This window comes from Aquibacillus kalidii (assembly GCF_014280935.1).
GTDB lineage: Bacteria > Bacillota > Bacilli > Bacillales > Amphibacillaceae > Aquibacillus_D > Aquibacillus_D kalidii.
Genome location: NZ_JACLZI010000032.1, coordinates 1 through 57,671, shown reverse-complemented (window position 1 = coordinate 57,671; position 57,671 = coordinate 1). Strand labels below are relative to the sequence as shown.

At 35.2% G+C, this 57,671-nt stretch carries 53 protein-coding genes, 2 tRNA genes, 1 other RNA gene and 1 other annotated feature (1 of these 57 running past the window's edge); of the genes, 27 read left to right on the top strand and 29 right to left on the bottom strand.

Annotated elements, in window-relative coordinates; all coding sequences use genetic code 11:
• From ssb to H7K77_RS06260, 6 genes are all read right to left on the bottom strand, one after another.
• Positions 1-426, bottom strand: partial view of a single-stranded DNA-binding protein gene (ssb, locus tag H7K77_RS06285; RefSeq protein WP_186576877.1) — the 5' portion only. The gene continues 63 nt to the left of window position 1, outside the view; the window shows 426 of its 489 coding nt (coding positions 1-426); its start codon is at positions 424-426; its stop codon lies off the left edge, out of view.
• Between the two features lie 12 nt (positions 427-438).
• The gene (rpsF, locus tag H7K77_RS06280) at positions 439-729 is read right to left on the bottom strand and encodes a 30S ribosomal protein S6 (protein WP_186576876.1); all 291 of its coding nucleotides are present in this window, start codon (positions 727-729) and stop codon (positions 439-441) included.
• Positions 730-885: 156 nt separating this feature from the next.
• Positions 886-1,986, bottom strand: a complete 1,101-nt coding sequence (gene ychF, locus H7K77_RS06275) for a redox-regulated ATPase YchF (protein ID WP_186576875.1) — start codon at positions 1,984-1,986, stop codon at positions 886-888.
• 330 nt (positions 1,987-2,316) lie between these two features.
• Entirely contained in the window at positions 2,317-2,517 is a 201-nt protein-coding gene (locus tag H7K77_RS06270) for a DUF951 domain-containing protein (RefSeq protein WP_186576874.1), read from the bottom strand.
• Positions 2,518-2,530: 13 nt separating this feature from the next.
• Positions 2,531-3,403, bottom strand: a complete 873-nt coding sequence (locus H7K77_RS06265; RefSeq protein WP_328701051.1) for a mechanosensitive ion channel family protein — start codon at positions 3,401-3,403, stop codon at positions 2,531-2,533.
• 38 nt (positions 3,404-3,441) lie between these two features.
• Positions 3,442-4,467, bottom strand: coding sequence for a YkvI family membrane protein (locus H7K77_RS06260; RefSeq protein ID WP_186576872.1), 1,026 nt, complete (start codon positions 4,465-4,467; stop codon positions 3,442-3,444).
• Between the two features lie 93 nt (positions 4,468-4,560).
• Between H7K77_RS06260 and yyaC the strand changes: the two genes are divergently transcribed.
• Positions 4,561-5,169, top strand: a complete 609-nt coding sequence (yyaC, locus tag H7K77_RS06255) for a spore protease YyaC (protein WP_186576871.1) — start codon at positions 4,561-4,563, stop codon at positions 5,167-5,169.
• 596 nt (positions 5,170-5,765) lie between these two features.
• Here yyaC and H7K77_RS06250 read toward each other — a convergent pair.
• The 11 genes from H7K77_RS06250 to rpmH all read right to left on the bottom strand — a co-directional run bounded on the left by H7K77_RS06250 (position 5,766) and on the right by rpmH (position 16,222).
• Positions 5,766-6,476 (bottom strand): DUF554 domain-containing protein, encoded by a 711-nt coding sequence (locus H7K77_RS06250; protein ID WP_186576870.1) that lies wholly within the window; start codon positions 6,474-6,476, stop codon positions 5,766-5,768.
• A gap of 112 nt (positions 6,477-6,588) precedes the next feature.
• Positions 6,589-7,425 carry a ParB/RepB/Spo0J family partition protein gene (locus H7K77_RS06245; protein WP_186576869.1) on the bottom strand — a complete coding sequence of 279 codons (837 nt, stop codon included), beginning with the start codon at positions 7,423-7,425 and terminating at the stop codon, positions 6,589-6,591.
• Positions 7,397-8,179 (bottom strand): ParA family protein, encoded by a 783-nt coding sequence (locus H7K77_RS06240; protein ID WP_186576868.1) that lies wholly within the window; start codon positions 8,177-8,179, stop codon positions 7,397-7,399. The genes H7K77_RS06245 and H7K77_RS06240 overlap by 29 nt, the downstream gene beginning before the upstream one ends.
• Before the next feature lie 186 nt (positions 8,180-8,365).
• A complete protein-coding gene (gene noc, locus H7K77_RS06235; protein WP_186576867.1) occupies positions 8,366-9,229 on the bottom strand; it encodes a nucleoid occlusion protein in 864 nt (287 codons plus the stop codon).
• A gap of 436 nt (positions 9,230-9,665) precedes the next feature.
• Positions 9,666-10,382, bottom strand: coding sequence for a 16S rRNA (guanine(527)-N(7))-methyltransferase RsmG (gene rsmG, locus H7K77_RS06230; RefSeq protein WP_186576866.1), 717 nt, complete (start codon positions 10,380-10,382; stop codon positions 9,666-9,668).
• 24 nt (positions 10,383-10,406) lie between these two features.
• The gene (gene mnmG, locus H7K77_RS06225; protein ID WP_186576865.1) at positions 10,407-12,296 is read right to left on the bottom strand and encodes a tRNA uridine-5-carboxymethylaminomethyl(34) synthesis enzyme MnmG; all 1,890 of its coding nucleotides are present in this window, start codon (positions 12,294-12,296) and stop codon (positions 10,407-10,409) included.
• Positions 12,297-12,351: 55 nt separating this feature from the next.
• On the bottom strand, positions 12,352-13,728 hold the full coding sequence (gene mnmE, locus H7K77_RS06220) for a tRNA uridine-5-carboxymethylaminomethyl(34) synthesis GTPase MnmE (RefSeq protein WP_186576864.1): 1,377 nt from the start codon (positions 13,726-13,728) through the stop codon (positions 12,352-12,354).
• 298 nt (positions 13,729-14,026) lie between these two features.
• Positions 14,027-14,647, bottom strand: coding sequence for an RNA-binding cell elongation regulator Jag/EloR (jag, locus tag H7K77_RS06215; protein WP_186576863.1), 621 nt, complete (start codon positions 14,645-14,647; stop codon positions 14,027-14,029).
• Positions 14,647-15,429: a YidC family membrane integrase SpoIIIJ gene (spoIIIJ, locus tag H7K77_RS06210; RefSeq protein ID WP_186576862.1), complete on the bottom strand. Its 783-nt coding sequence runs from the start codon at positions 15,427-15,429 to the stop codon at positions 14,647-14,649. Before spoIIIJ ends, jag begins: the two co-directional genes overlap by 1 nt.
• A gap of 120 nt (positions 15,430-15,549) precedes the next feature.
• Positions 15,550-15,891, bottom strand: a complete 342-nt coding sequence (gene rnpA / locus H7K77_RS06205) for a ribonuclease P protein component (protein WP_186576861.1) — start codon at positions 15,889-15,891, stop codon at positions 15,550-15,552.
• A 196-nt stretch (positions 15,892-16,087) separates the two neighbouring features.
• Positions 16,088-16,222 carry a 50S ribosomal protein L34 gene (gene rpmH / locus H7K77_RS06200; RefSeq protein WP_186576860.1) on the bottom strand — a complete coding sequence of 45 codons (135 nt, stop codon included), beginning with the start codon at positions 16,220-16,222 and terminating at the stop codon, positions 16,088-16,090.
• 634 nt (positions 16,223-16,856) lie between these two features.
• Between rpmH and dnaA the strand changes: the two genes are divergently transcribed.
• The 8 genes from dnaA (at position 16,857) to H7K77_RS06160 (ending at position 27,345) form a co-directional block, all read left to right on the top strand.
• The gene (gene dnaA / locus H7K77_RS06195; protein WP_186576859.1) at positions 16,857-18,209 is read left to right on the top strand and encodes a chromosomal replication initiator protein DnaA; all 1,353 of its coding nucleotides are present in this window, start codon (positions 16,857-16,859) and stop codon (positions 18,207-18,209) included.
• 210 nt (positions 18,210-18,419) lie between these two features.
• Positions 18,420-19,562, top strand: a complete 1,143-nt coding sequence (gene dnaN, locus H7K77_RS06190) for a DNA polymerase III subunit beta (protein WP_186576858.1) — start codon at positions 18,420-18,422, stop codon at positions 19,560-19,562.
• 193 nt (positions 19,563-19,755) lie between these two features.
• Positions 19,756-19,977, top strand: a complete 222-nt coding sequence (yaaA, locus tag H7K77_RS06185) for a S4 domain-containing protein YaaA (protein ID WP_186576857.1) — start codon at positions 19,756-19,758, stop codon at positions 19,975-19,977.
• Positions 19,978-20,025: 48 nt separating this feature from the next.
• Positions 20,026-21,138, top strand: a complete 1,113-nt coding sequence (recF, locus tag H7K77_RS06180) for a DNA replication/repair protein RecF (protein ID WP_186576856.1) — start codon at positions 20,026-20,028, stop codon at positions 21,136-21,138.
• A gap of 14 nt (positions 21,139-21,152) precedes the next feature.
• The gene (gene remB, locus H7K77_RS06175; RefSeq protein WP_186576855.1) at positions 21,153-21,437 is read left to right on the top strand and encodes an extracellular matrix regulator RemB; all 285 of its coding nucleotides are present in this window, start codon (positions 21,153-21,155) and stop codon (positions 21,435-21,437) included.
• A gap of 103 nt (positions 21,438-21,540) precedes the next feature.
• On the top strand, positions 21,541-23,460 hold the full coding sequence (gyrB, locus tag H7K77_RS06170; RefSeq protein WP_222599247.1) for a DNA topoisomerase (ATP-hydrolyzing) subunit B: 1,920 nt from the start codon (positions 21,541-21,543) through the stop codon (positions 23,458-23,460).
• A 158-nt stretch (positions 23,461-23,618) separates the two neighbouring features.
• The gene (gene gyrA / locus H7K77_RS06165; protein ID WP_186576853.1) at positions 23,619-26,174 is read left to right on the top strand and encodes a DNA gyrase subunit A; all 2,556 of its coding nucleotides are present in this window, start codon (positions 23,619-23,621) and stop codon (positions 26,172-26,174) included.
• Positions 26,175-26,262: 88 nt separating this feature from the next.
• Positions 26,263-27,345 (top strand): HD-GYP domain-containing protein, encoded by a 1,083-nt coding sequence (locus tag H7K77_RS06160; protein WP_186576852.1) that lies wholly within the window; start codon positions 26,263-26,265, stop codon positions 27,343-27,345.
• 20 nt (positions 27,346-27,365) lie between these two features.
• Here the strand turns inward: H7K77_RS06160 and H7K77_RS06155 are convergent, their stop codons facing one another.
• Positions 27,366-28,325, bottom strand: a complete 960-nt coding sequence (locus tag H7K77_RS06155) for a YaaC family protein (RefSeq protein ID WP_186576851.1) — start codon at positions 28,323-28,325, stop codon at positions 27,366-27,368.
• A gap of 234 nt (positions 28,326-28,559) precedes the next feature.
• Between H7K77_RS06155 and guaB the strand changes: the two genes are divergently transcribed.
• The 8 genes from guaB (at position 28,560) to proC (ending at position 38,154) form a co-directional block, all read left to right on the top strand.
• Positions 28,560-30,029, top strand: a complete 1,470-nt coding sequence (guaB, locus tag H7K77_RS06150; RefSeq protein ID WP_186576850.1) for an IMP dehydrogenase — start codon at positions 28,560-28,562, stop codon at positions 30,027-30,029.
• A gap of 625 nt (positions 30,030-30,654) precedes the next feature.
• Positions 30,655-31,368, top strand: a complete 714-nt coding sequence (locus tag H7K77_RS06145) for a uracil-DNA glycosylase (RefSeq protein ID WP_186576849.1) — start codon at positions 30,655-30,657, stop codon at positions 31,366-31,368.
• A gap of 118 nt (positions 31,369-31,486) precedes the next feature.
• Positions 31,487-32,833, top strand: coding sequence for a D-alanyl-D-alanine carboxypeptidase family protein (locus H7K77_RS06140; RefSeq protein ID WP_407926419.1), 1,347 nt, complete (start codon positions 31,487-31,489; stop codon positions 32,831-32,833).
• Between the two features lie 257 nt (positions 32,834-33,090).
• Complete coding sequence (gene pdxS, locus H7K77_RS06135; RefSeq protein ID WP_186576848.1) at positions 33,091-33,975, top strand: pyridoxal 5'-phosphate synthase lyase subunit PdxS; 885 nt, start codon at positions 33,091-33,093, stop codon at positions 33,973-33,975.
• Between the two features lie 21 nt (positions 33,976-33,996).
• On the top strand, positions 33,997-34,587 hold the full coding sequence (gene pdxT / locus H7K77_RS06130; RefSeq protein ID WP_186576847.1) for a pyridoxal 5'-phosphate synthase glutaminase subunit PdxT: 591 nt from the start codon (positions 33,997-33,999) through the stop codon (positions 34,585-34,587).
• A gap of 32 nt (positions 34,588-34,619) precedes the next feature.
• Positions 34,620-34,834, top strand: a binding site (T-box leader).
• A 56-nt stretch (positions 34,835-34,890) separates the two neighbouring features.
• The gene (serS, locus tag H7K77_RS06125) at positions 34,891-36,165 is read left to right on the top strand and encodes a serine--tRNA ligase (RefSeq protein ID WP_186576846.1); all 1,275 of its coding nucleotides are present in this window, start codon (positions 34,891-34,893) and stop codon (positions 36,163-36,165) included.
• 838 nt (positions 36,166-37,003) lie between these two features.
• A tRNA-Ser gene (locus tag H7K77_RS06120) sits at positions 37,004-37,096 on the top strand.
• A gap of 224 nt (positions 37,097-37,320) precedes the next feature.
• On the top strand, positions 37,321-38,154 hold the full coding sequence (gene proC / locus H7K77_RS06115) for a pyrroline-5-carboxylate reductase (protein ID WP_328701050.1): 834 nt from the start codon (positions 37,321-37,323) through the stop codon (positions 38,152-38,154).
• A 56-nt stretch (positions 38,155-38,210) separates the two neighbouring features.
• Here the strand turns inward: proC and H7K77_RS06110 are convergent, their stop codons facing one another.
• Together H7K77_RS06110 and H7K77_RS06105 are read right to left on the bottom strand one after the other, a co-directional pair.
• Positions 38,211-38,897 carry a deoxynucleoside kinase gene (locus H7K77_RS06110; RefSeq protein WP_186576844.1) on the bottom strand — a complete coding sequence of 229 codons (687 nt, stop codon included), beginning with the start codon at positions 38,895-38,897 and terminating at the stop codon, positions 38,211-38,213.
• Positions 38,894-39,535, bottom strand: coding sequence for a deoxynucleoside kinase (locus tag H7K77_RS06105; RefSeq protein ID WP_186576843.1), 642 nt, complete (start codon positions 39,533-39,535; stop codon positions 38,894-38,896). Before H7K77_RS06105 ends, H7K77_RS06110 begins: the two co-directional genes overlap by 4 nt.
• A 224-nt stretch (positions 39,536-39,759) precedes the next feature.
• Between H7K77_RS06105 and H7K77_RS06100 the strand changes: the two genes are divergently transcribed.
• Positions 39,760-39,832: transfer RNA gene (locus tag H7K77_RS06100), tRNA-Arg, on the top strand.
• Positions 39,833-40,051: 219 nt separating this feature from the next.
• Here the strand turns inward: H7K77_RS06100 and H7K77_RS06095 are convergent.
• The 4 genes from H7K77_RS06095 to H7K77_RS06080 form a co-directional block, all read right to left on the bottom strand.
• Complete coding sequence (locus tag H7K77_RS06095; RefSeq protein WP_186576842.1) at positions 40,052-41,299, bottom strand: Ger(x)C family spore germination protein; 1,248 nt, start codon at positions 41,297-41,299, stop codon at positions 40,052-40,054.
• Entirely contained in the window at positions 41,296-42,387 is a 1,092-nt protein-coding gene (locus H7K77_RS06090) for a GerAB/ArcD/ProY family transporter (RefSeq protein ID WP_186576841.1), read from the bottom strand. The genes H7K77_RS06095 and H7K77_RS06090 overlap by 4 nt, the downstream gene beginning before the upstream one ends.
• A 14-nt stretch (positions 42,388-42,401) precedes the next feature.
• Positions 42,402-43,883 carry a spore germination protein gene (locus H7K77_RS06085; RefSeq protein ID WP_186576943.1) on the bottom strand — a complete coding sequence of 494 codons (1,482 nt, stop codon included), beginning with the start codon at positions 43,881-43,883 and terminating at the stop codon, positions 42,402-42,404.
• 217 nt (positions 43,884-44,100) lie between these two features.
• Positions 44,101-44,634, bottom strand: a complete 534-nt coding sequence (locus tag H7K77_RS06080) for a YceI family protein (protein ID WP_186576840.1) — start codon at positions 44,632-44,634, stop codon at positions 44,101-44,103.
• A gap of 286 nt (positions 44,635-44,920) precedes the next feature.
• On the opposite strand from H7K77_RS06080, the gene acsA reads away from it, so the two are divergent.
• Positions 44,921-46,636 (top strand): acetate--CoA ligase, encoded by a 1,716-nt coding sequence (acsA, locus tag H7K77_RS06075; protein WP_186576839.1) that lies wholly within the window; start codon positions 44,921-44,923, stop codon positions 46,634-46,636.
• 434 nt (positions 46,637-47,070) lie between these two features.
• Here the strand turns inward: acsA and hmpA are convergent, their stop codons facing one another.
• Positions 47,071-48,285, bottom strand: a complete 1,215-nt coding sequence (gene hmpA / locus H7K77_RS06070; RefSeq protein ID WP_186576942.1) for an NO-inducible flavohemoprotein — start codon at positions 48,283-48,285, stop codon at positions 47,071-47,073.
• A 194-nt stretch (positions 48,286-48,479) separates the two neighbouring features.
• Here hmpA and H7K77_RS06065 point away from each other — a divergent pair, with 194 nt between their 5' ends.
• Positions 48,480-48,917: an Rrf2 family transcriptional regulator gene (locus H7K77_RS06065; RefSeq protein WP_186576838.1), complete on the top strand. Its 438-nt coding sequence runs from the start codon at positions 48,480-48,482 to the stop codon at positions 48,915-48,917.
• Between the two features lie 171 nt (positions 48,918-49,088).
• Here the strand turns inward: H7K77_RS06065 and H7K77_RS06060 are convergent, their stop codons facing one another.
• The 4 genes from H7K77_RS06060 to H7K77_RS06045 all read right to left on the bottom strand — a co-directional run bounded on the left by H7K77_RS06060 (position 49,089) and on the right by H7K77_RS06045 (position 53,012).
• Complete coding sequence (locus tag H7K77_RS06060; RefSeq protein WP_235988846.1) at positions 49,089-49,691, bottom strand: DUF421 domain-containing protein; 603 nt, start codon at positions 49,689-49,691, stop codon at positions 49,089-49,091.
• A gap of 108 nt (positions 49,692-49,799) precedes the next feature.
• Positions 49,800-50,840 carry an LCP family protein gene (locus H7K77_RS06055; protein WP_186576837.1) on the bottom strand — a complete coding sequence of 347 codons (1,041 nt, stop codon included), beginning with the start codon at positions 50,838-50,840 and terminating at the stop codon, positions 49,800-49,802.
• 271 nt (positions 50,841-51,111) lie between these two features.
• Positions 51,112-52,401: a glycoside hydrolase family 18 protein gene (locus H7K77_RS06050; protein ID WP_186576836.1), complete on the bottom strand. Its 1,290-nt coding sequence runs from the start codon at positions 52,399-52,401 to the stop codon at positions 51,112-51,114.
• Positions 52,402-52,478: 77 nt separating this feature from the next.
• Positions 52,479-53,012 (bottom strand): isochorismatase family cysteine hydrolase, encoded by a 534-nt coding sequence (locus tag H7K77_RS06045; protein ID WP_186576835.1) that lies wholly within the window; start codon positions 53,010-53,012, stop codon positions 52,479-52,481.
• An 83-nt stretch (positions 53,013-53,095) separates the two neighbouring features.
• Here H7K77_RS06045 and tadA point away from each other — a divergent pair, with 83 nt between their 5' ends.
• The 7 genes from tadA (at position 53,096) to H7K77_RS06010 (ending at position 57,334) form a co-directional block, all read left to right on the top strand.
• Complete coding sequence (gene tadA / locus H7K77_RS06040) at positions 53,096-53,584, top strand: tRNA adenosine(34) deaminase TadA (RefSeq protein WP_186576834.1); 489 nt, start codon at positions 53,096-53,098, stop codon at positions 53,582-53,584.
• Between the two features lie 88 nt (positions 53,585-53,672).
• Positions 53,673-53,938, top strand: an RNA gene (gene ffs / locus H7K77_RS06035) — signal recognition particle sRNA large type.
• A 168-nt stretch (positions 53,939-54,106) separates the two neighbouring features.
• Positions 54,107-55,801: a DNA polymerase III subunit gamma/tau gene (gene dnaX, locus H7K77_RS06030; protein ID WP_186576833.1), complete on the top strand. Its 1,695-nt coding sequence runs from the start codon at positions 54,107-54,109 to the stop codon at positions 55,799-55,801.
• A gap of 23 nt (positions 55,802-55,824) precedes the next feature.
• Positions 55,825-56,148: a YbaB/EbfC family nucleoid-associated protein gene (locus H7K77_RS06025; RefSeq protein WP_186576832.1), complete on the top strand. Its 324-nt coding sequence runs from the start codon at positions 55,825-55,827 to the stop codon at positions 56,146-56,148.
• A gap of 13 nt (positions 56,149-56,161) precedes the next feature.
• Positions 56,162-56,758 (top strand): recombination mediator RecR, encoded by a 597-nt coding sequence (gene recR, locus H7K77_RS06020; RefSeq protein WP_186576831.1) that lies wholly within the window; start codon positions 56,162-56,164, stop codon positions 56,756-56,758.
• 16 nt (positions 56,759-56,774) lie between these two features.
• Positions 56,775-56,993, top strand: a complete 219-nt coding sequence (locus H7K77_RS06015; RefSeq protein WP_186576830.1) for a YaaL family protein — start codon at positions 56,775-56,777, stop codon at positions 56,991-56,993.
• A 74-nt stretch (positions 56,994-57,067) separates the two neighbouring features.
• Positions 57,068-57,334: a pro-sigmaK processing inhibitor BofA family protein gene (locus tag H7K77_RS06010; RefSeq protein ID WP_186576829.1), complete on the top strand. Its 267-nt coding sequence runs from the start codon at positions 57,068-57,070 to the stop codon at positions 57,332-57,334.
• Positions 57,335-57,671: the final 337 nt, after the last annotated feature.

Below are 57,671 nucleotides of genomic sequence, written 5' to 3'. Positions count from 1 at the left end.
TTCATTAGGTCTATAATCATTATTATTGTTGTTATTATTGTTTGATTGGTTCTGATTTGGACGGAATCCTTGTGATCCTTGTCCTCCACCTTGAGATGAGGAATTACCCTTCGTTTCAAGGAATTGTACAGAATCAGCAACAACTTCCGTTATAAATACTCTTTTTCCATCCTGGCCTTCAAAGCTACGTGTTTGAATACGGCCATCCACTCCTACCATGCTCCCTTTACTCATAAAGTTTGCAAGGTTTTCTGCCGGACGTCTCCATATAACACAGTTAATAAAATCTGCTTCTCTATCACCCTGTTGATTGGAAAAAGGTCTGTTTACAGCTAAGGTAAAATTAGCTACTGCTACGCCATTTGGTGTATAGCGTAAGTCGGGATCCCTCGTTAATCTGCCTACGAGAACGACACGATTCAACATCAGAACCACTCCTTATTGTTCGTCTTCACGAATCGCAATGTGACGAATAATGTCATCAGAGAACTTCGCTTGACGATCGAATTCATTTATAGCGTTTTGATCACCTTTAAAGTTAATTAGAACATAGTATCCATCACGAAAATCGTTGATTTCATATGCAAGGCGTTTTTTGCCTTTTTCTTCAACTTTTTCGATCTCCGCTCCGTTATCAGTAAGGATGCCGTTAAAACGCTCAATTAGAGCTGTTTGTGCTTCCTCTTCGATATTTGGGCGGACGATGTACATAATTTCATATTTTCTCATCCGTTTTGCACCTCCTTTTGGACTTAGCGGTTCTTCCATTATTGAAAGAACAAGGAGTAATAAATGTTAATTACTCACAATGAAGTATTATATCAAAGATGAAAACAAAGTGCAAGGCTTGTCTATGGATAAATTATTACCTACTATGATCCTAACTTACACATTAAAACGGAAATGCATTACATCGCCGTCTTTCACCAAATATTCTTTACCTTCTAATCTAACTTTTCCCTTTTCCTTTGCTACAGACATAGATCCAGCTGCTACTAAGTCATCGTAAGAAACTGTTTCAGCCCTGATAAATCCTCTTTCAAAATCAGTATGAATGATAGCCGCTGCTTGGGGAGCCTTAATACCTTTTCTAAATGTCCAGGCCCTTACTTCTTGTTCTCCAGCCGTGAAATAAGTCGCCAAGCCTAATAAATGGTATGTCGCTTTGATTAATTGATCAAGACCAGACTCGGCAATTCCTAGCTCTTCTAAGAACATTTCCTTCTCTTCCCCATCTAACTCCGCAATCTCTGATTCCACTTTAGCACTTATAACAATTACTTCTGCTTGTTCATTAGCAGCAAATTCTCTTACTTTTATAACGCTAGGATTATCATCTGCTTCAAGAAGTTCATCTTCTCCAACATTTGCAACATATAAAATAGGCTTACTCGTTAATAGGTGTAATCCTTTAACTATTTTCATTTGTTCTTCACTAAACTCTACTGCTCTTGCAGGTTGTTCCTCTTCAAAGGCATCTCTTAGCTTAGTAAGAATATCGAACTCTATAACAGCTTCTTTATCTTTTTGTTTAGCCATCTTTTCAACACGTTGAATACGCTTAGTTACTGTTTCTAAATCAGCTAAAATTAGTTCTAAATTAATCGTTTCTATATCAGAAATAGGGTCCACTTTGCCTGAAACATGTGTGATATTTTCATCTTGAAAACATCTAACTACATGACAAATTGCATCAACCTGTCTAATGTGGGATAGAAATTGATTACCTAACCCTTCCCCTTTACTGGCACCTTTTACAATTCCCGCAATATCTGTAAACTCAAATGCAGTTGGTACTGTTTTTTTAGGTTTTACTAATTCAGTTAATTTACCTAGACGATAATCAGGAACTTCAACAATTCCTACGTTAGGATCGATTGTACAAAATGGATAATTAGCTGATTCTGCACCAGCTTGAGTAATCGCGTTAAATAATGTAGATTTTCCAACGTTCGGAAGACCTACAATTCCTGCTGTTAATGCCATAAAAACTTCCACTCCTTAAGGGTACCGCTCATATGAACGTTTCAGTCATACCAATTATAGATACACTTGAACTAAAAGACAAGTTATCAAATTAAAAAAACAAGGTATAAGTTCTCCTTGTTTTTCAATATTCTATAAAGAAAAATATTAAATTTAAGCAATCGAGCAATACATTTTTTAATATGTTTCACGTGAAACATTAATTTAAGGTTTCTGTTTAACTTATCACAGTTTTATATAGACACTAATATCCTGTCTACTTAAAACAGTGAAGTATCTTGTCCAACTGTTGTAAAAGAAAAGTGGCAAACTTATATGTTTAAGTTAAATTTAATCACCTACACGCTCTACCACTTTCTTCATTTTGGTCTCAAAACGTTTTCTTGGAATAAGGACACTGTGTCCACAGCCTTCACACTTTATCCTTATATCCATTCCCATTCTAATTATTCGCCACCGGTTTTCACCACAAGGATGAGATTTCTTCATCTGAACGACATCATTTATTTGATATTCTCTTTCACTGGACATTCATACCCACCCCTTAACCTTTATTTAAGTTATCTCTAGAATACATTACTAGACGTGGCAATGGAATATCAATTCCAAATTGATCGAATCGCGCCTTAATTTCTTTTCTAAGGATTCTTGCCATTGCCCAATGTTCCATCGGTCTTACTTCAGCAATCACTCTAAGCACAACATGGGATGTTTCCAACATTTGAACCCCTAAAGTCTCTGGCATTGAAATTAATTGTGGATATTGATCAGGCATTTCTTTAACTAGATCCTCGATTACCTGTTCCGCATGCGCTATATCTACTTCATATGGAATGTTTACATCTACAACTGCAATACTATTATGAATGGAATAATTTGTGACCTGTGTTATGTTTCCATTAGGAATAATATGCAATTCTCCTGTCCAACTCATTACCTTGGTAGTTCGTAACCCTATTTCTTCTACAATTCCTTCTATACTAGCCGTACGAACATAGTCACCCACAGAAAATTGATCTTCAAAAATAATGAAGAAACCTGTAATTATATCCCTGACCAAATTCTGTGTTCCAAAACCAATGGCTAGACCTGCTACTCCTGCACCAGCTAACAAAGCGCCTATTGGTATGGTTAATGTATCTAGTATCATAATAAAAGCCGTAAAATACACAACATAACTTAATGTATTTTGTACTAACTTCTTTAACGTGTTCTCTCTTCTTTGTGAGATTTTAAAAGGGCCCCTATCACGCTGTCTGAAGATTCTTTCCACTAACTTGGAGCCTACACGTACGATAAAACTAGTAAGGATGATAATAAGAAGAATCCTTAAGAACCCTTCCCCTATTAATATCCACAAATCTGGACCAGTAACCTTATCCCATACCTTTTGCCATTGTTTTTCTAATAAAGACACTTCACTTCCTCCAACACTCAACTTGTAAATGTATTCTATCATTTTTGACCTGTTTTGTATCTATTTATGATCGGGTATAGGATAAGTGAAGACAGAACATACAAATTTAGTAATCCGTATAATGGGTATAGATATTCAATCAGTGTCGAGAAACCAATACTAGTTAAAGGAAGCATTGGGATAACGATACAGATTGCAATGACCCATAAAGGCGCCTTTATTCTCTCTCTAAATCTTGTTACTAACCCCAAGGTTCCTGATACAGCAGTAGTAAAAATGGCTAACCAGAGTAATATAGAAATAAACACGAACATCAAATATGGATAATGTCTTAAGATCGCAAAAAGTGGAATTTCATATAATAGCACCTCATCAGAGATCTGAATTAAGCTATTGTTATATATGTATGAAATGACCCCCAGCACTAACCCACTTCCCATACTTGCGATCCATACCTCTCCTTTACGCTTCACCTGTTTCCCAATTGCACCTAGAACTGCAATTAAAGGCAATATATTTAGCGCAGTAAAAGTGAATGCAGCTGTCCAATTCCTTTGCTTAGATATGTCTGGTAAAAAAGCAAGATCCTGTTGTACAGAAAAGGAAACTAACACACTTAATAAACCTACAATTAATAATGGAAGGATAAAGCTATTAAGAGACAATACGCCATCTATATCTCTAATAAAAACTATTATCAGAGGTATGGATATAATTAGTATTCCCAACCAATTTGGTAAATGAAAAGCTTCTAGTGTTGCTCCACTTCCAGCTAGCATAATAACGGTTGTGGAAAATAAATAAATGAATATCATTCCATCATATAAAACTGCTAATTTCTTACCGACCAATTCCTGCAAGATAGGAAGATAATGACTAGTTTTCTTATCAAAGCTTATTTTTAGAATAACAAATGTTGATAAGGAGAATAAAATAGTAAAAAGCAGAATGGCTAGTCCACTTTCATTACCAAAAAATTGCCAGAGTTCTCTTCCTGATGCATAACCAGCTCCTATCATCGTTCCTATAATTAAAAACATCCATTTTAGTCCAGATTTCCACATAGCTTTTTTCCTCCACATTCTTTTTTTCTAATGATGTATAGATTGATATAAAAATCCGTATACTTATACCAATATGTTCAAGGAGGAAAAGCTATGAATCTTCGAGACAAATTATCTTTAAAAAATGATGAAGTTCGTTGTGAATTACAAGATCCTTCAGCTGTAGCTGAGATTAGCAATACATTATTTAATTGGTTACCCTCTTCCCCTGTGGAAATTGTCATTGTATGTATTGGTACAGATCGTTCCACTGGTGATTCACTAGGGCCACTAACTGGAACATTACTTAATGATAAAAACCTAAATAACTTAACTGTATATGGTACGTTAAAGGATCCTGTTCATGCAAAAAATTTAGAGGAAAAATTAAAACAAATCTATCAAAAACATAATGCACCTTTCGTTATTGCCATAGATGCTTGTTTAGGCAAAGTTAAGTCCATTGGGTCTATTATTACCAAAAAGGGGCCTATTCGACCGGGAGCAGCCTTAAATAAAGATTTACCAGGTGTCGGGGACGTTCATCTATCTGCTGTGGTAAATATAAGTGGATTTATGGAATACTTGGTTCTACAAAATACTCGTTTGCATATCGTTATGCAATTAGCGCGAAAAATTTCTAATTCTATTTATCAATTAGACAGGATTATAACTTTACATACTCCTAAAATCACTTATAAGTCGGAGAGTGTTTCTCTTTAATAAAAAACACACATTGAAGTATGATTAGAAATTAAAGTGGCTATAGCAATACCTCCTTATAATTAAATAGCACATAGATAAAGAAACATATGAAATCTTAACCTACTTTACTATCTAATTCCTACCTTCGCATATGAGAAAAATCTGCAGTTACTAAGTTCTATATTTTTTTAAGTGAATGTTGGACAGCCGTTCCGGAAATATACTACGCTTTCCGCGGGCTCGCGCAGGAGTCTCCGTATATTTCCTCCACTAGCACAACTGTTTAACAATAGGAAGTATGCTTCATTAATTCATTTCATGTATTACTCACAATTGCATTAGAAAATAGAATCTAGCGTAGGCAGAATACGGAGACTTCTGTAGGAACAGCACGCGTCCGAAGACCCCGGAAGAAGCGTGCTTTGCTGATGAGGAGGCTGAGGCCGTGCCCACGAAAAGCGGAGTATTCCGCCGAAGCGAGTGATTGCACTCATCAAATAAGTAAATAAAGAATTACTTACTGTAGAGTCTATAGACGTTGTGAAGGATTCAATAGGATATTAATGTGGAATTGATAATTTAAAGACAATAAAAGGTTAGCAATCGCTAACCTTTTATCCAATAATATATTGACTTATAAATACTATTATCCCTACAGTAACAAGAGAAGGTAACAAATTAGCAATTCTAATTTTAGTTATGTTTAAAATGTTCAACCCTATTGCAACAATTAATAATCCACCTGTTGCTGTCATTTCGACGATAAATTGATCGAGAAAAGCTGCTGGTAACCATTGTTCAATCTGAGTAGCTAATAGCGCAATTGTTCCCTGATAAATAACAACTGGAAATACCGATAATATAACACCAAATCCAAGTGTAGTAGCTAAAACCAACGACATGAATCCATCTAAGAAAGCCTTTGTTATTAAAATTTCATGATCTCCTCTTAATCCACTATCTAAAGAACCAACTATAGACATTGCACCAATAACAAATATTAAAGTTGCTGTTATAAACCCCTGAGCAATCGTACTTTGTGAATTCTTACGATTAAATTTAGACTCAATCCACTTGCCAAAGTTATTTAACCTTTTTTCAAGATGGAGCATTTCTCCTATAACAGCTCCTGTTAACAAACTTAATAATAAGATAACGACATTCTCTACTTTTAATGCCATTTGAATACCTATCAGTATGACAGCAAGCCCTATTCCACTTAGGATTGTTTCCTTAATTCTTTCGGGTATTTTAGTAAAAAACAATCCTATAATTGTACCTATAGCGATACATAAACCGTTTATTAATGTACCAAACAAAACCATCTCGACAACTCCATTTTAATGTTTCACGTGAAACATTCGATTGTTTAAGTATTTTATATAAATAAATAGCCTGATCATAGATACTTATGATCAGACTACTACAGTCAGTTTATCACTGAAACATTCCTAGAATACGTTCTAAATCATCATCTGAAAAGAATTCTATCTCTATCTTGCCTTTCTTCTTACCTTTATGAATAGTAACTCCAGTACCAAAGTAATCTCGTAATTTACTTTCTCTTTCAGCAATAAATATATCCTTCTTTTTAGATACTTGCTTAGCAACCGGTGTTTTTTCATTTAGTTTCGTGATTAACTGCTCAACTTGTCTTACATTTAATTTTTCCTGTCTTATTTTATTAACAACAGGAATTACTTTACTTTTATCTTTTAAACCAAGTAAAGCTCTACCATGTCCCATGGATAATTCTCCATTATTAATTAAAGCACTGACTTGATCAGGCAGACTTAATAATCGAACAAGGTTAGCAATATGAGGCCTGCTTTTCCCTAGTCTTTTAGATAAATCTTCTTGTGTTATATTTAATTCTCTCATTAAGTTAGAATATGCTTGAGCTTCTTCAATTGGAGTCAAATCTTCTCTTTGTAAGTTCTCAAGTAAAGCTAACTCCATCATCTTTTCATCGGTTAATTCCTTTACAATAGCAGGAATCTTGGTTAAACCCGCTTCTTTAGCAGCTCTAAACCGTCTTTCCCCTACTACAATCTCATAACCTTTAATACTTTTCCTAACAATTATAGGTTGCAATATCCCATGCTGAATAATAGACTCTTTTAACTCTTCAATAGCATCCGCATGGAATGTCTTCCTTGGTTGGTAAGGATTTGGCCGACAATCCTTTACAAGTACATCTTGAACTGACTCTTCTTCGTTTGTATCTAACTCAGGAAAAAAAGCATTAATTCCTTTCCCTAACCCTTTCGCCATTCGCGATCACTTCCTTTGCTAAGTCTAGATAAACTTCAGCGCCTCGTGATTTCGGATCATACACAATGATCGGTTGACCGTGACTTGGCGCTTCTCCAAGTCTTATATTTCTTGGAACAACAGACTGATAAACTTTATTTTGAAAGTATTTTTTTACTTCTTCAATAACCTGAATACCTAGATTTGTTCTAGCATCCAACATTGTTAATAGCACACCTTCAATCATTAGTTCTTTATTTAAATGCTTTTGAACTAATCGAATTGTGTTCAGTAGTTGGCTTAACCCTTCCAATGCATAATATTCGCATTGTACAGGGATTAAAACACTATCTGATGCTGTTAATGAGTTAATCGTCAATAAGCCAAGGGAAGGCGGACAGTCGATAATGACATAGTCATAGTTCTCTTTTACACTATCAATTGCCTTTTTCAAACGAACTTCTCTGGAGATTGTTGGAACTAGTTCAATTTCCGCACCAGCAAGTTGAATCGTTGCAGGAATTATATCTAAATTTTCAACACATGTATTTACACAAACCTTTTCAGCTTCTAAGTCATCGACCAATACATTATAAATACATTGATCCATGTCTGCTTTATTGATACCCACACCACTTGTTGCATTTCCTTGAGGATCAATATCAACAAGTAATACCTTATGGTTTAAGTAGGCAAGACATGCACTTAAATTAACTGCTGAAGTAGTTTTTCCGACGCCACCTTTTTGGTTTGCAACGGCGATTACTTTTCCCATGGTGTCACCTACCTCTAAACTCTATAATTTATATTCTATCATCTTTTTTTCTTTAATCACTGTTTTTAATAAAATTGTAAATAAAAAAGTTATTATGTCTAAAAATCTTTATATACAAAAAAGCTAAATATTGGCAAAAAATACCCATCTTTCATTTTCATACGAAGATGGGAATAAAGTGTTTTATTATTTTTTCTTAGGTATTTTAATAGTGATTTGATAATAATCATCATAATCTTGTTCATCAGTTTCTAAGTCAATACCGGTGTCTGTCACCATAGTTAGCGATTGCCTTATGGTATTCATTGCAATTCGCATATCTTTATTAATACCTTTTAGCTTCGGCTTCTTTTTCTTCACTTTTTCTTCTAGCATCTTAGCAATTCTTTCTTCGGTTTGCTTTACATTCAACCCTTTTTCGATAATCTCTTCAAGTAACTTTTCTTGTTTCTCCGGATCTTTTAACCCAATTAATGCACGTGCATGACGCTCTGTAATCTTCTTTTCTAATATTGCCATTTGTACTTTCTCTGGCAATTTAAGTAATCGCATCTTATTAGCAATCGTTGACTGACTTTTACCCAATCTTTGAGCCAATGCTTCTTGAGTAAGTCCGTGTATTTCTAATAATCTAGCATACGCCATCGCTTCTTCAATAACAGTTAATTCTTCACGTTGTAAATTTTCAATTAATGCTACTGAAGCAGTTTCAGCCTCTGTCATTTCTCGAATAATTGCAGGAACTTTCTCCCAACCGAGGTGTTGAACAGCACGCCAACGTCTCTCACCAGCTATTAATTCATATCTTGCATCATCCTCTTGTAGTTTACGTACCACAATCGGCTGTATCATACCATGCGTATGTATTGTTTGTGCAAGTTCTTCTATCTTTTCTTGATTAAAAATAGATCGAGGTTGATAACGATTGGGTTCAATTGCCTTTACTGGTAATTGAGTAACCTCATCGGGAAGAAATTCTTCTGTTTCTGCTTCTGCTTCTTCGACTGACTTTTCACCTAGGCCAAATATACGGCTAAAAGGGTGTAACATAAACAAACACCACCTTTTTTTAACTATCCTCAATTATTTACCACAACATAAGTCAAAATGTTTCACGTGAAACATGAGTACTTTGTTAATGTTTATAAAAAGCTTATTATAATATAAATTACGGCGATTCCTTCTATTATTCTATCACATATCTACTAAATATCATACGTATATAGTTCGTCATCCTTAAAAATGTTTGGTGAATACAGTTAAGTAATATTTATAATAAGTTACGCTAATTCATTTTGCAAAATAAAGTGGTGCAATCCTATACTAGCTTCCGTAACTATAAGAAATCCCCTACTCAACAAGAAAATGCATGATCAAAAAGACATAGTTTATATCTATAATAGAAGCATTTTTTAACTATCTGCATGTATGTGATATTGCTATAAAAAAACATTACTTCAAACTAGTTTGAAGTAATGTTTTTTTACTATGCTAATGGTGACTTATTTGGAACACCAGGTTTTCTTGGATATTTTTTCGGCGTCTTTCTTTTCTTATTGATTAACGCAATATTTCTTTCTCCACTATCTTCTGGAAGTTGAAATGTATGAACATCCCTAATCTCTCCACCTAATAGCTCGATTGCCCCTTTTGAGTCTTTAAGTTCTGACTGAAAATTTGGTCCCTTCATTGCAATAAATGTGCCACCTGTTTTACAAAGAGGTAAACACAGTTCACTCAATACTGACATTCTAGCTACTGCTCTCGCCATTACTACATCAAATTTATCTCGAAAGGAGGCATTATTTCCAAATAACTCTGCACGATCATGATAAAAGGACACTCCTGTAATTTCCAGTTGATTGGCAAGATGATTTAGAAAGGTAATACGTTTTTGTAAAGAATCTACAATGGTTACCTTAATATTCGGGAAACAGATCTTTAATGGAATACTAGGAAAGCCTGCTCCTGCCCCTACATCACAAATATGAATATCCTTAGTGAAATCAGAATGAAAAGCAGCTGTAATTGAGTCAAAAAAGTGTTTAGTATATACCTCTTCCTTCTCCGTTATAGCAGTTAAATTAATCTTCTCATTCCACTCTACTAACGTTTCATAGTAAACTTCGAATTGCTTCAATTGTATATCAGATAGTTCTATACCTTCTTCTTTTAACTTTTCTTGAAAGGTGTTTACATTCATTAGTGAAATTCCTTTCCCTTTCTTTTACTCATTAGATACTCTAGCTATTTTTCCTTGTTCAATATATACAAGTAATATCGATACATCGGCAGGATTAACCCCCGAAATACGTGAAGCCTGACCAACTGATAATGGGCGTACCTTTTTCAACTTTTCCTTAGCTTCTGTTGCAATACCACTAATATCGTCATAGTCAATATCATCTGGTATCAGCTTATTTTCCATCTTTTTCATTCTGTCTACTTGCTGATTCGCTTTAGAAATGTAACCTTCATACTTAATTTGTATTTCAATTTGTTCCTTCACTTCCCATGAAAGTTCCTTATCAGAAGGGGTTACTGCTTCAATCATCTCATATTTCATTTCAGGTCGTTTTAATAGATCAGCCGCCTTTAATGCATCGCGAAGTGCTGTACCACCTGCAGCCTCTATTATTTCTTGTAATTGATCTGTAGGTTTTAATGTTATATTTTCTAGACGCAACTTCTCTTCTTCAATAAGCTTTTTCTTCTCTAAGAAGTTTTGATAACGTTCTTCTGTAACTAGACCAATTTCATGTCCTATATCTGTTAGTCTTATGTCTGCATTGTCATGGCGTAATAGCAACCGATACTCTGCTCTTGACGTTAGTAATCGATAAGGTTCATTTGTCCCTTTTGTAACTAAATCGTCAATAAGGACTCCAATGTATGCTTGTGAACGGTCTAGAATAACTGTCTCTTTTCCTAGTGCTTTTGAAGCTGCATTTATTCCTGCCATTAATCCTTGTCCAGCCGCTTCTTCATAACCAGAAGTTCCATTAATTTGTCCTGCAGTGAATAGACCTGGTATATTTTTTAATTCTAATGTAGGCCATAGTTGCGTTGGTACAACTGAATCATATTCTATCGCATAGCCCGCTCTCATAATCTCTGAATTCTCAAGCCCTGGAATACTTCGGAGTATTTCTCTCTGTACGTATTCTGGTAAGGAAGTCGATAATCCTTGTACATATACTTCTTCTGTACTACGTCCCTCTGGTTCTAAAAAGATTTGATGGCGTGGTTTATCATGGAATCGAACTATTTTATCCTCAATAGATGGACAATAGCGAGGGCCTGTTCCCTTAATCATTCCTGAATACATTGCGGATAAACCAAGATTATCGTTAATTATTTTGTGAGTAAACTCATTTGTATAAGTTAACCAACAAGGTATTTGGTCTAGTATTGCCTCTGTTGTTTCGTAAGAGAAATGTCTTGGGTTTTCATCGCCCGGTTGAATTTCTGTTTTTGAGTAATCAATAGTATGGTTGTTTACCCTTGGTGGGGTTCCAGTTTTAAAACGGACTAACTCAAATCCCAACTCTTCTAGATTCTCAGCTAATTTTACAGATGCTCTTTGATTATTTGGTCCACTTTCATATGATACATCCCCTATTATGACTCTTCCACGCATAAAGGTACCTGTAGTAATGACTACCGATTCAGCACGGTATGCTGCTTTTGTTTCGGTAATAACTCCCTTACAGACACCATCCTCCACGATAAGTTTCTCAACCATTGCCTGTCTTAATGTAAGGTTTTCTTCATTTTCTAATAGACGTTTCATTTCTTGCATATATAAAGGTTTATCCGCTTGTGCTCGAAGTGCACGTACAGCAGGTCCTTTACCTGTATTTAACATACGCATTTGAATATACGTTTTATCAATTACTTTTCCCATTAAGCCACCTAAAGCATCTACTTCTCTTACTACAATTCCTTTTGCAGGTCCACCAATAGAAGGGTTACAAGGCATAAATGCAATCATATCTAAATTTAGTGATAGCATCAACGTCTTAGCACCTCGGCGAGCAGCAGCAAAAGCCGCCTCACATCCAGCGTGACCTGCTCCAATTACAATTACATCATAATGGCCAGCATCATAAGTCATCGTTTATATTCTCTCCTTTTATCAAAAACTACAATTTAAATAATTATTCTCAAAATTACTTACCTAAACAGAACTGGGAGAATAATTGATCAATAAGACTATCATGAACTGTATCCCCAATAATTTCGCCTAGAAGTTCCCAAGCTCTCGTAACATCTATTTGCACAAGATCGATTGGAACACCTGCTTCCATCCCATTCATTGCTTCTGTTAATGCATCAAGAGATTGTTTCAGTAATTGAATATGACGAACATTGGATACATAGGAGAGGTCGCCTGCATCAAGATGACCTGCAAAAAATGTTTCTGCTATAGCAGTCTCAAGATCATTGATCCCTTTTTCCTCTATTAAAGCAGTTGTAATCACTTTATGCCCTTTCGCATACTCTTTTACCCTTTGTATATCAATGCGTTGTTCTAAGTCTGTCTTATTAACTATTACAATTACTTCTAATCCATCAACTGCCTGAAATAATTTAATATCTTCCTCTGTTAATTCTTCCCCATTATTTAATACAAGGAGAATTAAATCCGCCTCTTTTAACACTTGTCTAGATCGTTCAACACCTATACGTTCTACAATATCTTCTGTTTCTCTGATTCCAGCTGTATCAACTAATCGTAGTGGAATTCCCCTAATATTAACGTATTCCTCTATGACATCTCTTGTTGTACCTGGTATGTCTGTAACAATAGCCTTTGTTTCTTGAACAAGTGCATTTAATAAGGAGGACTTCCCTACATTTGGCCTCCCTATAATAGCAGTTGCAAGTCCTTCTCTTAGAATTTTACCTTGCTTTGCCATTTGCAATAATCTTTCTATTTCTACGTAAACTTCCTTCGTCTTGGTTATAAGCATTTCATGGGACATTTCTTCTACATCATCATACTCTGGGTAATCAATATTCACTTCGACATGTGCAACAGTTTCTAATAGTTGTTGCCTTAATGTCTGCACCAATTTTGATAACTTTCCATCCATTTGTTTTAAAGCAACATTCATTGCTTTATCTGTTTTAGCACGAATTAAATCCATTACAGCCTCTGCCTGGGATAAATCAATCCGTCCATTTAAAAATGCACGTTTCGTAAATTCACCAGGTTCAGCCAAACGAGCACCTTGACTAAGACTCAATTCCAGTAATCGATTCACAGATGCTAATCCACCATGGCAATTTATTTCAACAACATCTTCTCTCGTAAATGTTTTTGGCCCTCTCATAACCGTTACCATCACTTCTTCTGCAACCTCATTTGTTACTGGATCTACTATCTTTCCATAATGGATCGTATGTGACTCTACCTTATTTAAATCAGTTCCATGAAACAATTGACCCGCAATTTTTATTGCCTCATTCCCACTTAAGCGAACAATTGCAATTGCACCCTCACCTATTGGAGTCGATATTGCTGCTATTGTATCTACATCCATTTTTTTCACCTCCAACCTTTCTACTATCTATATCAATTTTGCTATTTTTAAAATTAGTGTCACTAACTTATTAGAATATCATATTACAACTACATTTGAAAAGATATCCACATGTTATTTACTATTTTATCTTCTACGACTTGTCCACACACTCACCTTTTCTTCTAATTCGTAACTATCCACATGTGAATATCTTTTTTAAAAAATACCTTTATTTTATTATCCACAGCTTCTTTCTTCTCTTATTACTCCCCTTTTTAACAAAAAAAATAAGCCCCTTTTTATAAGGGCTTATTTTTTATGATTTAGGTTTAATGACTACATGGCGATTTGGTTCATCACCAGCAGATAATGTATTTACTTGTTTACTATTTTGTAACGCAGTATGAATCACTTTTCTTTCAAAAGAAGGCATCGGTTCTAATTCTACTCCACGTTTTGATCTGACTGCTTTTACAGCTAGACGGTTTGCTAAATTTACTAATGTTTCTTCCCGTCTTTTTCGATAGCCTTCTGCATCAAGAACTACTGTATAGTATTGGTTAGAACTGCGATTTACGACTAACTGTAGCAAATATTGAACTGCATTTAGTGTTTGTCCTCTTTTTCCAATTAAAATAGCTATTTTCTCACCTGTTAACTGAAATGTAAGTTGATTTCCTTTAACAATCGTTTCAATCGTTGCATCGATACCAAGATCGCTTACGATATTCGATAGATACATTTCAGCTTTCTTAACTGGGTTTTCAACCAAAGACACCTTCACAATTGCCGGTTTTGAACCAAATATTCCTAGTAGTCCTTTTTTACCTTCATCAATGATATCAACGTTAACTTGGTCCTCTGTGGTGTTTAACTGCTTTAATGCCGATTGGACCGCATCTTCAACTGTTTGTCCAGAAGCAGTTACTTGTTTCACTATTTGTTTCCTCCTGTGTTAGCATCTTTATCTTTCATCATCGGTTTTCTAATAAATAAAGTCTGTAATACCATGAAAATATTACCTACTACCCAATAAAGAGATAACGCAGCGGGGAAAAATATTGCGAATACACCAATCATGATTGGCATCATGTATAGCATCATGGTCATTTGCGGCATCATAGAATTCTGTGTCTGGGTTGTACCTGACATCATTAATTTTTGCTGTAGGAAAGTAGCAGCTGCTGCAATGATTGGTAGAATATAATAAGGATCTGGTTCCCCTAATTGTACCCACAGAAAACTATGTTCTTTTATTTCACCTGTTCTCATAATTGCATGATAGAATGCAATTAAAATTGGCATTTGTACAATAACTGGCAAACATCCTGCTAATGGGTTAACACCATTCTTTTGAAATAACTCCATTGTTTCTTGTTGTAATTTTTGCTGCGTTTTTGCATCTTTCGAACTATACTTTTCTCTAACTTTTTGTAATTCAGGCTGGATATCTTGCATCGCTTTTGAACTTTTCAATTGTTTTACGTTAAGTGGCAATAAAACTAAACGAATAAGTATTGTTACTAGAACAATTGATAATCCATAATTTTCATTAAATAACTCTGCAACATATGTAAGTAGGTCAGATAAAGGGCGGACAAACCAAACATTCCATATCCCTGTGCTTTCATCTGTTATCTCTTGGTCTACTTGGGTACACCCAGCAAGTAGAGATAAAATCCCAATTAAGGTCGCAGAATACAAGACCTTTTTACGCATTTTTTTCCTCCTTACTAAAGCTTCCTATGTAGAAATATATATACTATTTTATCATCAAAACTATGCTTGATTCTATTATTATTAGAGAAAATTATGTCACTCAGCCCATAAATAAATTGGCTATTTTCTTAAAAGTTTAGATTTAGATAGAACATGAACTAAACTTTTTTTGACTTCCTCAAAACCCATGTCTTTTGCAGGTTTTCTCGCAATAATGATAAAGTCATAGCAATTTGCTATTCTTTCATCTAACTCTAGAAAGGCTTGTCTTAAATAGCGTTTTACTTGATTACGAACTACAGCATTTCCAATCTTTTTACTTACAGATAAACCTACTCTGTAATGACTCTGGTTATCTTTTTTTAAAAAGTAAAGTACCAGTTGGCGATTTGCAAAGGACTTACCTTGTTTAAAAACCAACTGGAACTCCTCATTTTTTTTCAAACGATAAGCCTTTTTCATGGAATGAAACCCTCCATTATTCAGCAGCCAATTAGCTACTCCAGTCCTTATCGATCTTTCTTAGAATTCTTAAGAAGAACGACCATCTATGCACAGTTTAAATATTAAATGGTAAATCTATACCATCAAATTCAAAAATTAAAAGTAATCTTCTTTTGAATACTAGAAAAAAGACCACTGACTTAATTGCAGTGGCCTATGCAGATAATACTTTTCTTCCTTTTTTACGACGACGCGCTAAAACTTTGCGTCCATTTTTCGTACTCATACGGTTACGGAAGCCGTGAACTTTTTTACGTTTACGATTATTTGGTTGAAATGTACGTTTCATCTATAAAACACCTCCCTGAGGAATTAAAAATCAGAATATAAAAAGACATTCCAATACATTATACGTAATAGGTGCCTATTCGTCAACTTACTTTTCGATAGATATTTAATGTATTCTTCCATTATAACTTATCCACAATAGCTGTTAATCACTTTTTTATCCACATTCGACTTTCCACAACACTTATCGACAGATTAATCACAAAATATAGTATTGTGGATAGTTATTATCTACAAGTTGTAGGTTTTGTGGATAACTGTCGAAAAACCATTGCGTTGCCTGCATTTATCTGGTATTATATTTGTGTTTTAACACTAAAAAAAATATCCACCAAAATTACTTTATCCACAACTGTGGATAATATGTGGACATTTACTCACATGATTGTTTATGCTTTTATTAACAGTCTTGTGGAAAACACTTATAAATATCTTTTTTAACTGATAAGACAGTTCTTTTTATCCACAAGAGCCAATTAGTTTCTTTTTAAGAATGAGGTACTCTTATAATGTATATGCACCTCGATTATAAGTAGAACACTATGTTTAACTAATCCACTATCTATCCCTAGGTACCTGGTAATTAGTTTTCTTTATTTTCCCATGTCTTATTTGTGAAAGGGGTGACAAAGATAATGGAAAATATACATGAATTATGGACAAATACTCTCCAATCTATACAAGACAAAATTAGTAAGCCAAGTTATGATACATGGTTAAAAAATACAACAGCAGATAGTATCGAGGAGGACACATTGATTGTCTCTGCTCCAAATGAATTTGCTAGAGATTGGTTAGAAAGCAGGTACACGGATCTTATTTCTGATGCTTTATTTGAAGTAACTGGTTCACGTCTTAAAACAAAATTTGTCATACCAGAAATGGAAAGTACGATTGATGATGTTAAGCCACCAGTCAAGAAAACATCGAATGTGAAACAGAATGATAATGGTGAAACGCCAAAATCTATGTTAAATTCCAAATACACTTTTGATACTTTTGTAATTGGATCTGGTAACCGCTTTGCACATGCTGCTTCTCTTGCTGTTGCAGAAGCACCTGCGAAGGCTTATAACCCTCTATTTATATATGGAGGAGTTGGTTTAGGAAAAACACACTTAATGCATGCGATTGGTCACTATGTTATAGACCATAATCCAGGAGCTAAAGTCGTCTATCTTTCATCTGAGAAATTTACAAATGAATTTATTAATTCAATTCGTGATAACAAGGCTGTGAATTTCAGAAATAAATACCGTAGTGTTGACGTTTTATTAATAGATGATATTCAATTTTTGGCTGGAAAAGAACAAACGCAAGAAGAATTTTTCCATACTTTCAATACGTTACATGAAGAAAGTAAGCAGATTGTCATATCAAGTGATCGTCCACCTAAAGAAATACCAACGCTTGAGGATCGCCTACGCTCACGCTTTGAATGGGGATTAATCACAGACATTACCCCACCTGATTTAGAAACACGTATTGCGATTTTGAGAAAGAAAGCAAAGGCTGAAGGGTTAGACATTCCGAATGAGGTTATGCTTTATATTGCTAATCAAATAGATACGAATATTCGTGAATTAGAAGGTGCCTTAATTCGAGTAGTAGCTTATTCTTCTCTAATAAATAAAGATGTAGATGCATCCTTAGCAGCCGAAGCATTAAAAGATATAATCCCTAGTTCAAAACCTAGAGTAATTACAATTAATGCGATTCAAGAGGTTGTTGGTGATAGATATAACGTTAAGTTAGAAGAGTTTGTTGCGAAGAAACGTACTAAATCTATTGCCTTCCCTAGACAAATTGCTATGTATTTATCAAGGGAACTTACAGATTTTTCTTTGCCGAAAATTGGAGAAGAATTTGGTGGAAGAGATCATACAACAGTGATTCATGCCCACGAAAAAATTTCAAAGATGATTGGACAAGATCAATCACTTCATAAAGAAATTGAAGACATAAAAGAACGATTAAAATCGATTTAATTCAACTTAAGTGTTACATTCGTTACTATCCACATGTGAATAACGTTAATAACTCGACCACACTTATCAACAGTCTATCCACAGCAGGATAGGCTTTGCTATCTAGTCTTATATAAACTTATCCACATAATCACAGGCCCTATTACTATTATTACTATATTTTATAAATAAAAATATATAATATAACTTCCACTAGGAGGATTTTATTTTATGAAATTTGTTATACAACGAGATCAATTAATGGACAGTGTCCAACATGTCATGAAGGCCATATCTTCTAGAACAACAATTCCCATATTAACTGGATTAAAAATAGAAGCTAAAGATGATGGTGTAAAATTAACTGGTAGTGATTCTGATATTTCTATCGAATCTTTTATTCCTAAAGAAGAGGATGGAATTATTAACGTAGAACAAATAGAGCCAGGAAGTATTGTTCTACAGGCTAAATATTTTCCTGATATTGTACGAAAATTACCTCAGAAAACAGTAGAAATAGAATCAGATGACCACCTAAAAGTAACAATCCGATCAGGAAGTGCGGAATTCCATCTGAATGGACAAGATGCAGATGAATATCCACAACTCGCTCAACTTCATACAGAAGATAGTTTTGAAATACCTATAGATTTATTAAAAAATCTAATTAAACAAACGGTATTTGCTGTATCAACAGTAGAAACTAGACCTATTCTTACAGGTGTAAATATGAAAGTAGAAGATAATCATTTGGATTTCATTGCTACAGACAGCCACCGTTTAGCATCAAGAAAGATACCTTTGGAAAAAAGTTCTAGTCAATTAAAATTTTCTAATGTAGTTATACCTGGGAAAAGTTTAAATGAATTAAATAAAATTCTAGATGATACGCATGACAACATAGAAGTAAGTGTTACAGAAAATCAAATCTTATTTAGAACTAAAAACCTTTATTTCCTATCACGCTTACTTGATGGTAATTATCCTGAAACTTCTAGATTAATCCCAGAACAAAGTAAAACAATTGTTTATGGGAACACAAAAGAATTGCTAAATTCCATTGATCGTGCTTCTCTTTTAGCAAAGGAAAGCCGAAATAACGTGGTTAGACTACAAACAAAAGAAAACAACCAAATAGAAATTACAAGTAATTCTCCAGAAGTTGGTAAAGTTGTAGAGGAATTAACAGCTAAATCCATTGAAGGTGAAGAGCTTAAAATTTCTTTTAGTGCGAAATATATGATGGATGCACTTAAGGTAGTCGAAAATGAACAAGTGAAAATTGAATTTACGGGTGCAATGAGGCCATTCATTATTAGACCAATTGATAACGATAATGTCCTTCAGTTAATCTTGCCAGTCCGCACTTACTAGTATTGCTAATAAAGCTCTTATTGAATTGCCAATAAGAGCTTTATTATGTTAACAGAGTCTTTTTTAAGACATGTTTCTTTATTAGGTTTATTTAGAATTTCTTACTAAAAATGAAAGCACTCGAGAGTTACTTTGCTTATTGTTGAATTTTTAGTAAAATAGAATGAAAGCCAAAAATAAATAAGGTGGTAAAATGAGCGATCAAATTGAAATTAAGACAGATTATATTCAGCTAGGTCAGTTTTTAAAATTAGCAAACGTTCTCGAAACGGGTGGAATGGTAAAACTTTTCCTTGCTGATTATGAAGTGAAAGTAAATGGTGAATTAGAAAATAGACGTGGGAGAAAGCTTTATCCTGGAGATCAAATAGAAATAGAAGAGGTTGGTCTTTTTGAAGTAGTAAAAAAATCTTAATAAACTAAGAAGAAAGCTTTCTTGATGTTATAAGAAAGGGAAATATTGATGCATATTCATGAGTTAACCCTTACCAACTACCGAAATTACGATCAACTACAACTTAAATTTGATGATAAAATTAATGTGATTATCGGTGAAAATGCACAGGGTAAAACAAATATGATGGAATCTATTTATGTGTTGGCGTTTTCAAAGTCCCATCGTACGCCAAGGGATAAAGAACTTATCCAATGGGACAAAGAATATGCTAAAATAGTAGGTAGTATAAATAAACGTAACCGTTCCTTTCCTCTAGAAATTCAATTTTCACCTAAAGGAAAAAAAGCAAAATTAAATCATATAGAGCAAAAACGTCTTAGTGATTATATTGGCGCATTAAACGTGGTGATGTTTGCACCCGAAGACCTTAACCTTGTCAAAGGAAGCCCACAAATACGAAGACGTTTTATTGACATGGAAATAGGACAGATTAAGCCAGTTTATATCTATCACCTAGGACAATATCAAAAAATACTAAAGCAACGTAATTTTTTGTTGAAAAACTTACAGAGGAATAAAACTGCAGATCGAACGATGCTTCAAGTCCTTACAGAGCAATTAATTGAACATGCTGCTGTCATAGTAGAAAGGCGTTTTAGCTTTCTCGAGTTACTTAGAAAATGGGCTAAACCAATACATCAGGGAATTAGTAGAGGAATAGAGGATCTAGAAATAAATTATATTGCCTCAATAGATGTATCAGAAGACGATAATAGGGAAAAAATAGTAAAAATATACCATGATAAATTTTCCAGTTTGGAAGATAAAGAAGTTGACAGAGGCAGTACACTAATTGGTCCTCACCGTGATGATTTGGCATTTAATGTGAACGGAAAAGATGTTCAAACTTACGGATCACAGGGACAACAACGTACAACTGCTCTTTCCTTAAAGCTCGCAGAAATTGAATTAATTTATAACGAGGTAGGAGAATATCCAATTTTACTTCTTGACGATGTATTGAGTGAATTAGATGACTTTAGGCAGTCGCACTTGCTTAATACGATCCAAGGAAAAGTCCAGACATTTGTTTCTACTACTAGTGTAGACGGTATAAAGCATGAAACATTAGATAAAGCGGAAATATTTCGTGTAGAAAATGGAACAATTGTTAAATAGAATGGGGGGCATCTATGTTTATTCATATCGGAGATGATAATGTTATACGTTCTGAAGATGTTATAGCTATTATCGATAACAGTCTAATAGCCTCGTCTACTATCAATGAGCAAATGTTATTTAATCAGAGAAAGAATAAAAAGGTATTTGATCCTCAGTTAGAAGGTACGAAATCAATTGTTATTACAAATGATTATATTTATTATAGTCCCCTTTCTGTATTAACGTTAAAAAAACGTGCCAGTATGATTTCCACTATTAGCAAGCTAGAAGACTATTCAGAAACATTTGAAGAATAAAATACTAGATCATACGTAAGGCATTTAGTTATAAAAAAATAAATCACGGAGTTATTGTGAAAAATAACTCCTCTAAAAAGAAGTGTAGGTGATTCATATGACAATGGATGGAAAAGTACCTGAGGAACAGGTATATGATGAGAATCAGATACAAGTTCTAGAAGGTCTAGAAGCGGTAAGAAAACGTCCTGGTATGTATATTGGTTCAACAAATGAAAAAGGTCTTCATCATCTTGTCTGGGAAATCGTTGATAACAGTATTGATGAAGCTCTAGCAGGTTATTGTGATCATATTCACGTTATTATTGAAAAGGATAATAGTATAACAGTTACAGATAATGGACGTGGAATTCCCGTAGGTATTCAAGAGAAGACAGGAAGACCAGCTGTAGAAGTCATTATGACCGTACTTCATGCCGGTGGTAAGTTTGGCGGTGGAGGTTATAAAGTTTCTGGTGGTCTACATGGCGTAGGGGCATCTGTTGTTAATGCTTTATCTACTGAATTAGAAGTATTTGTTCATCGTGATGGACATGTGCATTATCAAGCATTTAGCCGTGGTGTACCAAATGAGGATTTGAAAGTAATAGGCGAAGCTGATGACACAGGAACACGTACACACTTTACTCCTGATCCAGAAATATTCTCAGAAACAAGGACCTATAATTATGATACACTAGCTCATCGTTTAAGAGAATTAGCCTTTTTAAATAAAGGCCTATCGATTACTATTCACGATAAACGAAGTGAAAATGAACCAGAAACCTTCTTCTATGAAGGTGGGATAAAATCGTATGTGGAACACATCAATCGTACGAAAGAAGTGTTACATGAGCCTTTTTATGCCGAAAAGGAAGAAGATAATATCAATGTCGAAGTAGCATTGCAATATAATGATGGCTTCGCTAGCAATATTTACTCATTTGCTAATAATATAAACACCTATGAAGGTGGAACACATGAGTCTGGTTTTAAAACAGGTCTAACACGTGTGATAAATGACTATGCTCGTAAAAATAATTTATTCAAAGAAAATGACCCTAATTTAACTGGTGATGATGTGCGTGAAGGTTTAACGGCAATCATATCTATTAAACATCCAGATCCTCAATTTGAGGGGCAAACGAAAACAAAATTAGGTAATAGTGAAGCTAGAACGATTACCGATTCTGCTTTCAGTGAGCTATTTTCAAAATTTCTTTTTGAAAATCCTGATACTGCTAAAATCGTGGTAGAAAAAGGATTAATGGCATCTAGAGCGCGTATTGCTGCTAAAAAGGCACGTGAATTAACGAGACGAAAAGGCGCACTAGAAATTTCAAGTTTGCCAGGTAAACTTGCTGATTGTTCTTCTAGAAATGCAGAGATTAGTGAACTGTACATTGTAGAGGGAGACTCTGCGGGTGGATCAGCAAAACAAGGAAGAGATAGACATTTCCAAGCGATCCTGCCCCTTCGAGGAAAAATTTTGAATGTTGAGAAGGCACGTTTGGATAAGATATTATCAAATAATGAAATTAGAACCATTATCACCGCTCTAGGAACTGGTATTGGGGAAGATTTTGATATAACAAAGGCTCGTTACCATAAAGTTGTTATTATGACAGATGCCGATGTCGATGGTGCACACATTCGAACGTTATTATTAACCTTCTTTTATCGTTATATGCGTCCATTAATAGACTATGGCTATATTTATATTGCACAGCCGCCTCTTTATAAGGTGCAGCAAGGAAAAGCAGTTCATTATGCATACAATGAGAAGGAAATGGAACGAATCGTTAGTGAACTTCCTAAATTACCTAGACCAGGGTTACAACGTTATAAAGGTTTAGGAGAGATGAATGCAACTCAATTGTGGGAAACTACAATGGATCCTGATGTAAGAACACTTTTACAGGTTGGAATGGAAGATGCCATGGATGCAGACCAGGTATTTGATATGCTAATGGGAGATAAGGTAGAACCTAGAAGGAATTTTATCCAAGAAAATGCTGTTTATGTAAAGAACTTAGACATCTAATTCATATAGGCCAATGACTCGTGCTTTGGCCTATGTTACATAGAGTAGTGTTGGAAGTAATTTGGGTTAAGAGTAAAAAATGCTGTTGCGTTTTTCTATTATAGTCAATTTTAAAAAAAATAGTCTCTTTTTCCTCATTTTGATAGGAGGTAATCTTTATGGTGGATAATCAACGTCCACAAGTGCAAGAAATTAATATTGGACAAGAAATGCGTACATCTTTCTTAGATTATGCTATGAGTGTTATCGTTTCTCGTGCACTACCGGATGTCCGTGATGGAATGAAACCAGTGCACCGAAGAATACTGTATGCTATGAACGATTTAGGAATACAAGCGGATAAAGCATATAAAAAGTCTGCACGTATTGTTGGGGATGTACTAGGTAAATATCATCCGCATGGTGACTCTTCCGTGTACGAAGCAATGGTTCGTATGGCGCAAGATTTTAGTTATCGTTATATGCTAGTAGATGGTCATGGAAACTTTGGTTCAGTCGATGGAGATCCTGCGGCAGCTATGCGTTATACAGAAGCGCGTATGTCAAAAATCTCTATGGAATTGTTAAGAGATATTAATAAAGATACGATTGATTATCAAGATAACTATGATGGTTCAGAAAGAGAACCAAAAGTACTTCCTGCACGTTTTCCTAATCTACTAGTTAATGGAACTTCTGGTATAGCTGTAGGGATGGCAACCAATATACCACCACATCAGCTTGGAGAAACCATTGATGCAATTTTGGCTGTTAGTAAAGATCCAGAGATAACAATAGATGAATTAATGGAAGAGTATATTTATGGCCCTGATTTTCCAACTGCTGGTCAAATACTTGGCAGAAGTGGAATACGGAAGGCCTTTGAAACAGGAAAAGGTTCGATTACTGTTCGAGCAAAAGTTCAAATTGAAGAACACGCAAATGGAAAATCAACTATTCTAGTTTCAGAATTACCTTATCAAGTGAATAAAGCAAAATTAATTGAAAAGATAGCAGAATTGGCTCGTGATAAGCGTATTGAGGGTATAACAGATCTAAGAGATGAATCTGATAGAAATGGGATGCGTATTGTAATTGAATTACGTCGTGATGCTAATCCGAACGTAGTTCTAAACAATTTATATAAACAAACCTCACTTCAAACTACATTTGGTATCAATATGCTTGCTTTAGTTGATGGCCAGCCAAAAGTATTGAATCTTAAACAATGTTTAGTTCATTATTTAGATCACCAGAAGGTTGTGATCAAGCGTCGTACTGCTTACGAATTAAGAAAAGCAGAAGCTAGAGCACATATACTAGAGGGGCTACGAATAGCGTTAGACCATATTGATGAAATCATTACGTTAATTAGACAATCGAATACAGCTGATATTGCAAGAGAAGGCTTAATGACGCGCTTTGAACTATCAGAAAAACAAGCGCAAGCTATTTTAGATATGCGTTTACAACGTCTGACAGGCTTAGAGCGAGATAAGATTGAACAAGAATATCAAGAATTACTGAAAACTATTGCTGAACTAAAAGAAATTCTAGCGAATGAAGAAAAAGTATTAGAAATCATTCGGGAAGAATTACTAGAGATAAAAGAGCGTTTTAACGATGAAAGACGTACAGAAATAGTTATAGGTGGTACGGACTTTTTTGAAGATGAAGATCTTATACCGGAAGAAAACATTGTAATCACCCTAACTCAAAAAGGTTATATCAAACGTTTGCCGTCTTCTACTTACCGAACACAAAGAAGAGGTGGACGTGGTATTCAAGGTATGGGTACTAATGAAGATGATTTCGTAGAGCATCTTGTATCTTGTTCTACCCATGACACGGTCTTGTTTTTCTCCAATAAAGGAAAAGTATACAAGGCTAAAGGTTATGAAATACCTGAGTTTGGTAGAACTGCAAAGGGTATCCCTATTATTAATACGTTAGAAATAGAAAAAGATGAATGGATAAATGCTGTTATAACTGTCAAGGAATTTGTAGAGGATTGGTATTTATTCTTCACTACTAAATATGGTATTTCTAAACGTACTTCTCTATCGCAATTTGCCAATATTAGAAAAGGTGGTCTAATTGCCCTTAATTTACGTGATGATGATGAATTGATTTCTGTTCGTTTAACGGATGGAACAAAGCATATTATGATTGGTACGCAAAATGGCTATTTGATTCGTTTTGAAGAAGAGCAAATTAGATCAATGGGTAGAACTGCAGCTGGTGTTAAAGGAATCTCATTACGAGATGATGATCGAGTTGTGTCTATGGAAATTATAGAAGATGGTCTATTTGTATTAAACGTTACCGAAAAAGGTTATGGGAAGCGTACACCTGCAGAAGATTACCGAATTACCAATCGCGGTGGTAAGGGTATTATAACTAGTAACACAACGGATAAGACTGGTAAAATTGTAGCAGTCAAGGCGGTTACTGGTGAAGAGGATATTATGATTATGACCGTTTCTGGGGTACTAATTCGTATGCCTGTTATTGGAATTTCAATTACTGGTAGAAATACACAAGGCGTAAGACTAATTCGCCTACAAGAGGAAGAAAGAGTAGCAACAGTTGCAAGGATCGATACAGAGGACGAGGAAGAGATAGAAGAAATTGATCCTAATATCGTACAAGCTACTGAAGAACCATTAACAGACCAAACAGAAGAAATAGAAGAAATAGAAGAAATAGAAGAGTCAGATACTACGGATGAGTAATACTAGTATGATCTCTAAATTACCTCTGCTTTTATAGAAAGCAGAGGTAATTTTAAAGGTTAGCATAAAGACATGAGGTGGGGATAGTATGTGGGTGCATCCCAAACAATTAATACCAGGTTGTCGATTAATGAAGGACGTAGTTGGAAAAACAAATAATCCTATTGTCATGAAAAATACAGTTCTGGCTGAACAACATATTGAGATATTACATGCATTTTTAATAGATAATGTAGAAGTATCTGATAGGCTCGCAAATGGAAAGCTATTTGTTCCAGAGGAGCTTAAAGAAGAGGATATTGCTAAACGAGTACAGGTTGAAGAAGATTTATCATTTGAAGAGATGTATCTAAATACTGTGAAGGCTTATAAACAAGTCTTTTTAAACTGGCAAAGTGGATCACCTATCAATATGAATCAGGTTAGAAGTATTATCATACCTTTATTAAAACAAATTGAACAAGCCAATCTAGACTTATTTTTATTACACAAATATTCATCTAAAGATGATTACTTTTATCACCATGGTGTTGCTAATGCATTGATTTCTGGATTCCTTGCAAAAAAAATGGGATATCAAAAGGAATGGATACAGGTAGGTTTGGCAGGATTCCTTGCTGATTGTGGAATGTCTAAAATTAATATTAATTTATTTAATAAAAAAGGAACTTTATCTTTAGCTGAATATGAAGAGATAAAAAAACATCCTACCTATTCCTATCGAATGGTAGAAAAGATACCATCTTTATCAGTTGAAATCAAACTAGCAATCCTCCAACACCATGAAAGGTTGGATGGGAGTGGCTATCCACTTGGGATGGAAAGAAGTAAAATACATGGATTTGCCTCTATCCTTGCTGTTAGTGACACCTATCATGCCATGACATCAGAAAGGATCTATCAACCAAAGCAATCCCCTTTCAAAGTGATTGAGGAAATGATGTTTTACCAATTTGATAAATTCAGTCATGAGGTTATTCAAAGCTTTGTTAAAGGACTAGCGAACTTTTCCACTGGGACAAAAGTGCTCCTATCTAATCAAAAGAAAGCTGAAATTGTTTTTATTGAACATAGTCATCCTACAAGACCGATGGTGAGAATAGAGGATAGCCAAGAAATCTTACCTCTTAAAGATAGGCAAAGTATATATATAGAAGAGATTTTAGTATAGCAAAGGGACTGAGTAATAACTCAGTCCCTTTGTTCATATAGAAAGTAGCCTAATAAAAATGGTATCTTTTTTGCTGTAATAGAGAGGAACTTATGAATAAACGGATAATCCTCTGTTGGTAATGTGTGTAAGAGATCTCCCCACCATTCTGTTTCATAGCGGCATATCATACTCAAGTTATATAATACTAAATAATGCAACATAACTTCATGTATGGAAGAGAAATAGTGTCTCTTACTAGGAAAATATAAATGATGATTGGATAAGTGATAATAAAATGGCCCTGCTGATGATGGGCCAATCGGTTTTACTAACTCTAAATGGATATATTCCCCATCTACATAACTTTCCTTCTTAGTTGGCAGATGTGTAGAAATTTTGTCGATAAACCTACTTTCAGTCGTATGGTAATTATCCAGTAAGGCTATTGGGAATGATAATTTTGTTGAGTTCTTACTTCCTATTTTAGTTAACTTCTGCTCTCCCCTATGCAGGTAAAAGATGTCACTTAGTTCAGGAATACACGATAATAGTTTATCCATACTCACCTTTTCAATGGACAGTGCATCTATATCATACATATGTTTGGCAAAGTAAGGAAACAAACCTTTATGTTGTACTTTTGTCTCGTCTTGTAAAAAGTTGTATTGCTGTTTTTTCCTCTTTCTAGTAGAGGCACCATGTGCTAACATCGAGGTGTTTTCTGGATAGTAAGGTTTGCGTGTTAGGATACAAGCTTTTATTAAGTGGACCATTCCATAGAAATATAAAATTGGTTTTACAGTTAAACTAGCTTGATCTCCATCTTCGTAAAACTGTAACCCATGCTTTAAATAATAGAGAAACCTGTAACTATTCTCATAACTCAATTTATTCGCATCTGCTGGCATTTGTTTTTCATAGCAATGTTGTAAGTAACTTTGTGATGTATGTGATGATTGTAAATAGATTAAAAAATTTGTTATATCCTCCTGGTTCATAGACTGTTCCTTTCTATAGTGGATATTATAGATGAAAACTCTTACATTTTATGTAGATGCCTAAATCATAAATAATTCTCTATTATTAGGATGAAAAAGGTTGAAAAAGCCTGAATGATATCGTATTGTAAATAACAATAGTTAAGTCAATCGAAATATTTTTTTATATTTTGCAATTATAAATAGTGTATCCAACTTTATCTTTATTAATAATATTTTAGGGAGGCTTATCCAATGAGAGAGGACAAATTTATAAAAGAAGGCCTTACATTTGACGACGTTCTTTTAGTACCAGCAAAGTCAGATGTATTACCAAGAGATGTATCTGTTAAGACAGAGCTTTCTTCCAGAATTAAGCTTAATATACCGTTAATAAGTGCTGGAATGGACACTGTTACAGAAGCAGAAATGGCAATTGCAATGGCAAGACAAGGTGGAATAGGAATCATACATAAAAACATGTCTATTGAAGAACAGGCAGAAAATGTAGATCGGGTAAAGAGATCAGAAAGTGGTGTCATTACCAATCCATTTTTCCTACTCCCTGATAACCAGGTTTTTGATGCAGAACATTTAATGGGTAAATTTAGAATATCAGGTGTACCAATTGTAAATAATGCCGAGGAACAAGTATTAGTTGGAATTCTTACTAATAGAGATTTAAGATTTATTGAAGATTACTCTATTAAAATTTCTGATGTTATGACAAGTGACAACCTAGTAACTGCACCAGTTGGAACTACTCTACAAGAAGCAGGGAAAATCCTACAGAAGCATAAGATTGAAAAGCTACCATTAGTAGATAACAAGGGTGTGTTAAAGGGCTTAATTACAATTAAAGATATTGAAAAAGTAATTGAATTCCCTAATTCAGCAAAAGATGCGCAAGGAAGACTTCTTGCGGGTGCAGCTGTAGGAGTTACGGCTGATGCAATGACAAGAATCGATAAATTAGTAGATGCAGGAGTAGATGTACTAGTTATCGATACAGCACATGGTCATTCACAAGGAGTTATCGAACAAGTTAAGCGCGTAAGAGATAAATACCCAGAAGTAGATATTATAGCAGGTAACGTTGCTACGGCCGAGGCTACTCGTGATCTTATCGAGGCTGGAGCAAATATTATTAAAGTTGGAATAGGTCCAGGTTCTATTTGTACAACAAGAGTGGTAGCAGGAGTAGGTGTTCCACAAATTACAGCTGTAAATGACTGTGCAATGGAAGCGGCTAAATTTGGTATTCCAGTCATAGCTGACGGTGGTATTAAGTACTCAGGTGATATTGTAAAAGCTATTGCAGCAGGTGCACATTCTGTAATGTTAGGTAGTATGTTTGCAGGAGTTTCTGAAAGTCCAGGAGAAACAGAAATCTTCCAAGGTAGAAGATATAAAGTTTATCGTGGTATGGGCTCAGTTTCTGCTATGAAATCTGGTTCCAAAGATCGCTATTTCCAAGAAACAGAGGAAACGAAGAAATTAGTACCAGAAGGCATAGAAGGAAGAGTTGCCTACAAAGGACCATTATCAGATACAGTACATCAGTTAGTTGGCGGACTTCGATCTGGAATGGGATATTGCGGTGCAAAGGATATTGAATTTTTACGAAATGAAGCTAAATTCATTCGTATGACTGGTGCTGGACTAAGAGAAAGTCACCCACACGATGTACAAATTACAAAAGAATCACCAAACTATTCGTTATAATCAAAAAAAATTATAGATAAAATTGCTTTGTCATAATATGTATAGAATCACCAGTAAGAGTTTGAAACATTCCTCTACTCTAGAAGATGAGTGCTTAATCAGCGCTGCTTAAAAAACGCTCGCTTTCCGTGGGGAACGCTTCAGCTTCCTCGCTCGCAAAGAACACTCGCTGTGGGATCTTCAGACTGTTCCTTTCCCACAGGAGTCTCGCATTTTTCGCAGCTTAGTGTGGATTTCCACTCAATTAGAAATTTTATTATAACACCTTGAATTTAGAAGACCTGTTCTAAGTGTAGGCAGAATACGGAGACTCCTGTGGGAACAGCACGAGGTGAAGACCCCGGAAGAAGCGTTCTTTGCTGATGAGGAGGCTGAGGCCGTGCCCACGGAAAGCGGAGTATTCTGTCGGAACGAGTTCAAGCACAGATCCAAAGGTTTTAATAAAGTTACTGGAGATTTTATCTCAACAGTGTCATTCGACAAGCAAGTATGGAGAAAAGTCTTTGTGAAAAAAAAGATAAATAACTAATTGAATATCTACATTTAAGCTAGACTGGATCTAAGGCCACGAGTCTTTAATAGATTCAGTCTTTCTTATGACTATAAAAAAAAGAGGAGGAACATCATGATAATACCATCCAATATTCACCCAACATGGAAGCCTCTATTTACAAAAGATCTCATCAATGAATTAACTTTAATTGAGTCAAAACTTGGTGAAAATTATAATCCTAAAAAGGAGCAAATATTACGCTTTTTGACGACAGACCTTTCAAAGGTTAAAGTTATTTGGTTAGGACAAGATGTATATCCGGCAAAAGGTGTTGCAACAGGTAGATCATTTGAAGTAGGATCCTTATCCGATTGGAGCCAGCCGTTTCGCCAAGTTTCTGTAAAAAATATTATTCGATTGGTTCATAAAAGTTATTTTAAAATCGAAAAGTATGGGGAGATTAAAAGCTTTAGTGAGATAAAAGGTGATATTGCAAACTCAAAGTTTCCTATACTAAGACCAGATAAATGGTTTGATTCATTAGAAAAACAGGGAGTGCTTTTTTTAAATACTTCTTTTACATGTGAGATAGGAAAAGCAAACAGCCATAAAGATCTCTGGAAGAATTTTTCAAAAGAAGTACTATCTTTCATTTCGAAAAATTATCCTTCCGTCCAATGGTTCTTATGGGGCAAAGAAGCGAAGGAAAGTAAGAGCTATATTAAGAGTGGGATTTTTTATGAAAGTAGACATCCAATGATGTGTAGTGCTAAATATGAAGATGACTTTTTAAAATCTGATTGCTTTGTGAATACTTGGGATGTAATTAATTGGGTTGGAAACTAGCACATTAAATAGTTATGTTAAATTCTAGTAAAATGCCCTACTAAAGGACGTTTTACTTTAGCTAACGGTGTGATAAAATAACTCAAGATGCATACTAAATTGGTGGAGGTAGAGAAAGTTGAGACAGAAATTACAAGCATCGTTTTTATTACTAACAGCAATGCTTCTGGCATTTTCCATATTAGGAATTAGTCCAGTTAAAATAAGTGCTGCAGAAACATTTGATGTACAAGCAGAATCTGCTATTTTAGTAGATGCTGAGACAGGTAAAATATTATTTGCAAAAAATGCTGATGTAAAATTACCACCAGCAAGTATGACGAAAATGATGACCGAATACTTAGTGTTAGAGGCAATTGAAAAGGGTGACATTAGTTGGGAAACGACAACGCAGATTAGTGATTATGCTTTTACTTTATCTGCAAATGAAGACTTTTCTGGAATTGGTTTAATCCAAGATAAAGATTATACAGTTAAACAACTGTACGAGGCGATGGCAATTATTTCGGATAATGCTACCACTGTAGCCTTAGCAGAACTAATTTCAGGGTCTGAAGGTGAATTTGTAAAAAGGATGAATGCAAAGGCTGAGGAAATGGGATTACCTGAATATCAATTTGTTAATGCAACCGGTTTGGGTAATCAAGATATCACAAGCATCGGATTACAAGCACCAGAGGGTACAGATCCTAACGCGAATGATTTAATGTCAGCCCGATCTGCTGCTTTACTTGCTTACCATATAGTAAATGACTTTCCAGAGGCATTAGACATATCTAGTACACTTATGTCAGAGTTAGATGGAAGACCATTAGAAAACTTGAACTGGATGCTTCCTTGGGAAGATAATAACTATGTTCAATACGGCTTTGATGGAGTGGACGGATTAAAAACCGGTTGGACAAAGGAAGCTGGCTATTGTTTTACTGGTACAGCAGAACGTGATGGTAGACGTTTAATCACAGTAGTTATGAAAACAGATAGTAAAGGTGCTAGATTTACAGAAACGAAAAAGCTATTGGAATATGGGTTCTCACAATTTGGCCAGGAAGAATTATTTCCTGAAGGATATCAGATTAAAAAGGAATCAACTCTCCCAGTAGCTAAGGGTAAAGAAGAAACAGTAGAAATAGCGTCAGCTTCTGCAATAAGGGCAGCTATAAAAAATGGCGAAGAAAAAAGCTATTCTGTAAAATATAATATAGATAAAGAAAAATTGAATGAAAATGGTGAACTAACAGCACCAATTAAAAAAGGTGAAAAAGTAGGAACAGTAGAGCTTTCTTACAATGGTGAAGTAGACTATGGATATATTACTGGTCAATCAAAAACACAGCAAGTAGATTTAGTAACTACTACTGCAGTGGAGAAAGCAAACTGGTTCATGCTTGCACTAGGCTCTATTGGTGAATTCTTTGGGAATATTTTTTCAACCGTATCAGACACAATTAAAGGCTGGTTCTAAGCCAATCGATTTACCCTACCAATTAATTTTGGTGGGTTTTTTTTATACAACAAATACACATTGTAAAAGGCAACTAGGATACTTGGCTTTTGCTAGTATTTGTTATACAATGTTGAATAATAGTGCAAAACCAATTTATTTTATACTATCAGAATATTGCGGTAGAAAAGAGATAGTATAAAAAACTAGGCTAGAAGAAGTTCTTTTACTTATCAATAGCCAATATAGTTAATTGTGCAAAATGGGAGGAAATAAATATGTCGAAATTAGGTACTGATCGTGTAAAAAGAGGTATGGCTGAAATGCAAAAAGGTGGCGTTATTATGGACGTTATCAATGCAGAACAAGCTAAAATAGCAGAAGAAGCTGGTGCTGTTGCAGTTATGGCCTTAGAAAGAGTACCGTCTGATATTCGTGCAGCTGGTGGTGTTGCAAGAATGGCTGATCCAACAATCGTTGAGGAAGTAATGAATGCCGTTTCTATTCCGGTAATGGCAAAAGCACGCATCGGGCACATCGTGGAAGCTCGTGTATTAGAAGCTATGGGCGTTGACTATATAGATGAAAGTGAAGTTCTTACTCCAGCTGATGAAGTATATCATTTGCTTAAGAGTGATTATACAGTACCATTTGTTTGTGGTTGCCGTAACATTGGTGAAGCGGCACGTCGTATCGGTGAAGGTGCTTCTATGCTACGTACTAAAGGTGAACCAGGGACTGGAAACATTGTAGAAGCAGTTCGTCATATGCGTGAGGTTCAAACACAAATTCGTCAGTTAGTTCATATGTCAAAAGATGAAATAATGACATTTGCAAAAGACCATGGTGCGCCATTTGAAGTTCTACTTGATATTAAAGAAAATGGTCGTCTTCCTGTAGTTAACTTTGCAGCTGGTGGTATAGCAACTCCTGCTGATGCAGCGTTAATGATGCAACTAGGGGCTGATGGTGTATTCGTAGGTTCTGGTATCTTTAAATCGGATAATCCTGCAAAATTTGCACGTGCTATTGTAGAAGCAACAACTCACTATGAAGACTACGAGTTAATTGCAAAAGTTTCAAAAGACCTTGGTACAGCAATGAAGGGTATTGAAATTAGTACTATTGCTCCAGAACAACGTATGCAAGACCGTGGCTGGTAAAAAGAAGGAAGGTTTATGTTCATGACAAAAATAGGTGTTTTAGGCTTACAAGGTGCTGTTCGAGAGCATATCCAATCTATTGAAGCCTCTGGTGCTGAAGGTGTCGTTATTAAACGAAAAGAACAGTTAGATGATATAGACGGTTTGATATTACCTGGCGGTGAAAGTACAACCATGCGCAGGCTAATTGATAAATATGATTTCTTTGATGAACTTGTAAAATTTGGTGAACAGGGAAAACCCATTTTTGGTACATGTGCAGGTCTGATTCTTTTAGCTAATGACATTGAAGGGCAAGATAATGCTCATCTTCAGCTAATGGATATGAAAGTAGCTAGAAATGCATTCGGACGTCAAAAGGATTCCTTTGAGGCATCTTTAACTATTACGGGTGTAGCTGATGACTTTGAAGCAGTGTTCATACGTGCTCCATTTGTTATGGAGGTAGGGCAAGGTGTAGAAGTTCTTGCAACATACGGAGATAATATTGTTGCGGCAAAACAAGGTCACTATTTATGTAGTGCCTTTCATCCAGAATTAACAGATGATCACCGTATTACCGAATATTTTGTTAAAATGGTGGAACAATCTAAGAAAGAACTTGCATCTTAGTTGATTTTTAGCTATCCTAAAAAAATAATAAGTATAAAATGTTGATAGGAAATAGTAACTGTGTTTCTCTCTAAAGAGAGCTGATGTATGGTGTGAATCAGCGTGAGAATCCTGTGAATCCATCCTAGAGTGGTAGGCTGAAAAATACAGTAAGCTTACTCGGTTAACGCCGTTATGTTAAAAGTGAGCCGGAGGAGCTAGTCTCTTCAACCAGGGTGGTATCGCGGGAAAAACTCTCGTCCCTAGATTTATTAGGAACGGGAGTTTTTTGTATTCTTTTTTAATGAATAAGGAGGAATTTTTATGTTAGATATGAAGTATTTAAGAAGTAATTTTGATGAAGTAAAAGCTAAATTGCAAAATCGTGGAGAAGATTTATCTGATTTAGATAAGTTCGGTGACCTTGATGCAAAAAGACGACAATTAATTGCTGAAACAGAAGAATTAAAAGCAAAGCGGAACGATGTTTCTAAACAAATTTCTGTATTAAAGAAAGAGAAAAAAGATGCAGAAGCTATGATTGTAGAGATGCGAGAGGTCGGTGATAAGGTAAAGCAAATCGACACAGAGTTAAAGCAGGTCGAAGAAGAGTTAGAAACCTTATTATTATCTATTCCAAATATCCCACATGAAACAACACCAATAGGGGAATCAGAAGACGATAATGTTGAGGTACGTAAGTGGGGAGAAACGCCTAGTTTTGATTTTGAATCTCAAGCCCATTGGGATTTAGCAACTAATTTAGATATATTGGATTTTGAAAGAGCTTCAAAGGTAACGGGTAGCCGTTTTGTTTTTTATAAAGGTCTGGGTGCTAGATTAGAGAGAGCTTTAATTAACTTTATGATGGATTTACATGCAGAAGAGCATGGATATACAGAAATGTTACCACCATATATGGTTAACCGTACGAGCATGACAGGAACTGGGCAATTACCTAAGTTTGAAGAGGATGCTTTTAAAGTTCAAGATTGGGACTATTTTTTAGTACCAACTGCAGAGGTTCCAGTAACAAATTATTATCGTGATGATATCTTATCTGCAGAACGTCTTCCGCAAAAGTTTGTCGCATTTAGCGCATCATTTCGTTCTGAAGCAGGATCTGCAGGAAGAGATACGAGAGGGTTAATACGTCAGCATCAGTTCAATAAAGTAGAACTAGTACAGTTTGTTAAGCCCGAAGAATCTTATCAGGTCTTAGAGGAACTTACTGGCCATGCAGAAAAGGTTTTACAACTACTACAATTACCTTATCGTGTGATGAGTATGTGTACAGGTGACCTTGGATTTACTGCTGCTAAGAAATATGATATCGAGGTATGGATGCCAAGTAATGATACGTATAGAGAAATCTCTTCTTGTTCAAATTTTGAGGATTTCCAAGCACGAAGAGCAGGAATCCGTTTTAGACGAGAAGAAAAAGGTAAACCTGAATTTGTTCATACTTTAAACGGCTCTGGTTTAGCACTAGGAAGAACGGTTGCAGCTATCATAGAAAACTACCAGCAAGCAGATGGAACGATCGTAGTGCCTGACGTACTAAAACCTTATATGGGTGGCAAGGATGTAATAAAATAAAATCTTTTTTGCAGCTATCTGTTTTGGCGTAGTTTGTATAAAATACGAAGTAACTTATTAGGTGCCGCTACGGAAATTCACTACGCTTTCCGTGGGCGGAGCTTGAGCCTCCTCGGTCACAAAAGTGCGTGCACCTGCGTCTTCTAGTAACACTTCGAAGCAGGCTTCCTCGGTGCAAGGGAGCAAAGATGGTTACTCAAGTAGCCCCCTCGCTCCCTGTGGGGTCTCAACGTCTTCACTTTCCCACAGGACAAGAAATGCTTCGTAGCATAGTCATCGCACGAAGAAAATCGGGCTGTATTTTCGAGGAGTCTACGTGAATTTCCTCTGTTTATGGAGTATTTGGAATTAAGAAAACGAAATCTGACTCTCTTTAGTAGTGGATTGGAGTGGAGGGCAGTTGACTCCTCTGGGAAAAGCAAGAGAACTGCTGAAAAAGTCATCTTTTATTAAAAATGATTTTTTTACCATAAACACTATCCCAAAATCTCGCTGTTTTACTATGTTAAAGTGGCGGATTTAGTCCAATATATCTCCAGTATATATACCTAAAGTGGGGATGGATTTTTTTGGTATTTGCTCTTCTCGAAATTTATCGGACTTTTTCAGTGGCCTCGAAAAGCAACAGGTGAAGACCCCACAGGAAGCGGGTTTCTTCCGAGGAGGCTGAGGCGTTGCCCACGGAAAGGAACGTCAATATTTACACTATGACGTATTTTCCTCTCGATTGTGTAATATTAAAGACATCAAAAGGATGCAAAAGAGATTTTGTGAAAAATAAAAAGGACTGTTGACAAGCTGTTTAATAAATGATAAAGTAAAAATTGTCGTCAGTCACGGAGGAATACCCAAGTCCGGCTGAAGGGATCGGTCTTGAAAACCGACAGGGGCTTCACGGCCCGCGGGGGTTCGAATCCCTCTTCCTCCGCCATATATTGCACTTAAAAATTGGAGATTATAAATGAAAATCGTTATTTTATAACGATTTTTTTTATGTTTAAATTTATCATTTGCTCACTATAAAAAAATATCTTTACTATTACTATTCATTATAATTCCACTTTTATCCCCTTGACTGTTTTAGGATTAACTGACATAATACAAAAAATTATAATAGGTACATAGCTTGTTTAGAGGATGAGAGGGAGATATGGAGTGAATAATAAGGTTGCGTTCATTGGTGCCGGATCTATTGCAGAAGCAATTATATCAGGAATTATTGTTAATCAATTTGTAGAGCCAACAGAAATTATGGTATCTAATAAGTCTAACAAAAAGAGACTTAGTTTATTGGCTGATAAGTATGGAATAAATGGTACACAGGATATGAAACAAATTGTAGAAGGAGCAGAAATAATTATTTTATCGATAAAGCCTGCAGATATAGTGGTAGCCCTTGATAGCATTAAGCCTTATCTTAACACTCAACAAATGCTTATTAGTGTATTAGCTGGTATATCTAGCGATTTTATTTCCGATTATTTAGGCATGGATATTGCGGTTATTAGAGCTATGCCTAATACATCTGCAATGATTGGACATTCTGCAACCTCTCTTGCCTCGGGTCGCTATGCAAGTCAGAACCAATTAGATGAAGCTAAAAGACTACTAGGTGCCATTGGTAGTACAACAGTTGTAGAGGAAAAGGACATGCATACCATTACAGCTTTAGCAGGTAGCGGTCCAGCTTTTTTTTATTACACAGTTGAATCATTAGAGGAAGCAGCGAAGGAGTCTGGATTAGATCAGGCTATAGCAAAAGAGTTAATTATTCAAACACTGGTTGGGGCAGCAGAGATGCTCAAAGCTACAAATGAGTCTCCAAGTGAGTTAAGAAAAAAAATAACAAGTCCTGGAGGCACAACACAAAGAGGAATAGAGACGCTTGATAAGTACCGGTTTCAAGAAGCGATTTTGGCTTGTATTGAACAAGCTTCTAAGCGATCAGAGGAACTAGGTAATCTATTTGAAAAATTGCCTAGGAAATAAGTTACCATTCTTAACTAATAAAAAGGAATTAGGCGGTTTAGCCTAATTCCCTTTTATTAGCTCTTAGTAAGCTGTCTAGTTTTCCATTTTCGTGATTGCTGAATAAAGTGACCCACTTTTTCTAAAACAGATTCAATGGATGTTGAATCATTTAACAGATCGTAATCAGCAATATTGATACGTAAAATCGGACATGAATTAAAGCTATTAATCCAGTTTTCATATCTACCATGCATCTCTTCCCAATAACTAAGTGGTGTTTGTTGCTCCATTGGTCTTCCTCTCAGTTTAATACGATCCACAATATCCTCAAATGAACCTTCTAAATAGATAAGTAAATCTGGATGTGGGAAGTAAGGAGTCATAACCATCGCCTCAAAAAGACTACGGTAAGTTTCATAATCAACAGGTGTCATCGTTCCTTTGTCATAATGCATTTTAGCAAATATACCAGTATCCTCATAAATCGAACGATCCTGGATAAAGCCACCACCATATTCAAATATCCGTTTCTGTTCTTTAAAGCGTTCAGCTAGGAAGTATACTTGTAAATGAAAGCTCCAACGTTCAAAATCAGCATAAAATTTATCTAAATATGGATTTGTATCAACTTTCTCCAAAGAAGTACGAAATTGTAAAGCATTTGCTAAAGCATTAGTCATTGTAGACTTTCCTACTCCGACCGTTCCTGCAATTGTAATTACACTATCATGAGGAATGTTATACTTCTCTCTTAAGTTCATAAAATGACTTCTCCTTTTCGTAAGTATGCCTCTACTGTAGTAATAATTCTTGTTAAGTCATCCTTATATTTAATGAAATCTATATTATCTCCATTTATACGGATGACTGGAATGTTAGGATTGAGTTTTTCAAATTCATCCATAAATGTACTGTAATCATGGGAAAGCTGTTCTAGGTAGGATGCTTGAATATTTTTTTCAACTTCGCGACCACGTTTTTTAATCCTTGCAAGTAACGTGTCTAAGCTAGCATCTAAATAAATCATCATGTTAGGCTTAGGCATATCCTCTGTTAAAATATCATATATTTTTGCATATTTATTAAACTGACGTTCTTGAAGCGTTCTTTTAGCAAAAATCATATTTTTTGATATATGATAATCTGCAATGACAGCTTTTCCTTGTGATAAATACTTTTTTTCAATGTCTTCTAGCTGCTTGAATCTATTACATAAGAAGAACATTTCTGTTTGAAAGCTCCACTCATCAATATTGTCGTAAAACTTACCAAGAAAAGGATTCTCCTCAACAATTTCCTTTAGTAAATGTAACTGAAAGTGATCGGCTAATTCTTTAGATAAAGACGTTTTACCAACCCCGATTGGACCTTCTACAGCTATAAAAGGCAGATGATTCATTGCTTCTCCTCCAATCAAAAAAGTCAGCTTTCAACATAAAACTATATAAACTGACAAGTAAACTATATTTTATCATTTTTCTATAGCTTAGAACAGATTTACTTCATATAGGTAATAATTTCCAGTGTGTTAAATACAAAAATTCAGGAGATGAAAGTTGATCTTTATACTTTAAAAATAGAAGAGGTTCTTGTATAATTAAAAAACATCTTCACTATTATAGTGGCTCCATAGCTCAGGGGATAGAGCGTTAGTTTCCTAAACTATGCGTCGCAGGTTCGAATCCTGCTGGGGCCATAAAACAAACAAAAGGGAAATGGACTACTTATCCATTTCCCTTTTGTTTGTTTTTATCTAACCATAAAGAATATAAAAGGTGTTGCTAGGCTAAAAGGAATTAACATAGCAACAGCAAACCCTCCTAGTTTATTTTCTTCCTGGAAGCACATCCTTGAAAAGTTCAAACAGTAAAGTGCTACATAAATAGCAATTGCAGATAAAGCAATTGTCTGCAAATTAATCCCTCACTTCTGTTAAGTTTGAATCATTTAACATCTTACCGAATTCTAATCTTTCTAAATCGAAATTAATATTGATCTCCGCATTTGGATATATGTTCTTATTCCAATCAGCTTCTTCGTATTCCTCAATGGTTTTAAAATACTTTCGAATGTAAAGGGACCAATAAAAAGGTTCAGCTTTATATTCCTCCTGGGTTTTCCTAATTAGTTCTCTAGACTTTTTCTCTAAACTTTCTTCTATCGTTTTTTTGAGTAGTTCTTTATTATCTTTATTCTGTGAGTAGTCAACAAGGCTAGGGATAGCAATAATTTCTATTTGAAACGGAACCCTTACATTTATTTTAGTAGGTTTATTTTTATTGTACTCGATGTTAATCTCTGGAGATGACTTTTGTGAATAGTCTGCACCAATACGGAATTCTTCTTTTATAGGATCAGGATATGTCGACAAGAGGTCATCCATATCCAATGTTGGATCAAAAACGTGCGCTAGTCTTGTTTCCTGTCCATCCAATGTACCGATCATTTTACCTTCTTTAAAAACAGCAGAACCCATAAATTGTGAGTTATTTCCACCTTCCTTTGGCAATTGACCAGCAACATATTCATCCTCATAACCATCGTCTTTTTCCTTTGCTTTTTTATTTGTTGCATAGATAGCAAGAAATAAATCAGCATCTCCCTCTGTTATTTGAAAGAAGCGATGTATTTCAGCCTCCGGGATAATACCAGTTTCTTTAGCACGATCCAAAATTAATTGATAGTATTTATGTGGTCTTGTTTCCATTTTTGGGTTAATATTTTGAAGAAATTCACTCGCATCTTCTTTTGAAACTAATATCTGAACCCCTCTGCGGATCTGTGTTGTTCTAGCTGTCGATTGCATAATTCTAATGAAGTCACCTGATCTAGCCAACTCTTCTGATGCAATAAGTACCTTGGTGTGATCTAGTGTAATTTCTCTTGACACAAAGGAGTTGGCAGTATTGGTTGCAGTTAATATATCACTACCTTTGATTGATACAGTTTCCTTCGGTTCCTCTTGTGATCCTCCTCCTACGATAGCAGATCCGACTTCAGGATTAGCTATTTGAAAGGTGAATTTATACAGTCCCTTTTCATCCGTTTTGTCTACACCTATTGCAACAACATATGCTTGTTGTTCAAGCTCTTTTTTGTCATAGCACCCTACTAAGAAAAGAGGAATTAGCATAATTATAAGGATAATAGTTTTTAATCTCATGTTTTTTTCAAGTCCCCCTTAAAAAAGGCAACAATCCACAGGATAATTGGAAAACTAATAAATAAGGGTGTCATATAGTTTAGTAAACGGTCACGGTAAAATAGATCATTAAGCAGTGTATTATCAGGTATCATTCCAATGATTATGGTAAAGAAAGCAAAGGGAAGTATTAGCGGTTCAAATTCTTTAATATTAAATACAGCAGCAAAGATCCATGCTATTAAATAAAGAAATATAATAAATCGCATATACGCTGCTAGTAACCAAAAAACCATAAAGAATGTTTCAACATTTGTAAAATAGTCACCAAAATTAATGTATTGTGTAATATCATGAAATGGAAAGGCAACTTTTCCTACTGAGTTATAATCAAAAACTAAAGTGTATAATAAAAAGAAGAAGGTAATTTCAAAAATAACAACAAAACTACCTAGATAGCTTCCTTTTCTAAAGGTATTTGTATCTTTAAATGCGGTATAAGCGATTGTGAATAAAAATAACTCAGAAAAAATCGAAGCTTTTTTAATACCTTGTGTCAATACAACATCCAACCCATCACCAAAAATGGGAAAGATTCTTAGTAGAATAATTCGGTCAAATATCAAAAAGGCCATTAATAACATAGAAAATTTGATTAGTGGTAACCCAATCCATGAGGAATAACCGATTACTTCAAGTCCCTTTTTTGCGCCAATAAAAGCAACCCCAATAAAAACAAAATATAAAATAGTAGTTGGAGACTCAGGGAAATAAAGAAGTTTGATTTGCTCGACGTAATTTCGACTATCCAATGATAATGATAGAAAGGCCGACAAGAAAATAGTAAATCCAAGTGCTTTACCAAGATAGGTTCCAAGAATAGCTTCTAATAGTTGGATCAAGTTTTTATCCTTATACTTTTTTAGTAAGAAAATGAGTAATAAGAAAGATGGAATGATGACTATAAAAGAGATAATTGGGATCATCCAAAAGGCGTTACTAGCCTTAGAAGAAAGTAAAGATGGCGTTGTATCAGCCAGTTTCATACCTACGAATATAGTCATCATTGCAAATAATTCTCTAGTTTTTAATGTTTTATGGTCTTTCATTATCTTCACCTAATTCATTTGCTATTAGCCTTTTTTCGAATATCTTTCGGTTTGATCTGCCCGGGTCGCCAAATTTCATTCCTTATTGCTTTCCGAAATAAAGTGTCATGAGGTGATCTATAGCTTGGAGAAAGTGGTGCAAAGAAAGGGACCCCAAAAGACTTAATAGATGCAACATACATGAACCATGCTAAGAAAGCCCCCATCAAGCTGAAAATCCCCAAGAATCCAGCTGAAAATATAAAAATAAATCTTGTTATTCGAACGGAATAGTTAATACTGACATCTGTTACTGCAAAAGATGTTAGACCAGATACCGCTGTAATAATAACAATAATTGGACTAATAATATTAGCTTGGACGGCTGCCTGTCCTAAAATTAGCGCACCAACAATACCAATCGTTGGCCCTAATGGATTAGGAATCCGTATTCCAGCTTCTCTGATTAGTTCAAAAGCAATCTCCATGATCAAAATTTCAAATATTAGTGGAAAAGGCACTCTTTCCCTTGATGCTGTTATTGCCAATAGTAAATCTGGAGGAAGCATGGCGCTATGGAAGTTAGTTATGGCAATATACGTTGCAGATATCATCGTTGTTAAATAAAAAGCAAGCATCCTTACTAATCTAGAAAAGTTACCGAATAAAAACCTTAAGTAGCGGTCCTCTGGTGAATGGAAAAATGACCAAAACGTAACTGGAACAATTAGACACCCAGCTGAGTTATTCATTAGAATGATAATATGGCCATCCTCTAAATAGGAAGTGGCATTACCAGGCCGCTCTGTAAAAAGTACAGTTGGTACTAAAGAATATGGACGTTCTTCAATAAATTGCTCCAATAGCTCAAGATTTCTAACATTATCCGCCTCAATGTTATCTAGTCGTTCCCTGACACTTTTTAGAATCTCCTCATTGACTAAATCCTTAACATATACAATATTTACTTCAGATTTAGATCTTGCACCAACTTGTTTTCCCTCTGTAACTAGTTGCTTGTCGTGCATTCTTTTTCGGATTAACGAAACATTCACATTAAGTGATTCTGTAAATGCTTCTTGGGGGCCTCGGATTGTACTCTCATTTTCTGCTTTTCCAATTCCCCTATATTCAAATTTAGCCACATCAATGGAATAGGCGGTATTATTACCATCCTCAAAAATAATAGCTTTCCCACTGTTAATATGCTCGGTAGCTTGTTCGAAATCCGTTATTTCCTTAACACTTTCAGCAACGATGACATCACGTATTTGTTTTCCCTCTGACTCTAAAAGGGGACGAACAATAGCATCATATACTTTATTGGCATCGACAATGGATGAGTAATAATAAATTTCGATTTTTTCTTGACTGTATTTAGCCGTTAATTCACGAAAGGTAAAATCCTTATTCAAACCATAGGAAAAGAGTTGTTTTATGTGTTGGGCGTTTTTATCTAGTTTTGTATGTACGGCTTCCGGTTCCGACTTACTATCTGTCTGTTGTACTTTTTTCAAAAACTTAAACACACCTGTCACCTCTTTACCAATTTTTTATTACTTTATTATTTGTAGGTAAGTTAAAATCTATTCGATTAAAAAAATAGTGCTACCTTAAACCATCTTGCCCAACTCAGTTGGATTTACACATAACCTTTATGGCATAATCAAATAAAAATTATTACTAAAAAAAGCATGTGAGCGCTGGGCTCACATGCTTTTAAGGTTTTAAGATTTATGCTTCAATCATTGCTTCCATTTCAATATTAATTTTAATTTCATCACCAATTAATACGCCACCAGTTTCAAGCGCTGCGTTATACGTAATACCATAATCACTACGGTTTACCTTACCTTCAGCACTAAAACCAAATACTTGATTTCCCCAAGGATCTTTTCCAGAACCTTCGAATGTAACGTTAAATGTTTCTGTTTGAGAATGTCCAGCGATGGTTAACGTACCAGTTACTTCATATTCATCATCTGATTTTTTTTCTAATTTCTCAGATTTAAATGTCATGTTTGGATACTGCTCTACATTAAATAAATCAGCAGAAATTAAGTGTTCATCACGTTGTTTGTTACGTGTATCGATGCTATCAACGCCTATATTGAATTCGATTTCTGCAGTTGTTAAATCATCTGGATCTGCAACAAGTTTAACATCATAATCATGAAAAGTACCTTTCACTTTTGATACCATCATATGTTTTACTGAGAAATCTACACTTGTGTGTGCAGAATCTACTTTTAATGTTTGTTTTGTCATATTATGACCTCCATTTATATATGTGTTATTTTTAATCATTAACTTACTTTATGTAAGTAAGTATATAATGGTAAACAATAAAGGTCAAGATATTTATTTCGAAACTAGGATAATTTTTCTGTTCTTTCTTTGGAGCATACCTTTTTTCTTTAATTTACCAACTAAATGGTATAAAATATAAATAAAATTAGAAAAAGTTATATTACCTCCACGATTTGCTCATAGAATGTAGTAATGTGTTTACTTTTTATTGCAAGCGTTTACAAATATTATAAGAGGTGATTAGATGGATATGCAACCTATTTCAGCAAGAGAAGGGAATCATAATTTAAAAGACTATGAGAGTAAACGGGATACTTTTAATTGGGATGAAGTGAAGAAAAACTTTAGTTGGTATCAAACAGGTAAAGTTAATGCAGCATATGAAGCAATTGATCGTCATGCTGAAAATCCTGAAAAGAAAAATCAAATTGCCTTACTTTTCTCTGCTCCTGATAGGGAAGAAAGTATAACATTTGAACAGTTGAAAAAAAGTAGTAATCAATTTGCAAATATCCTCAAAGAAAATGGAGTTAAAAAGAGCGATCGGGTTTTTCTGTTTATGCCAAGAAGCCCAGAATTTTATGCATGTTTTTTTGGGATCCTTAAGGTAGGAGCTATTGCAGGCCCTCTGTTTGAAGCATTCATGGAGCAGGCAGTTAGAGATCGTCTTGAGGATAGCGAAGCATCGATGCTCATTACAACCCCAGAGCTATTAGAAAGAGTCCCTCAACAAGATTTACCTACATTAGAAAAGATCGTACTAGTCGGCGATTCCACAGATACAAGCAATAACTACATTCAATACTATAAAGAAATGGATAAAGCTTCAGATCAATTTGATATAGAATGGGTCGATTTAGAGGATGGAATGTTACTTCACTATACCTCAGGTTCTACTGGCAAACCGAAAGGGGTTTATCATGTCCATAATGCGATGATTCAGCATTACGCGACAGGTGAATGGGTTATTGATTTAAAGGAAGAGGATATATACTGGTGTACCGCAGATCCAGGCTGGGTAACAGGAACAAGTTATGGTATCTTTGCACCTTGGTTACATGGGGTAACAAACGTAATTAGAGGTGGTCGTTTTACACCAGAATCCTGGTACGAAACATTAGATAAATACAATGTAACAGTATGGTACTCTGCACCTACTGCATTCCGCAAACTTGTGAGTGCAGGGGAGAATGTCGTGAATCAATTTGATCTCTCCTCTTTAAGGCATGTAATGAGTGTCGGAGAACCGCTTAATCCTGAAGTAATTACTTGGGCATTGGATGCCTTTGGACTACGTATCCATGATACATGGTGGATGACGGAAACAGGCGCAATGTTAATTGTTAATTATCCTTCTATGGATATTAGACCAGGTTCAATGGGTAAACCAATTCCTGGTGTCGAAGCTGCTATTATTGATAATGAAGGGAATATCTTGCCTCCTAATCAAATGGGGAATCTTGCAATCAGGCAAGGTTGGCCATCGATGATGCGAGCAATCTGGAAAAATCCAGGGAAATATGAAAGCTACTTTATAAATGGATGGTATGTATCTGGAGATAGTGCTTATATGGATGAGGATGGATACTTCTGGTTCCAGGGCCGTCTTGATGATGTTATTAATACTTCTGGAGAAAGAGTGGGGCCATTTGAAGTAGAAAGTAAGCTCATTGAACACCCTGCAGTTGCCGAAGCTGGTGTAATTGGGAAGCCTGATCCAGAACGTGGAGAGATCATTAAAGCGTTTATTACGTTGAATAGTGGTTATGAAGCTAATGATGATTTATTAGCAGATATCCGTAAATTTGTTAAGACAGGATTAAGTGCTCACGCTGCTCCAAGGGAAATTGAAGTGAAGGAGACGATTCCTAAAACACGAAGCGGGAAAATTATGCGCCGTTTACTAAAATCATGGGAGTTAGGTCTACCAACAGGCGATACTTCTACATTAGAAGAGTAATATAAAAAGTGGGAAAAGGTCAGTCTTGTTATATAGACTGATCTTTATCTATTTACATAGAAATAGTTGCTTACGACATAGTATCTATAGACATTACAGCAATAAAATCTCTAATTTACTTTTTTAAATGAATGCTATTGGTGATCCTTACCAGATGAATATGAAATGGAACAAAATGGTGTACATGAAATTATTGAGAAGGCTTTATAAGAAGCGAATGAGAAGGGAATCTCAGGGAAATAGACATTTTTACTTAACCGAGTTAAAGAGTTAAGTGAAGGTAAAACATTAGAGATTTCTTAGTTAAGAAAAATGTCTTTGAGGGAGCGCTGATCACAGTAGAATTAAAACGTGCAAACTATACTTTGAATGTATAAGTAAAGAAAAAGTAGCCTTTTTGCACATACGCAATAGGCTACTTTTTTAAATATATCTTAATCTAATGATCCAGCAGGGCCGAAGAATTCAAAATGTATATCTGACTCAGCAACATTCCATTCTTTCAATGAGCGGTTTATTGCTTTCATGAATCCTTCAGGACCACAGAAGTAAAACGAAGCATCGTTTGTCGGAATAACTGATTTTATAAAATCTAAATCTATATAGCCTTCCTTTGCAAACAGGGCTTCTGTTTTGTCTGATTCGGAAGGATGTTCATACACAACATAGCTGTGTACCTGTTTATTGTTATCGGTAGCTTCCTTTAAAGAGTCCTTTAAACCATGTACAGAACCGTTCTGTGCTGCATGAAGGAAATAAACTTCTCGGCTTGGCTGGCTTTCGATAACTGTTTCTAACATGCTAGTAAGAGGTGTTAGCCCTACCCCACCACTAATTAGGACAAGCGGTCTAGTATCTTCCTCTAATACAAAATCACCTGCAGGCGCACTGATAGGAAGTATATCTCCTACGTTAACGGATTGGTGTAAATAAGTAGATACAACTCCTGCTGGCTTATCACTCATACTATCTTCTCTTTTAACACTAATACGATAATGCCCCTTGTTTGGTCCACATGATAGGCTATATTGACGAAGACAAGTATATTCCGCATCATCTCTATCAATTTTTACAGTAAGGTATTGACCAGGTTTAAAAGTAGGAATTTTTCCCCCATCAACTGGCTTTAAATAAAAGGAAGTAATAACGTCACTTTCTTTCACTTTATTTGCAACTTCAAAGTCACGGTAGCCAATCCAACCACCATCTTTGTTTTCTGTTTCTTCATACATATCTGCTTCTACTTGGATAAAAGCATCTGCAATTACACCGTATGCTTTTCCCCATGCTGTTATTATCTCTTCATTTGCTGCATCACCTAGGACGTCTTTCATAGCTGTAAGTAAATTTTCTCCAACAATTGGGTAATGTTCAGGCTTTATGTTTAGACTTCTATGTTTATGTGCGATTTGTTTCACAACAGGTAAAATTGCTTCTAAGTTATCGATGTATAATGCTGCAGCATATACCGCATTAGCTAGAGCCTGAGGTTGTTTGCCCATTCGTTGGTTTGTTTGATTAAAAATGTTTTTTAGATCTGGATTATTTTCAAAAAGAAGTTGGTAGAATCGAGAGGTTATTTTTTCTCCGTGTTCCTCTAATACAGGAACTGTTGATTTAATAGTTTGAATTGTTTTTTCATCTAACAATGCTTTTGTTTCATTTGCCATAGTTACACTCCTATTTTTAAACATGTATTTATAATACATATTTAATTGTATAAAAAGTTCGTAATGTTATTCAACAGGTAAAACCAATTAGTTTTGACAATGTTGTTAACAAACAACAAGATTTTATGGAATAGGTTTGATACTATGAGATTAGAGAGAAAGGGGATTATACAATGCGCTTAAAGAAGTATACAGATTTTGCTTTACGTGTCTTAATCTTGACAGGTTCTAAAGAAGAAGGAGAGTTAGCAAGTATTAAAGAAATATCTGAAACTTTTTTCATATCAACCGAACATATAAGAAAAGTTGTTCATCAGTTAAGTAAGTTAGAACTAATCCATACAGTAAGAGGAAGAAATGGTGGAATTATTTTGGCAAAAGGGCCATCAGAAATTAACATAGGGCAAGTTGTAAGATGGATGGAAAATGATTTTTCTATCCTTGAGTGTTTTAATAAAGATACAAACCAGTGTGTGATTACACCCTCATGTAAATTGAAACATGTCATTTCAAAGGCACTGGCAGCATTCTTTCAAATACTTGATGATTACACATTAGAGGACGTACTAGAAAATAAAGATGAATTAAAGGAATTAATGTCCATGACCTAATAAGTAAGGGTTAGAGTTTTGCTCACTAACTCTTTACTTAGTGGAAACAGAAAAGTAAAAAACACAGCTATCACAAATTATCCTTGAGTAAATGCAGTTGACCCTTACCCTTTTACAAGTAAGGATCAACAAGTTTCATCATTAAATCAAAAGTATAGAAGGCTATTTAACCTACTGTAAGTAATTAGGGTGTTCAGTTTTATGATGTTGCTTTAACTCATCGAAAACTTGGTTTGTATTATTTTGTTGATTACTTGGTTGATAAGAGGGGTTGAGCATACTTGGGTTTATCATTTTTTTGAACTCCCCAATAGTTAATGGTCGTGCATCCTCCTTTAGTTCATACCCCATCTGCCCATTTGGCTCTAACGTTGCGGTTTTAATATCATTAATAGAACTAATACCTTGTTGCCGAACAAACATCTCCATTTGATCCACAGTTAGTCGAAATTTACGGAGTTGCTTCGTTTGAATATTACCATCCTGGATAAGGATTTTTGATTTTCCAGTTATGAACTTTTCTAAAGGGTTAAATTTAACTTGTAACCATTCTAATACTATAAGTGATACTATAAAGATTGCAACTGCAACTAAGGTTCTCGCTACGCTCGTTTCGATAATTGGTTGGATGATAATGGAACCAATAGAGATCATGATAACAGTTTGTGCTAATGTCATCTGTGAAATGGATTTCCTTCCAGCAATTCGTAGTAAAAGTATCCCAGATAATACTAATAGGAAAGATCTTAATATAAATGGCATATCAATATTCATTTTCATTACCCTCCTTCTATAGATCTGATCATCTAAGGATAGTTTTAACTACAATTTGATTTTTAACCGCAAAAAAAGACAGCCTGTTTTGTTCGGCTGTCTTTTTCATTATTCAATGGATTGTGTTGTATTATTATCTGTTAGTTCAGAATTAGATAAACCTAGCTCTGATTTCAATCGCTGTGAGACCTCTGTAAGGCTTTCTTCATAAGGAACAAAATAAGAATATTTGCCTATATACTCATTTGGATTTCCTTCAATTTCTAATGTTTCAATAGAATCTGGATCCATGGATGAATAGGCCTGCTCTAATGCATAAATCTCTTTTGGTTTTAAATTGGTTTGAACATTCTTACCAAGAACATCTGAAATTTCTCCAACCTTTAGGATTGTTCCGGCTGAGATGGCTTCATCTATGGTTGCCTGAATAAACTGTCTTTGTCGTTCTTCACGTGAATAAATAGCATTCACGTCCCGTTTACGCATTCTTACAAATGCTAATGCTTCTTCACCGTTTAAATGTGCAGGACCTTGCTCAAAGTATATCCGGTTGTTATTATCATAAATGTTCTTTTCCCAGAATGCTTCTTTAATATCAATTGTAACCCCACCAAAAACATCTACTATATCTCGGAAGCCTTCAAAATTTACTGCAACATATTTATCAATTGGAATATCTAACAAATCTTCGACTGCTTCAACGGCATGCTTATTTCCACCATATCCACTCAATTCCCCGAAGGTGTATGCAGCATTTATTTTATGGAAACCTGCATATTTCTCAACTCTAGTCAGCTCTACTCTTGTATCTCGATTTATTGTTGTCATTGTCATTTTGTTTGTATCTGGATTTAACGTGACTACAATTTGCGTATCAGCTCGTCCATTTTTACCATTTGATGAATAATCCTCAATACCTAATAGGAGAATAGAGATTGGATCATCTCCAATGGTTACCTTCTCTTCCCTAAGTTCAGACTTATCGCCAGCTCTTTGCAAGTCTTCGAATGAATTATCAGCAGCCTGATATGCTTCGATAAAGACGTATGCACCAATCCCAATTACAACTAATAAAAAAAATAGAAAAATGTATAACAAACGTTTTTTCCAGCTTTTATTTTTTTTTCTGTGTATTCTTTTTTCATTCATGTTAAGAACCTCGCTTTTTTGAATCCAACTATTTGACGATATATTTACTCGTTTAGTTTCATATTTTGTAGGAAATGATAAAAAATACAAAACAATATAAGGAAACTTCTTACGATAATTACATCTTATCATAAGAAACATAAACATTCCTTTTAATAATATTTTATTATTTTCAGCTTATCTTAACTTGTCCTTTTAAAGGCAAAGGTAATGGATCAATTGCTAATGGAAAAAGAGGCTTTGGATTTATATCCAAGCCTCTTTATTCAATTTATCCACGTTTTCTAATCGTAAAATTATCTTCTAGAAGTAGCCAGTTTTGAGGGAATGCTAACCCCAATTTCCAATAGCTAATACCTCGAAGACCAAGTTCTTTGATTAAGTCAAACTTTGCCTGAATGGATCGTGCATCTTCAAACCAAACTTCGTGTCTGTTACCAGAATCATCTGTATAGAAATAGAACGGTGCTTGTGCTTCGTTATCGTACTGAATGGCAACATTCTCGTCACGAGCAAGTATAATAGCTTGCTGTGGACTTAATGCTTTAGCGTATTGACCACCAGGTTCATATGGCAATGTCCAGTCATATCCATAAAGATTTTGGCCTAACATAATTTTATTAGCGGGAATTTCAGTTAATGCGTATTCTACGACATCACGTACAGGGCCAATAGGTGATACAGCCATCGCTGGACCTCCACTATACCCCCATTCATATGTCATTAGTACTACAAAGTCTGCAATTTCACCATGTGCAGCATAGTCATGTGCCTCATACCATTCCCCTTCTTGAGTTGCACTAGTCTTAGGGGCTAAAGCAGTAGACATAAGTAAACCAGCTGATGATAATCTTTCTTTTGCTTTCCTTAAAAAGTTATTGTAATCTTCTTTGTTTGCAGGTGGCAAATACTCGAAATCAAAATGAACATCACGGAAACCAATATTTCTCGCTGTTTCAATAATGTTAGTCAATAAATTATCTTGCACCGTAGTGTCGGTCACTAAAATTCTTCCTAGTTCATCACTAAATGCTCCCTCTTCTAAATTACTGACAACTAGCATTAAAGTTGCATTATTATTAGCAGCTATCGTTGCAAAGTTATCTAAAGGAGGTGCAACAAGTTCCCCTGTCCTAGTTGCCTTAAAATTAAAAGGTGCCAAATAGGTTAAGAAAGGTGCATTCTTTTGAGCTGAATTTCTAAGTGTTTCTGATACATTTTCTCCAAATGGTTCAATATAGGCATTTACCTCAATTGTTGGTTCAGGTGTTTCAGGTATATAGAGTCGAAAGCCAACGTTTAATGGTGTATTTATGGAAATATTATTTATACGGGCTAATTCTTCTGCAGACACCCCAAATCTTCTACCAATACTATAAAGACTGTCCCCTTGCCTAACATAATAAAACTGACCGACTATTGGTATAACAAGTGATTGCCCAACTACCAACTGATTTGGATTGTCTAATTCATTGGCAGTATTTATCGCGTTATACGTAGTACCATAATTGTTTGCAATAGAATACAAGCTATCGCCTGGCTTTACTACATGAATTTGCAAACAAATTCCTCCTCTCCATATATTACATATCCTTTATCAGCCTATGAACGGAGAGGGGAAGTGGTGCAATTATATTTTTAAATCTCATCAATATTTGTACTTAATACATTTTTCATTAATTCTAAAGCTTGCTCGTTAAGATATTCTTCGTTGGATGCAATACAATTCTTAGGAACACTGACTGTAAAGTCTCTCATATGAGCATCGTTAGCAGTAAATAAAACACAGATATTTCCTGCAATACCGGATAAGATGACATGGGTGACATGAAGTTCTCTAAGTAACGAAGCTAGACCAGTGTGAAAGAATGCAGACAATTTCGGCTTTATTAAGAAAAAATCCCCTTCAGTGGGAACCATCTTATCAATAATTTCTTGATTTTTTTCATTTCTACAATGATCACATATATTTTTGAAATTTGATTCCCATGAACCATAATGGTCATTTACGTAAATAACCGGGATTTGATTCTGTTTAGCATATTGCTTTAATTGGATTAAGTTAGGTAAAATTGATTTAGTATGGTGTAAAAGTTTATCGCCTGAATAGAAATTGAAGTCATTTATTATATCAATAATGATTAATGCTGTTCCTAGACCATTTTGTTTCATAAAAACCTCCTTTTTAGTTAGAGTGAACGAATTAACACATTTTAAAACAATTACTTACTATGAAAAGAAAGATGTTGATATGGATGAATGACGAAATATATATGAAATTAGCAATAGAAGAGGCAAAGAAAGCTGAGTTAATCGGAGAAGTCCCAATCGGTGCTGTTCTAGTTCATGAAGAAAAAGTAATTGCTAAGGCATTTAATTTACGTGAGTCGATTCAAACAACAGCATCACATGCAGAATTATTAGCAATTGATAAAGCTAACCAATATGTTGGTAGTTGGCGTTTAGAGGATTGTATACTTTATGTCACGCTTGAGCCATGTCCAATGTGTGCAGGAGCAATATTACAAGCACGGATCCCAAGAGTTGTCTTTGGTGCGTTTGATCCAAAGGCAGGATGTGTAGGCTCGTTAATGAATTTGTTGGAAGACTCTAGATTTAATCACACTGCACAAGTAACTGGTGGAATTCTTGAACAAGAATGTGGACAGTTACTGTCTGCCTTTTTTAAAAAACTAAGAGAAAAGCGTAAAAATAGTAAGGAAATAGAGGGCGGAAAATATTAACATCTATTATTGATTGCATTTTCCTTTAAAACTCGCTATACTTGTAAATGCGCTCGAACAGCGCAACTTAAAATTGATAGCAAATTTGCCGTGCTAGGTGGGGAGGTAGCGGTGCCCTGTACTCGCAATCCGCTATAGCGAGGCTGAATTCCCTTCTGAGGTGGAGTAGCTTTAAGGTCTGCCTTAAGGAATTGGTGTTGACACTCGGGTCCTGCGCAATGAGAACCCGTGAACCCTGTCAGGTCCGGAAGGAAGCAGCAGTAAGCGGTCTTTCTCGTGTGCCGCGGGGAAGCCTGGGTCGAGCCATGAACTTAAGTAACGCTTAGGGTTACTTCATCGAAGTTGGGTGCACGGCGTTAAATAATAAAGTGAGCCTCTTGTCATGTTAATGATGAGAGGCTTTTTACATATTATATGAAAAAAGGCGACATCATGAAAATTTACTTAAGAGTCGATTTTCATTTTAAACATTGTAGCAATTCAGGTATAATAAAAAGGAATTTAAAGAGGGGAATGTGGACTATGAGCTACCAAGCACTATATCGCGTATGGCGTCCTAGAAGCTTTAATGATGTCGTTGGACAAACACATATTACCCGAACATTGCAGAACGCTATCATGCAAGAGAAATTTTCGCATGCCTATTTGTTTTCTGGTCCCCGTGGAACAGGGAAAACAAGTGCGGCTAAGATTTTTGCTAAAACGATTAACTGTGAAAAAGCACCTGTTTTAGAGCCTTGCAATGAGTGTTCTGCATGTTTGGGAATTCAAGATGGGTCCATTTCTGATGTAATAGAAATAGATGCTGCTTCTAATAATGGTGTGGAACAAATACGTGACATCAGGGATAAAGTAAAATATGCCCCTAGTGCGGTAACTTATAAGGTATATATAATTGATGAAGTACACATGCTGTCTATTGGTGCATTTAATGCGTTACTAAAGACACTAGAAGAACCACCAAAGCATGTTATATTCATATTAGCGACAACTGAGCCACATAAAATCCCATTGACCATCATTTCACGCTGTCAGAGGTTTGACTTTAAGCGTATATCTCAAGTTTCTATGGTAGAAAGAATGCAAACCATTGTAGGAGCGGAAAATGTAGCTGTTACGAAAGAAGCGCTTGAGGCTGTAGCATTAGCTGCTGAAGGTGGAATGAGAGATGCTTTAAGTTTACTAGATCAAGCCATATCATATAGTGATGATCAAGTAGAATTAGAAGATGTACTTACGGTAACAGGTTCTGTTTCTCAAGGGTTATTGACAGAAATAACAAAAGCACTGTATCAGAAAGATATCCAACAGGCACTTATAAAAGTAGATGATTTAATACAAGCTGGAAAAGACCCAGGTCGATTTGTATTTGATTTAATCTATTATTTAAGAGATATACTTCTATATAAGAGTGCACCTCAGCTTGAAAATAACTTGGAACGAGCGATTATGACTGATGCCTTTAAAGAGTTAACAGAAGAGGTTGATGCAGAATGGATTCAGCGTGCGATTTCGGAATTAAATCAATGCCAACAAGAAATAAGGTGGACAAATAGTCCAAAAGTATTTATAGAAATTGCTGTCCTAAAAATTGCAGACCAAGTTTCTAATACAGTTAATAATGAACAGAATAGTGTAATCGATGTGTTGACTAGAAAATTGGAACATTTAGAAAAAGAGTTAACGTCTATCAAACAAAATCCACCTGTAGTACAAGGGTCTGGTCAACCGCAACAAGCTGCGCCTAAACGTTCTGCAGCAAGGAGTAAAAATAGTTATAAAATTCCTTATGAGCGAATTAGGCAGGTATTGAGTGAGGCATCAAAACAAGACTTAAAGAACGTTCAAGCTATCTGGGCTAATTTTATGGATGCGTTAAAAAAACGTAATGCGCCAGCCCATGCTACTGTTCAAAATAGTAAACCAAGTGCAGCATCTGACAAGGCTTTAGTTCTTGCTTTTAAATACGAAATACACTGTTCTCTTGCTTTAGACCATAAACAAACGATAGAATTGTTATTAGCTGAGATGTTAGGGAAAGAGCTTTCTATCATTCCAATTCCAAATAATGATTGGCAAGAATTGAGAGAAGAGTTTATAAGAAAACAGAAGAGCCAAGAGGATGATGAAGAATCTAAGGATTCCCAGCAAGACGATCCGTTAGTAGCGGAGGCAAGAAAGTTAGTAGGCGATGAATTATTAGAAATACGTGAATGAGATAATATAAGGAGGGATTTTCCATGCGTGGTGGTGGAAACATGAATAAAATGATGAAACAAATGCAAAAGATGCAAAAGGATATGATGAAGGCTCAAGAGGATCTTCAAGAAATGGCCTTTGAAGCAACAGCAGGTGGTGGAATGGTTAAAATTACTGCCAATGGTAAAAAAGAAATAACAGACATTCAAATTAAAGAGGAAGTTGTAGATCCAGATGATATTGAAATGCTACAGGATTTAATTTTGGCTGCAACCAATGAAGTGTTAAAGGAAGTTGAAGAAAAAACAAATGAAACAATGGGACAATTCACAAAAGGATTAAATTTACCTGGAGGAATGTTCTAGGAGGTATGCAACTATGTATTACCCAGAACCGATATCAAAGCTAATAGATAGCTTTACTAAATTGCCAGGAATAGGCCCTAAAACGGCTGTCCGCCTGGCTTTCTTTGTTCTAAATATGAAAGAAGATGATGTGCTTGACTTTGCGAAGTCATTAGTAAATGCAAAGCGTGAGCTCACCCATTGTAGTGTTTGTGGACATATTACTGATCAAGACCCCTGTGCTATTTGCCAGGATGATATGAGGGACAGTTCTTTAATTTGTGTAGTCCAAGATCCAAAAGATGTGATCGCAATGGAAAAAATGAAGGAATTTAATGGTCGTTACCATGTTCTTCACGGGGCAATCTCTCCAATGGATGGAATTGGACCTGAGGATATAAATGTTCCGAGTTTACTAAATCGTCTAAAGGATGAGGAAGTAGTAGAGCTTATTTTGGCTACTAACCCAAATATAGAAGGTGAAGCAACAGCAATGTATATTTCCCGCTTGGTAAAACCTTCGGGAATTAAAATTACTAGAATTGCCCATGGATTGCCAATGGGAGGGGACCTTGAATATGCAGATGAAGTCACCCTTTCAAAAGCATTAGAAGGGCGCCGAGAACTATAGGAGTAGGTGACCAACATTGTTCTCTAGTAAGAAACTAAGTAGAAAAGTAGTAGATGAACAGTTATTAAATGACATTTACAAATTAAAGGATGAATGGATGAGTTTAAAATCTATAATTGAACGTAGTGTGGAACCGAGTGAAATAGGTTTATATGACTTATCCGTTGCGCAATCAAAATACTTCTTCCTATTAAGAGAAGCACGTAATCGAAATTTAAGTGCGTTGCATAAGTAAATCTTTTAGGTAAGTTCTTTTTCTCTTATAACTTTCATAGATTTTAGTAAGGACAAGTTATAGGAGGGAAAGAAGTGGACTCTACAGTTGTAATAGCCAGTATGGTCATACTTATCGTTTTACTATTAGTAGTTGGTGCACCGATAAAGCCAATGAGGTTTTTAGGAAGAGGGACTGTTAAATTAGTTATTGGAGTACTATTCTTATTCTTTTTTAACGTATTTGGAGCATCAATTGGTTTACATTTACCTATAAATGTTTATACAGCGGTGATTGTAGGTTTTCTGGGTATTCCAGGTTTAGCTTCACTTACAGCATTACACATATTTGTTATAGGTTAAGGAGCTATCAGATTGATGGCTCTTTTCTTATATATAAAGGTTATATACTATAGAAATAAATAATCGCGATACCATGGAGAATTTATTTTTAAAAAAGTATTGATTTTAGATTTAAATGTATGTTATATTATTTAAGTCGCTTCAAGAGGTGGCAACGTCATAAAAAAATATCAAATAGTTGTTGACTTATTGAAGATAACTTGATATGATATAAAAGTTGTCGCTTGAATAAGTGACGGAATATTGATCTTTGAAAACTGAACAAAACAATCAGTATGTCAAGTAAGACAAGCTAGTCAAGTTTTAGAGCAAGCAAACACTTTATGGAGAGTTTGAT

Coding starts and splice junctions, on each gene's coding strand:
- remB (WP_186576855.1), top strand. CDS start 21,153: ATGTTTATTCATATCGGAGATGATAATGTTATACGTTCTGAAGATGTT.
- serS (WP_186576846.1), top strand. CDS start 34,891: ATGTTAGATATGAAGTATTTAAGAAGTAATTTTGATGAAGTAAAAGCT.
- H7K77_RS06045 (WP_186576835.1), bottom strand. CDS start 53,012: ATGAAACAAAATGGTCTAGGAACAGCATTAATCATTATTGATATAATA.
- dnaX (WP_186576833.1), top strand. CDS start 54,107: ATGAGCTACCAAGCACTATATCGCGTATGGCGTCCTAGAAGCTTTAAT.
- pdxS (WP_186576848.1), top strand. CDS start 33,091: ATGTCGAAATTAGGTACTGATCGTGTAAAAAGAGGTATGGCTGAAATG.
- tadA (WP_186576834.1), top strand. CDS start 53,096: ATGAATGACGAAATATATATGAAATTAGCAATAGAAGAGGCAAAGAAA.
- H7K77_RS06245 (WP_186576869.1), bottom strand. CDS start 7,425: ATGGCGAAAGGGTTAGGGAAAGGAATTAATGCTTTTTTTCCTGAGTTA.
- dnaN (WP_186576858.1), top strand. CDS start 18,420: ATGAAATTTGTTATACAACGAGATCAATTAATGGACAGTGTCCAACAT.
- yyaC (WP_186576871.1), top strand. CDS start 4,561: ATGAATCTTCGAGACAAATTATCTTTAAAAAATGATGAAGTTCGTTGT.
- recF (WP_186576856.1), top strand. CDS start 20,026: ATGCATATTCATGAGTTAACCCTTACCAACTACCGAAATTACGATCAA.
- acsA (WP_186576839.1), top strand. CDS start 44,921: ATGGATATGCAACCTATTTCAGCAAGAGAAGGGAATCATAATTTAAAA.
- yaaA (WP_186576857.1), top strand. CDS start 19,756: ATGAGCGATCAAATTGAAATTAAGACAGATTATATTCAGCTAGGTCAG.
- gyrB (WP_222599247.1), top strand. CDS start 21,541: ATGGATGGAAAAGTACCTGAGGAACAGGTATATGATGAGAATCAGATA.
- H7K77_RS06110 (WP_186576844.1), bottom strand. CDS start 38,897: ATGAACTTAAGAGAGAAGTATAACATTCCTCATGATAGTGTAATTACA.
- recR (WP_186576831.1), top strand. CDS start 56,162: ATGTATTACCCAGAACCGATATCAAAGCTAATAGATAGCTTTACTAAA.
- H7K77_RS06095 (WP_186576842.1), bottom strand. CDS start 41,299: ATGAGATTAAAAACTATTATCCTTATAATTATGCTAATTCCTCTTTTC.
- H7K77_RS06160 (WP_186576852.1), top strand. CDS start 26,263: ATGTGGGTGCATCCCAAACAATTAATACCAGGTTGTCGATTAATGAAG.
- dnaA (WP_186576859.1), top strand. CDS start 16,857: ATGGAAAATATACATGAATTATGGACAAATACTCTCCAATCTATACAA.
- H7K77_RS06055 (WP_186576837.1), bottom strand. CDS start 50,840: ATGAATGAAAAAAGAATACACAGAAAAAAAAATAAAAGCTGGAAAAAA.
- H7K77_RS06240 (WP_186576868.1), bottom strand. CDS start 8,179: ATGGGAAAAGTAATCGCCGTTGCAAACCAAAAAGGTGGCGTCGGAAAA.
- rpmH (WP_186576860.1), bottom strand. CDS start 16,222: ATGAAACGTACATTTCAACCAAATAATCGTAAACGTAAAAAAGTTCAC.
- H7K77_RS06270 (WP_186576874.1), bottom strand. CDS start 2,517: ATGTCCAGTGAAAGAGAATATCAAATAAATGATGTCGTTCAGATGAAG.
- H7K77_RS06250 (WP_186576870.1), bottom strand. CDS start 6,476: ATGGTTTTGTTTGGTACATTAATAAACGGTTTATGTATCGCTATAGGT.
- H7K77_RS06090 (WP_186576841.1), bottom strand. CDS start 42,387: ATGAAAGACCATAAAACATTAAAAACTAGAGAATTATTTGCAATGATG.
- rnpA (WP_186576861.1), bottom strand. CDS start 15,891: ATGAAAAAGGCTTATCGTTTGAAAAAAAATGAGGAGTTCCAGTTGGTT.
- spoIIIJ (WP_186576862.1), bottom strand. CDS start 15,429: ATGCGTAAAAAGGTCTTGTATTCTGCGACCTTAATTGGGATTTTATCT.
- H7K77_RS06025 (WP_186576832.1), top strand. CDS start 55,825: ATGCGTGGTGGTGGAAACATGAATAAAATGATGAAACAAATGCAAAAG.
- pdxT (WP_186576847.1), top strand. CDS start 33,997: ATGACAAAAATAGGTGTTTTAGGCTTACAAGGTGCTGTTCGAGAGCAT.
- H7K77_RS06155 (WP_186576851.1), bottom strand. CDS start 28,325: ATGAACCAGGAGGATATAACAAATTTTTTAATCTATTTACAATCATCA.
- H7K77_RS06065 (WP_186576838.1), top strand. CDS start 48,480: ATGCGCTTAAAGAAGTATACAGATTTTGCTTTACGTGTCTTAATCTTG.
- mnmE (WP_186576864.1), bottom strand. CDS start 13,728: ATGGATGTAGATACAATAGCAGCAATATCGACTCCAATAGGTGAGGGT.
- guaB (WP_186576850.1), top strand. CDS start 28,560: ATGAGAGAGGACAAATTTATAAAAGAAGGCCTTACATTTGACGACGTT.
- ychF (WP_186576875.1), bottom strand. CDS start 1,986: ATGGCATTAACAGCAGGAATTGTAGGTCTTCCGAACGTTGGAAAATCT.
- gyrA (WP_186576853.1), top strand. CDS start 23,619: ATGGTGGATAATCAACGTCCACAAGTGCAAGAAATTAATATTGGACAA.
- H7K77_RS06105 (WP_186576843.1), bottom strand. CDS start 39,535: ATGAATCATCTGCCTTTTATAGCTGTAGAAGGTCCAATCGGGGTTGGT.
- noc (WP_186576867.1), bottom strand. CDS start 9,229: ATGTTACACCCTTTTAGCCGTATATTTGGCCTAGGTGAAAAGTCAGTC.
- H7K77_RS06260 (WP_186576872.1), bottom strand. CDS start 4,467: ATGTGGAAATCTGGACTAAAATGGATGTTTTTAATTATAGGAACGATG.
- rpsF (WP_186576876.1), bottom strand. CDS start 729: ATGAGAAAATATGAAATTATGTACATCGTCCGCCCAAATATCGAAGAG.
- H7K77_RS06080 (WP_186576840.1), bottom strand. CDS start 44,634: ATGACAAAACAAACATTAAAAGTAGATTCTGCACACACAAGTGTAGAT.
- mnmG (WP_186576865.1), bottom strand. CDS start 12,296: ATGACTTATGATGCTGGCCATTATGATGTAATTGTAATTGGAGCAGGT.
- rsmG (WP_186576866.1), bottom strand. CDS start 10,382: ATGAATGTAAACACCTTTCAAGAAAAGTTAAAAGAAGAAGGTATAGAA.
- H7K77_RS06060 (WP_235988846.1), bottom strand. CDS start 49,691: ATGAATATTGATATGCCATTTATATTAAGATCTTTCCTATTAGTATTA.
- H7K77_RS06145 (WP_186576849.1), top strand. CDS start 30,655: ATGATAATACCATCCAATATTCACCCAACATGGAAGCCTCTATTTACA.